This window comes from Mesorhizobium sp. M4B.F.Ca.ET.058.02.1.1, from assembly GCF_003952505.1.
Lineage (GTDB): Bacteria > Pseudomonadota > Alphaproteobacteria > Rhizobiales > Rhizobiaceae > Mesorhizobium.
Window position 1 is genome coordinate 3542873 of the sequence record NZ_CP034450.1, and the last position, 55947, is coordinate 3598819.

General features: G+C 64.2%; 53 protein-coding genes and 5 pseudogenes (2 of these 58 only partly in view). 32 read left to right on the forward strand and 26 right to left on the reverse strand.

Annotated elements, in window-relative coordinates:
- From EJ073_RS17325 to EJ073_RS17390, 14 genes are all read left to right on the forward strand, one after another.
- Nucleotides 1-864, forward strand: the 3' portion of a protein-coding gene (locus EJ073_RS17325; RefSeq protein ID WP_126059255.1) for a sugar ABC transporter permease. 84 nt of this gene lie to the left of the window's left edge; only the last 864 of its 948 coding nucleotides appear in the window; its start codon lies off the left edge, out of view; its stop codon occupies nucleotides 862-864.
- Nucleotides 861-1811, forward strand: coding sequence for a carbohydrate ABC transporter permease (locus EJ073_RS17330; RefSeq protein WP_126056827.1), 951 nt, complete (start codon nucleotides 861-863; stop codon nucleotides 1809-1811). The genes EJ073_RS17325 and EJ073_RS17330 overlap by 4 nt, the downstream gene beginning before the upstream one ends.
- A gap of 190 nt (nucleotides 1812-2001) precedes the next feature.
- On the forward strand, nucleotides 2002-2205 hold the full coding sequence (locus EJ073_RS17335) for a hypothetical protein (RefSeq protein ID WP_126056828.1): 204 nt from the start codon (nucleotides 2002-2004) through the stop codon (nucleotides 2203-2205).
- Nucleotides 2206-2209: 4 nt separating this feature from the next.
- Nucleotides 2210-3316, forward strand: coding sequence for an ABC transporter ATP-binding protein (locus EJ073_RS17340; protein WP_126056829.1), 1107 nt, complete (start codon nucleotides 2210-2212; stop codon nucleotides 3314-3316).
- Nucleotides 3309-4322, forward strand: coding sequence for an ABC transporter ATP-binding protein (locus tag EJ073_RS17345; protein WP_126056830.1), 1014 nt, complete (start codon nucleotides 3309-3311; stop codon nucleotides 4320-4322). Before EJ073_RS17340 ends, EJ073_RS17345 begins: the two co-directional genes overlap by 8 nt.
- A 59-nt stretch (nucleotides 4323-4381) precedes the next feature.
- On the forward strand, nucleotides 4382-6025 hold the full coding sequence (locus EJ073_RS17350) for a dihydroxyacetone kinase subunit DhaK (RefSeq protein WP_126056831.1): 1644 nt from the start codon (nucleotides 4382-4384) through the stop codon (nucleotides 6023-6025).
- Nucleotides 6026-6035: 10 nt separating this feature from the next.
- Complete coding sequence (gene dhaL, locus EJ073_RS17355; RefSeq protein WP_126056832.1) at nucleotides 6036-6635, forward strand: dihydroxyacetone kinase subunit DhaL; 600 nt, start codon at nucleotides 6036-6038, stop codon at nucleotides 6633-6635.
- A complete protein-coding gene (gene dhaM, locus EJ073_RS17360) occupies nucleotides 6635-7024 on the forward strand; it encodes a dihydroxyacetone kinase phosphoryl donor subunit DhaM (protein ID WP_126056833.1) in 390 nt (129 codons plus the stop codon). Before dhaL ends, dhaM begins: the two co-directional genes overlap by 1 nt.
- 20 nt (nucleotides 7025-7044) lie before the next feature.
- Nucleotides 7045-7347: an HPr family phosphocarrier protein gene (locus EJ073_RS17365; RefSeq protein ID WP_126056834.1), complete on the forward strand. Its 303-nt coding sequence runs from the start codon at nucleotides 7045-7047 to the stop codon at nucleotides 7345-7347.
- 41 nt (nucleotides 7348-7388) lie between these two features.
- Nucleotides 7389-8963 (forward strand): phosphoenolpyruvate--protein phosphotransferase, encoded by a 1575-nt coding sequence (gene ptsP / locus EJ073_RS17370; protein WP_126056835.1) that lies wholly within the window; start codon nucleotides 7389-7391, stop codon nucleotides 8961-8963.
- Between the two features lie 14 nt (nucleotides 8964-8977).
- Nucleotides 8978-9400, forward strand: coding sequence for a hypothetical protein (locus EJ073_RS17375; RefSeq protein WP_126056836.1), 423 nt, complete (start codon nucleotides 8978-8980; stop codon nucleotides 9398-9400).
- 82 nt (nucleotides 9401-9482) lie between these two features.
- Nucleotides 9483-10469 (forward strand): dihydroxyacetone kinase subunit DhaK, encoded by a 987-nt coding sequence (gene dhaK / locus EJ073_RS17380; protein ID WP_126056837.1) that lies wholly within the window; start codon nucleotides 9483-9485, stop codon nucleotides 10467-10469.
- Between the two features lie 124 nt (nucleotides 10470-10593).
- A complete protein-coding gene (locus EJ073_RS17385; protein ID WP_126056838.1) occupies nucleotides 10594-11613 on the forward strand; it encodes a nucleotidyltransferase family protein in 1020 nt (339 codons plus the stop codon).
- Nucleotides 11606-12622 (forward strand): formyltransferase family protein, encoded by a 1017-nt coding sequence (locus EJ073_RS17390; RefSeq protein WP_126056839.1) that lies wholly within the window; start codon nucleotides 11606-11608, stop codon nucleotides 12620-12622. The genes EJ073_RS17385 and EJ073_RS17390 overlap by 8 nt, the downstream gene beginning before the upstream one ends.
- Before the next feature lies 1 nt (nucleotide 12623).
- On the opposite strand, the gene EJ073_RS17395 is transcribed toward EJ073_RS17390, so the two are convergent.
- Genes EJ073_RS17395 through EJ073_RS17405 form a run of 3 tightly spaced genes read right to left on the reverse strand, consistent with a single transcriptional unit; the run spans nucleotide 12624 to nucleotide 14319 of the window.
- Entirely contained in the window at nucleotides 12624-13592 is a 969-nt protein-coding gene (locus EJ073_RS17395) for a serine kinase (RefSeq protein ID WP_126056840.1), read from the reverse strand.
- An 8-nt stretch (nucleotides 13593-13600) separates the two neighbouring features.
- The gene (locus EJ073_RS17400) at nucleotides 13601-14035 is read right to left on the reverse strand and encodes a lasso peptide biosynthesis B2 protein (protein ID WP_189347601.1); all 435 of its coding nucleotides are present in this window, start codon (nucleotides 14033-14035) and stop codon (nucleotides 13601-13603) included.
- A complete protein-coding gene (locus tag EJ073_RS17405; RefSeq protein WP_126056841.1) occupies nucleotides 14032-14319 on the reverse strand; it encodes a PqqD family protein in 288 nt (95 codons plus the stop codon). Before EJ073_RS17405 ends, EJ073_RS17400 begins: the two co-directional genes overlap by 4 nt.
- 52 nt (nucleotides 14320-14371) lie before the next feature.
- Between EJ073_RS17405 and EJ073_RS17410 the strand changes: the two genes are divergently transcribed.
- Nucleotides 14372-14620, forward strand: coding sequence for a hypothetical protein (locus EJ073_RS17410; protein WP_126056842.1), 249 nt, complete (start codon nucleotides 14372-14374; stop codon nucleotides 14618-14620).
- Nucleotides 14621-14858: 238 nt separating this feature from the next.
- Here EJ073_RS17410 and EJ073_RS17415 read toward each other — a convergent pair whose 3' ends face one another.
- The gene (locus tag EJ073_RS17415) at nucleotides 14859-15236 is read right to left on the reverse strand and encodes a DUF2259 domain-containing protein (RefSeq protein ID WP_245455269.1); all 378 of its coding nucleotides are present in this window, start codon (nucleotides 15234-15236) and stop codon (nucleotides 14859-14861) included.
- Nucleotides 15237-15317: 81 nt separating this feature from the next.
- Here EJ073_RS17415 and EJ073_RS17420 point away from each other — a divergent pair, with 81 nt between their 5' ends.
- From EJ073_RS17420 to EJ073_RS17425, 3 genes are all read left to right on the forward strand, one after another.
- Complete coding sequence (locus tag EJ073_RS17420; RefSeq protein ID WP_126056843.1) at nucleotides 15318-17225, forward strand: propionyl-CoA synthetase; 1908 nt, start codon at nucleotides 15318-15320, stop codon at nucleotides 17223-17225.
- 46 nt (nucleotides 17226-17271) lie between these two features.
- Nucleotides 17272-17409, forward strand: coding sequence for a hypothetical protein (locus tag EJ073_RS31620; RefSeq protein ID WP_189347572.1), 138 nt, complete (start codon nucleotides 17272-17274; stop codon nucleotides 17407-17409).
- Between the two features lie 147 nt (nucleotides 17410-17556).
- Nucleotides 17557-18264, forward strand: a complete 708-nt coding sequence (locus EJ073_RS17425; protein ID WP_245455270.1) for a metallophosphoesterase family protein — start codon at nucleotides 17557-17559, stop codon at nucleotides 18262-18264.
- A 23-nt stretch (nucleotides 18265-18287) separates the two neighbouring features.
- On the opposite strand, the gene EJ073_RS17430 is transcribed toward EJ073_RS17425, so the two are convergent.
- A complete protein-coding gene (locus EJ073_RS17430) occupies nucleotides 18288-19280 on the reverse strand; it encodes an NmrA/HSCARG family protein (protein WP_126056845.1) in 993 nt (330 codons plus the stop codon).
- On the opposite strand from EJ073_RS17430, the gene EJ073_RS17435 reads away from it, so the two are divergent.
- Nucleotides 19279-20373, forward strand: coding sequence for a LysR family transcriptional regulator (locus EJ073_RS17435; RefSeq protein ID WP_348627210.1), 1095 nt, complete (start codon nucleotides 19279-19281; stop codon nucleotides 20371-20373). The two genes, EJ073_RS17430 and EJ073_RS17435, sit on opposite strands and share 2 nt — an antisense overlap.
- A gap of 91 nt (nucleotides 20374-20464) precedes the next feature.
- Here EJ073_RS17435 and EJ073_RS17440 read toward each other — a convergent pair whose 3' ends face one another.
- The 6 genes from EJ073_RS17440 to EJ073_RS17465 all read right to left on the reverse strand — a co-directional run bounded on the left by EJ073_RS17440 (nucleotide 20465) and on the right by EJ073_RS17465 (nucleotide 28041).
- Nucleotides 20465-22849 (reverse strand): polysaccharide biosynthesis tyrosine autokinase, encoded by a 2385-nt coding sequence (locus tag EJ073_RS17440; RefSeq protein WP_126056846.1) that lies wholly within the window; start codon nucleotides 22847-22849, stop codon nucleotides 20465-20467.
- A gap of 167 nt (nucleotides 22850-23016) precedes the next feature.
- On the reverse strand, nucleotides 23017-23913 hold the full coding sequence (gene galU / locus EJ073_RS17445) for a UTP--glucose-1-phosphate uridylyltransferase GalU (protein WP_126056847.1): 897 nt from the start codon (nucleotides 23911-23913) through the stop codon (nucleotides 23017-23019).
- A gap of 60 nt (nucleotides 23914-23973) precedes the next feature.
- On the reverse strand, nucleotides 23974-24936 hold the full coding sequence (locus EJ073_RS17450; protein WP_126056848.1) for a glycosyltransferase family 2 protein: 963 nt from the start codon (nucleotides 24934-24936) through the stop codon (nucleotides 23974-23976).
- The gene (locus tag EJ073_RS17455) at nucleotides 24926-25870 is read right to left on the reverse strand and encodes a glycosyltransferase family 2 protein (protein ID WP_126056849.1); all 945 of its coding nucleotides are present in this window, start codon (nucleotides 25868-25870) and stop codon (nucleotides 24926-24928) included. Before EJ073_RS17455 ends, EJ073_RS17450 begins: the two co-directional genes overlap by 11 nt.
- Nucleotides 25870-26853: a glycosyltransferase family 2 protein gene (locus EJ073_RS17460; protein WP_126056850.1), complete on the reverse strand. Its 984-nt coding sequence runs from the start codon at nucleotides 26851-26853 to the stop codon at nucleotides 25870-25872. Before EJ073_RS17460 ends, EJ073_RS17455 begins: the two co-directional genes overlap by 1 nt.
- Before the next feature lie 15 nt (nucleotides 26854-26868).
- Entirely contained in the window at nucleotides 26869-28041 is a 1173-nt protein-coding gene (locus EJ073_RS17465) for a glycosyltransferase (RefSeq protein ID WP_126056851.1), read from the reverse strand.
- A gap of 247 nt (nucleotides 28042-28288) precedes the next feature.
- Here EJ073_RS17465 and EJ073_RS17470 point away from each other — a divergent pair.
- Nucleotides 28289-29296, forward strand: a pseudogene (locus tag EJ073_RS17470) (polysaccharide pyruvyl transferase family protein); the annotation flags it as partial.
- 273 nt (nucleotides 29297-29569) lie between these two features.
- Here the strand turns inward: EJ073_RS17470 and EJ073_RS32190 are convergent.
- The 8 genes and pseudogenes from EJ073_RS32190 to EJ073_RS17510 all read right to left on the reverse strand — a co-directional run bounded on the left by EJ073_RS32190 (nucleotide 29570) and on the right by EJ073_RS17510 (nucleotide 38611).
- Nucleotides 29570-30952, reverse strand: coding sequence for a lipopolysaccharide biosynthesis protein (locus EJ073_RS32190; RefSeq protein ID WP_126056852.1), 1383 nt, complete (start codon nucleotides 30950-30952; stop codon nucleotides 29570-29572).
- Between the two features lie 79 nt (nucleotides 30953-31031).
- The gene (locus tag EJ073_RS17480) at nucleotides 31032-32114 is read right to left on the reverse strand and encodes a glycosyltransferase (RefSeq protein WP_245455271.1); all 1083 of its coding nucleotides are present in this window, start codon (nucleotides 32112-32114) and stop codon (nucleotides 31032-31034) included.
- A 139-nt stretch (nucleotides 32115-32253) separates the two neighbouring features.
- A pseudogene (locus EJ073_RS17485) lies at nucleotides 32254-33332 on the reverse strand (glycosyltransferase).
- A 32-nt stretch (nucleotides 33333-33364) separates the two neighbouring features.
- Nucleotides 33365-34696, reverse strand: coding sequence for a UDP-glucose/GDP-mannose dehydrogenase family protein (locus EJ073_RS17490; RefSeq protein WP_126056854.1), 1332 nt, complete (start codon nucleotides 34694-34696; stop codon nucleotides 33365-33367).
- A 148-nt stretch (nucleotides 34697-34844) separates the two neighbouring features.
- Complete coding sequence (locus EJ073_RS17495) at nucleotides 34845-35636, reverse strand: glycoside hydrolase family 16 protein (protein ID WP_245455273.1); 792 nt, start codon at nucleotides 35634-35636, stop codon at nucleotides 34845-34847.
- A 229-nt stretch (nucleotides 35637-35865) separates the two neighbouring features.
- Entirely contained in the window at nucleotides 35866-36258 is a 393-nt protein-coding gene (locus tag EJ073_RS17500) for a hypothetical protein (protein WP_126056856.1), read from the reverse strand.
- 126 nt (nucleotides 36259-36384) lie between these two features.
- Nucleotides 36385-37398, reverse strand: a complete 1014-nt coding sequence (locus EJ073_RS17505) for a glycosyltransferase family 2 protein (protein ID WP_126056857.1) — start codon at nucleotides 37396-37398, stop codon at nucleotides 36385-36387.
- A gap of 79 nt (nucleotides 37399-37477) precedes the next feature.
- A complete protein-coding gene (locus EJ073_RS17510) occupies nucleotides 37478-38611 on the reverse strand; it encodes a nucleotidyltransferase family protein (protein WP_126056858.1) in 1134 nt (377 codons plus the stop codon).
- 502 nt (nucleotides 38612-39113) lie between these two features.
- Here EJ073_RS17510 and EJ073_RS17515 point away from each other — a divergent pair.
- The 7 genes and pseudogenes from EJ073_RS17515 to EJ073_RS17545 all read left to right on the forward strand — a co-directional run bounded on the left by EJ073_RS17515 (nucleotide 39114) and on the right by EJ073_RS17545 (nucleotide 44665).
- Nucleotides 39114-39266, forward strand: coding sequence for a lasso peptide (locus EJ073_RS17515; protein WP_126056859.1), 153 nt, complete (start codon nucleotides 39114-39116; stop codon nucleotides 39264-39266).
- Between the two features lie 214 nt (nucleotides 39267-39480).
- A complete protein-coding gene (locus EJ073_RS17520; protein ID WP_126056860.1) occupies nucleotides 39481-39780 on the forward strand; it encodes a PqqD family protein in 300 nt (99 codons plus the stop codon).
- Nucleotides 39781-39805: 25 nt separating this feature from the next.
- Nucleotides 39806-40180: a lasso peptide biosynthesis B2 protein gene (locus tag EJ073_RS17525; protein WP_245455274.1), complete on the forward strand. Its 375-nt coding sequence runs from the start codon at nucleotides 39806-39808 to the stop codon at nucleotides 40178-40180.
- Between the two features lie 3 nt (nucleotides 40181-40183).
- On the forward strand, nucleotides 40184-40909 hold the full coding sequence (locus EJ073_RS17530) for a hypothetical protein (RefSeq protein WP_126056862.1): 726 nt from the start codon (nucleotides 40184-40186) through the stop codon (nucleotides 40907-40909).
- Between the two features lie 233 nt (nucleotides 40910-41142).
- Nucleotides 41143-41859, forward strand: a pseudogene (locus EJ073_RS17535) (asparagine synthase-related protein); the annotation flags it as partial.
- Between the two features lie 74 nt (nucleotides 41860-41933).
- Nucleotides 41934-42806 (forward strand): serine kinase, encoded by an 873-nt coding sequence (locus EJ073_RS17540; protein ID WP_245455741.1) that lies wholly within the window; start codon nucleotides 41934-41936, stop codon nucleotides 42804-42806.
- 8 nt (nucleotides 42807-42814) lie between these two features.
- Nucleotides 42815-44665 (forward strand): ABC transporter ATP-binding protein, encoded by a 1851-nt coding sequence (locus tag EJ073_RS17545; RefSeq protein ID WP_126056864.1) that lies wholly within the window; start codon nucleotides 42815-42817, stop codon nucleotides 44663-44665.
- Nucleotides 44666-44700: 35 nt separating this feature from the next.
- On the opposite strand, the gene EJ073_RS17550 is transcribed toward EJ073_RS17545, so the two are convergent.
- A complete protein-coding gene (locus EJ073_RS17550) occupies nucleotides 44701-44973 on the reverse strand; it encodes an exopolysaccharide production repressor exox (protein ID WP_126056865.1) in 273 nt (90 codons plus the stop codon).
- 608 nt (nucleotides 44974-45581) lie between these two features.
- Here EJ073_RS17550 and EJ073_RS17555 point away from each other — a divergent pair.
- The 3 genes from EJ073_RS17555 to EJ073_RS17565 all read left to right on the forward strand — a co-directional run bounded on the left by EJ073_RS17555 (nucleotide 45582) and on the right by EJ073_RS17565 (nucleotide 48850).
- Nucleotides 45582-46259 carry a sugar transferase gene (locus EJ073_RS17555; RefSeq protein WP_126056866.1) on the forward strand — a complete coding sequence of 226 codons (678 nt, stop codon included), beginning with the start codon at nucleotides 45582-45584 and terminating at the stop codon, nucleotides 46257-46259.
- Between the two features lie 173 nt (nucleotides 46260-46432).
- Complete coding sequence (locus EJ073_RS17560) at nucleotides 46433-47653, forward strand: polysaccharide biosynthesis/export family protein (protein ID WP_126059259.1); 1221 nt, start codon at nucleotides 46433-46435, stop codon at nucleotides 47651-47653.
- Nucleotides 47654-47767: 114 nt separating this feature from the next.
- Nucleotides 47768-48850 (forward strand): acyltransferase, encoded by a 1083-nt coding sequence (locus tag EJ073_RS17565; protein ID WP_126056867.1) that lies wholly within the window; start codon nucleotides 47768-47770, stop codon nucleotides 48848-48850.
- A gap of 29 nt (nucleotides 48851-48879) precedes the next feature.
- On the opposite strand, the gene EJ073_RS17570 is transcribed toward EJ073_RS17565, so the two are convergent.
- Nucleotides 48880-50148: an O-antigen ligase gene (locus EJ073_RS17570; protein ID WP_126056868.1), complete on the reverse strand. Its 1269-nt coding sequence runs from the start codon at nucleotides 50146-50148 to the stop codon at nucleotides 48880-48882.
- Nucleotides 50149-50615: 467 nt separating this feature from the next.
- On the opposite strand from EJ073_RS17570, the gene EJ073_RS17575 reads away from it, so the two are divergent.
- Nucleotides 50616-51068, forward strand: a complete 453-nt coding sequence (locus EJ073_RS17575; RefSeq protein ID WP_126056869.1) for a TIR domain-containing protein — start codon at nucleotides 50616-50618, stop codon at nucleotides 51066-51068.
- A complete protein-coding gene (locus tag EJ073_RS17580; protein WP_245455275.1) occupies nucleotides 51044-52414 on the forward strand; it encodes a glycosyltransferase family 4 protein in 1371 nt (456 codons plus the stop codon). The genes EJ073_RS17575 and EJ073_RS17580 overlap by 25 nt, the downstream gene beginning before the upstream one ends.
- A gap of 97 nt (nucleotides 52415-52511) precedes the next feature.
- Here EJ073_RS17580 and EJ073_RS32200 read toward each other — a convergent pair whose 3' ends face one another.
- From EJ073_RS32200 to EJ073_RS17600, 5 genes and pseudogenes are all read right to left on the reverse strand, one after another.
- The gene (locus tag EJ073_RS32200; RefSeq protein WP_245455276.1) at nucleotides 52512-53105 is read right to left on the reverse strand and encodes a glycosyltransferase family 10; all 594 of its coding nucleotides are present in this window, start codon (nucleotides 53103-53105) and stop codon (nucleotides 52512-52514) included.
- 115 nt (nucleotides 53106-53220) lie between these two features.
- On the reverse strand, nucleotides 53221-53481 hold the full coding sequence (locus tag EJ073_RS32205) for a hypothetical protein (RefSeq protein ID WP_348627270.1): 261 nt from the start codon (nucleotides 53479-53481) through the stop codon (nucleotides 53221-53223).
- Between the two features lie 104 nt (nucleotides 53482-53585).
- Nucleotides 53586-54157, reverse strand: a pseudogene (locus EJ073_RS17590) (DUF1349 domain-containing protein).
- Nucleotides 54158-54211: 54 nt separating this feature from the next.
- Nucleotides 54212-55638, reverse strand: a pseudogene (locus tag EJ073_RS17595) (aldehyde dehydrogenase family protein); the annotation flags it as partial.
- 173 nt (nucleotides 55639-55811) lie between these two features.
- Nucleotides 55812-55947, reverse strand: partial view of a hypothetical protein gene (locus EJ073_RS17600; protein WP_126056870.1) — the 3' portion only. 350 nt of this gene lie beyond the right edge of the window; 136 of the gene's 486 nt are visible here — the last part of the coding sequence; its start codon lies beyond the right edge, outside the window; its stop codon occupies nucleotides 55812-55814.

Here is a 55947-nt window from a genome sequence, read left to right on the forward strand (position 1 = left end):
CTCGCCTGGCTGTTCATCTCGCCGACGATCCTTTTGCTGCTCGCCATCAACATCTTCCCGCTGTTCTGGGCGATCTATCTGTCCTTCACCAACTACCGCGCCAACCGCCCGAACGAGGTGGTGAAGAACCTGGGGCTTGCCAACTACAAGCGCATCCTGACCGACCAGGACATCTGGATCGCCATGCAGACGACGGCGCATTTTGTCTTCTGGACCATCCTCCTGCAAACGGTGATCGGCTTCACGCTGGCCTGGCTGATCGACCGCAAGTTCCGCGGCCACGCCTTCTGGACGACCATCATCCTGGTGCCGATGATGCTGTCGCCGGCGGTGGTCGGCAATTTCTGGCGCTTCCTCTACGAGCCGCAGATCGGCCTGTTCTCCTATGTCATCTCCTTCGTCACCGGCATTCCGCCGACGAATGTGCAAATGCTGTCGAACGTCGACCTGGCGCCGTGGTCGATCATCATCGTCGACACCTGGATGTGGACGCCTTACGTGATGCTGATCTGCCTCGCCGGCCTGCGCTCGATCCCCGAATACATCTACGAGGCGGCCGAGGTCGACCGCGCCTCCAACTGGCGCCAGTTCTGGTCGATCACGCTGCCGATGGCGCTGCCCTTCATCATGCTGGCGGTGCTGTTCCGTGGCATCGAGAACTTCAAGATGTTCGACATGGTCAATCTCTTGACTGGCGGCGGGCCGGGCTCGACCACCGAGGTCGCGTCGATCACGCTGAAGCGGCAGGCCTTCGAGAGCTGGCGCACCGGCTATTCCTCGGCCTTCGCCATCATCCTGTTCGTCGCCGTGTTTGGCCTGGCCAACATCTACGTCAAGGCGCTCAACAAGGTGAAGCAGAGATGAGCCTGACATCAGCCCATTCCGTCGTCGCGCCCTCGGCGAATTCGAAGCTGGTCGCCGGCACGATCATCGTCGCCTATGCGCTGATCTCGATCGTGCCGCTGCTGTGGATCTTCGCCACCAGCTTCAAGACGCCGCCGGATTCGATCGCCTATCCGCCGAAGATCGTGTTCCAGCCGAGCATCGAGGGGTATTGCAACCTGTTCACGACGCGCACCCGGCAGACGCCGGAATACATCAACTCGCTCGGACCGGCGACCGGCTTCTGCGACGAGACGGTGCGCAAGCGCAACATGGTGATCGCGGGGCCGTCGAACTTCTTGCCGCGCTTCGTCAATTCGCTGATCATCGCCTTCGGCTCGACCTTCTGCGCGGTGTTCCTCGGCACGCTGTCGGCCTACGGCTTCTCGCGCTTCAAGGTGCCGCTCGCCGACGACCTTCTGTTCTTCATCCTGTCGACGCGCTTCATGCCGCCGATCGCGGTCGCCATCCCGATCTACCTGATGTACCGCGAGATCGGCCTCTCCGACACCGCGCTCGGCATGATCCTGCTCTACACCGCGGTCAACGTCTCGCTCGCCGTGTGGCTGCTCAAGGGCTTCATCGACGAGATCCCGCGCGAATACGAGGAAGCGGCGATGATCGACGGCTATACCAGGCTGCAGGCCTTCTGGCGCACGGTGCTGCCGCAGGCGACCACCGGCATTGCCGCGACAGCCATCTTCTGCCTGATCTTCGCCTGGAACGAATATGCGTTTGCCGCGCTCCTGACCTCCGGCACGGCACAGACCGCGCCGCCCTTCATCCCGACCATCATCGGCGAAGGCGGCCAGGACTGGCCGGCGGTAGCGGCGGGCACGACGATCTTCCTGGTGCCGATCCTGGTTTTCACCATCCTGCTCCGCAAGCAGCTCTTGCGCGGCATCACCTTCGGCGCGGTGCGCAAATGATGAACAGTCAGCAAGTGTGGAACCAGCGCTGGGGCAGCGTCCCTTCTCCCCGTTCACGGGGAGAAGATGCTGGCAGGCAGATGAGGGGCAGCGCCGACATATGTCTCAATGAGGGGCGTTTGCGCCGCCCCTCATCCGACCCTTCGGGCCACCTTCTCCCCGTGAACGGGGAGAAGGAAGGCGGTGTCGCATGAGCCGCACTGTTGTCTCCAAGCGCTCCTCATGGCCTCGCTGGGCAAGGCGCGGCCTGCTGGAGAACATCGCCACCGCTATTATCGCCATCGGCTTCCTGATGCTGTTCCAGCCCTTCGCGCTGTCGCTCTACACCTATTCCTTCATCACCATGCTTGCAGGCACCTTGATGTTCATCATCGTCTCGAAATTCCCGGAGTAGGACGATGGCCGAAATCCGCGTCCAACATCTTAGGAAAGCCTTCGGCGATTTCGTCGCCGTGCAGGATTCCAACTTCGTCGTCGAGGACGGCGAGTTCTTCGTCATGCTCGGCCCGTCGGGCTGCGGCAAGACCACTACCTTGCGCATGATCGCCGGGCTTGAGTTGCCGACCGGCGGCAAGATCCTGCTCGGCGGCGAGGACGTCACGATGCGCCGGGCGCGGGAGCGCGACATCGCCTTCGTCTTCCAGCTCTTCGCGCTCTACCCGCACATGAACGTGCGCAAGAACATCGGCTTCCCGCTCTTGGCGCAAGGCATGCCGTCGGCCGAGATCCGCCAGCGGGTGGAGGAGACGGCGAAGCTGCTCCGCATCGATCATTTGCTTAACAAATCGGTCTCCGGCCTTGCCGGCGGCGACCGCCAGCGCGTCGCGCTCGGCCGCGCCATCGTGCGGCGGCCGAAATGCTTCCTGATGGACGAGCCGCTCGGCACCCTCGATACCGAGTTCCGCGATCTGATGGTGCATGAACTGCGCGAGCTGCACAGCCGCATCCACGCCACCACCGTCTACGTCACGCACGACCAGATGGAAGCGATGTCGATGGCCGACAAGATCGCCGTGATGAACCACGGCATCATCGAGCAGTTCGGAACCCCGCGCGAGATCTACGACCGCCCGGCGACGATGTACGTCGCCGAGTTCATCGGCTCGCCGCCGATGAATTTCCTCAAGTTCGGCGGCGGACTGGCCAGGGGCGCGAAGGAGATTCTCGTGCAGGGCGCCAAGGTCGCCGTGCCGGAGGTGCGCGAGGACATCGCACCGGCCGACATGGCGCTGGGCATCCGTCCCGAGCACATCCGCTTCGACGAGGCCTCGAAATTGCGCGGCGCCATCTACGGCACCGAATATCTCGGCACCACGCAAATCGTGGCGGTGGAGACGGCGGACGGCATCATCAAGGCGCGGGTGCCGGCCGAGATCCGGCTCAATCCGGGCGAGCCGGTCGGCTTGTCGCTCAGCAGCGCTCGGCTGTCGCTGTTCGAGAAGGGCACCGGCCGCGCGGTGAAGACCGCCATGTATGACAAGGCAGCGGAGGCGCGCCATGGCTGACGTGCACATCAAGGGCGTGAGCAAGAGTTTTGGCGAGACCGTCGCCGTCGACAATCTCGACCTGCAGATCAAGGACGGCGAGTTCGTCGTGCTGCTCGGCCCGACCGGCGCCGGCAAGACGACGACGCTCAGGCTGATCGCCGGGCTGGAGCGGCCGGATAGCGGCACGATCCACATCGCCGGCCGCGACGCCACGGTGCTGTCGCCGGCCGAGCGCGACACGGCCTTCGTCTTCCAGCAATATTCGCTCTATCCGCACCTCTCAGTCTTCGACAACCTCGCCTTCCCGCTGCGCTCGCCGGCCCGCAAGCTCAGCGAGGACGCGGTGCGACGCCGCGTCGAGGAGGTGGCCAGGCTGGTGCGTATCCACCACAAGCTCGACAACCGCTCGACCAAGCTCTCCGGCGGCGAGATGCAGCGCGTCGCCATCGGCCGGGCGCTGGTGCGCAAGCCGTCCATCTATTTGATGGACGAGCCGCTGTCTTCGCTCGATGCCAAGCTGCGCGCGGATCTCAGGCTCGAGCTGAAGCGCATCCAGTCCGAACTCGGCGCCACCATGCTCTATGTCACGCACGACCAGATCGAGGCAATGACCATGGCCGACCGCATCGGCATCCTGGCCGAAGGCGTGCTGGTGCAGATCGGCACGCCGCGCGCCATCTATTCCGAGCCGGCAAACCTTCATGTCGCGGCCCGCCTGGGGCAGCCGGCGATCAACCTTCTGCCTGCAGGGCTGCTGCCGGATGGCGGCGCGCCAACCGGTACCAGGACGATCGGCGCGCGCACCGAACACCTGTCGATCGAGAAGGCCGCGAACGGCCATGCCGACGGCGTCGTCGACTGGGTCGAGCATCTCGGCGACCAGAACCATCTGCATGTGACGGTGGGGACAAGGAAGCTGGTGACACTGACCGACCCCGACACGGCGCTCGAAAAGGGGGACAGGGTGACGATCCGCTACCGCTCGCCGCTTTATTTCGGCTCGGACGGGCAAAGACTGATGTAGGCGGACCGCGCACCCATCGCACACCGATTGACGACCGCAGATACGGACTGGACGAATCCATGAAGCACTTTTTCAACCGCAAGGACTCGATCGTCACCGAAGCGCTGGACGGCTTTCTTGCGACCGCCGGCTCGGGCACGCTGGCGCGGCTCGACGGCTATCCCGAGATCAAGGTCGTGCTGCGCGCCGACTGGGACAAGACGAAGGTTGCCGTCGTTTCCGGCGGCGGCGCCGGACATGAACCCTCGCACGCCGGCTTCGTCGGCGCCGGCATGCTGACGGCGGCTGTCTCCGGCGAGATCTTCGCCTCGCCCAGCGTCGAGGCAGTGCTGGCGGCGATCCGCGCCACGACCGGGCCGGCCGGGTGCCTGCTGATCGTCAAGAACTATACCGGCGATCGCCTCAATTTCGGCCTCGCCGCCGAGAAGGCGCGCGTCGAAGGCTTTGCGGTCGAGATGGTGATCGTCGGCGACGACATCGCGCTGCCCGACATCGCGCAGCCGCGCGGCGTCGCCGGCACGCTGTTCGTCCACAAGATCGCGGGGCATCTTGCCGAAACCGGCCGTGACCTGGTGTCAGTAGCAGCGGCAGCGCGGGCGGCGGCAAAGGACATTTTTTCGCTCGGCATCTCGCTCTCTTCCTGCTCGATCCCCGGTCAGGCGCATGAGGATCGCTTCGGCGCCGACGATGGCGAGCTCGGGCTCGGCATCCATGGCGAGCCGGGCGTCGAGCGCATCGCGCTGCAGAGCGCCGGCAGGCTGGTCGCCATCATGGCCGAGCGTCTTGCCGCGCGGCTCGATCCTGGCAGCCGCCATGCCCTGCTGATCAACAATCTCGGATCGGTGCCGCCGCTCGAAATGTCGCTGATCGCCAATGCGGTGCTCGCCTCGCCGCTGGCGAAGGCGGTGACGCTGACGGTGGGTCCCGGCCATCTGATGACCGCGCTCAACATGAACGGCTTCTCGCTGTCGCTGATCAGGCTGGATGCCGAACGCGAGGCGGCGCTGCTGGCGCCGGTCGGTCCGCACGCCTGGCTGCCGACGAAGCCGGTTCGCCAGCCGGTCGTCGTGGCGGCGGCCAAGCCGGCGGTTCACGCCACCGCGAAGGCGGCGAGCCGCGACACCGCCGCCGAGCGGTTGATCACCGTCGTTTGCGAGAAGCTGATCTCGCTGGAGGAGCCCTTGAACGGGCTAGACGCCAAGGCCGGCGACGGCGATACCGGGTCGACGGTGGCGACCGGCGCGCGCAGCGTCCTCGAGCGTCTCGACACGCTGCCGCTTGCCGACCGGGCTGCAACGCTGGCGGCAATCGGCGATACGCTGGGGACCGCGATGGGCGGTTCGAGCGGTGTACTTTTGTCGATCTTCTTCACCGCCGCGGCGCAGACTTTGGGTTTTGGCGCGGCTCTGCCCAAGGCGCTGCTCGCCGGCCTCGACCGGATGACCTTCTACGGCGGCGCAAAGGTCGGTGACCGCACCATGGTCGACGCGCTGGAGCCGGCGCTCAAGGCGCTCGATACAGGCGGGCTGGAAGCAGCCGCGACGGCCGCGCGGCATGGAGCGGAGGCCACCGCCGCGATGCAGAAAGCGAAGGCCGGGCGCTCCGCCTATATCGGCCGCCAGCTTGACGGCGTCGCCGATCCAGGCGCATTCGCGGTGGCGGAAGTGTTTGTGGCCGTGGCGGCCATGTTCGCCCCGGCATGAAGGACAGAGAATGGCCGCATCCGATTTCTCCAACTTGATCGTGGCGGCGGCGGACACGATCGCGGCGCATGCCGAGGAACTGACCGGGCTCGACCAGGCGATCGGCGACGGCGACCACGGGCTGAACATGAAGCGCGGCTTCGAGGCGGTGCGGGCCGACGCCGAGGCGATCGCCGCGAAGCCCTTGCCGGACGCTTTGAAGGCGATCGGCACCAAGCTGGTGATGACCGTGGGCGGGGCCTCTGGCCCGTTGTTCGGCACGCTGTTCATGGCGCTCGGCAAGGAACTGCCGGGCACGCCTGACCGCGCCGCGCTGACGGCAGCGCTTGGCAGGGCGATCGAGGCGGTCGCGGCGCGGGGCAAATCGCAACCTGGACAAAAGACCATGCTGGACGTGCTGCAGCCGGTGTATGAGGCGCTGGCGCAAGGCAAGACAGGCACGGAAATCGCCGATGCCGCCGATCACGCGGCTGACGCGACTGTGCCGATGAAGGCCCTGCGCGGGCGCGCCTCCTTCCTGGGCGATCGCTCGATCGGGCATATGGACGCTGGGGCACGCTCGACCGCGCTTCTGGTACGCGCAGTCGCTGAAACCGTCGAGGACCGCTGATGAGCAACGTTGGTATCGTCATCGTCTCGCATTCGCCGCTGGTCGCCGAAGGCACCGCAGACATGGTGCGCCAGATGGTCGGCGACGAAGTGCCGCTTGCATGGTGCGGCGGAAACGGCCATGGCGGGCTCGGCACCAGTGTCGAGGCGATCATGGGCGCCATCGACAAGGCCTGGTCGGAGGCGGGCGTCGCCATCCTCGTCGATCTCGGCGGCGCCGAGACCAACAGCGAGATGGCGGTCGAAATGATCGGCGAACCGCGCTCGCACAGGATTGTTGTGTGCAACGCGCCGATCGTCGAGGGCGCGGTCATGGCGGCGACGGAAGCCTCCGGCGGCGCCTCGCTCAAGGAAGTGGTGGCGACGGCGCATGAACTTTCGCCGTCGTGAATGAACGGGAACCCGACCGCATGTCCGCATCCGCCGAAGCCATGGTCCTGATCACCCACGATGTGGGTCTGCACGCGCGCCCTTCGGTGAAGTTCACCAAGCTCGCCAAGTCGTTCGCGGCCGAGGTGGAAGTGGCCTTGGCCGCCAACGGTCCCTGGTTCGACGCCAAGAGCATCGTCAAGGTCATGGCGGCCAAGGCGCCTAAGGGAACGCTGCTGTACATCCGCGCCAGGGGCGACGGCGCGAGCGAAGCTGTCGAAGCGCTGGTCGATCTCGTGCAGCGTGATTTCGACGAGGAAGCGGACCATGCCCGGTCCGCTTGAGACGGACTCGCATGCGGCCGGAACCGCAAGGAACGCGGGCCATGCGGATTGAGGGTGTTCCAGCCTCCACGGGCTATGCCGAAGGGCCGCTGTTCGATCTCGACCGGCCGCCTGCCGCCTACACAAGCAAGTCGAGCGCGGCGGAGGAGATTGCGGCGCTGGAGACCGCGATCGGCAAGGCGGTAAGCCGGCTCAGCGCAATGATCGAAACCGCCGACGGCGATGCCGCCGGCATCCTGGAATTCCATATCGCCATGCTGCAGGACCATGCGCTGAGCGCGCCGGCCTTCGCCTCGATCGGCTCCGGCCAGGCCGCCGATGTCGCATGGCGGGCGGCGCTCGACGCCGAAATCGCCGGCTACGACGCGTCAGACCAGGACTATTTCCGCGCACGCGCCGCTGATCTGCGCGACATACGCGACCAGGTCCTGCGTGCGCTGAGCGAGGACGGGGAACCCACGGCACCCCTCGGCGCCATCTTCCATGGAGAGGACATCGCGCCGACGCGCTTCCTCGAAATCGACTGGAGCGCCGGTGGCGGCATCGCGCTCAGGGCCGGCAGCACCGCCAGCCATGTCGCCATGCTGGCGCGTGCGCGCGGCGTGCCAATGGTGGTCGGGCTCGGCACCTTCCCGGCCAGCCTCGCAGGCATGGCGTTGCTCGATGCCGAGCACGGCGGGATGGTGCTCTCGCCCTCACCGGCCGAGATCTACGCCTTCCGGCAATCATCGTCCTCCTTCGCCGCGCGCCTGGGCGCGGCGCAGTCTTTCCTGACCCGGCCGGCGGTGACCAAGGCGGGAACCGCCGTGCGCGTGCAGGTCAACATCGCCAACCCTTCCGACGTCGATGGCATCGACATCTCGACCTGCGACGGCGTCGGGCTGATGCGGACGGAGTTCCTGTTCGGCAAGGCGCTGCCGGACGAGGAGACGCAGTATCATGCCTACTGCAAGGTGCTGGAATGGGCAGGCGACAAGCCGGTGACCATCCGCACCGTCGACGCCGGCGGCGACAAGCCGGTTGCCGGCTTCACCGTCGAGGAGACCAACCCCTTTCTCGGCCTGCGCGGCATCCGGCTGTCGCTCAAGCGGCGCGACATTTTCCGGGTGCAGATCAGGGCATTGCTGCGCGCCGCCATCCACGGCAATCTAAAGGTCATGTTTCCGATGATCGCCACGCCCGAGGAATACAGCCAGGCCGCCGCGCTGTTCACGGAGGAGCAGGCGAGCCTTGCCGCGCGCGGCGTCGCGCACACGATGCCGCCGCTCGGCATCATGGTCGAGGTGCCTTCTGTGGCGATTGCGCCGGAAGCTTTCGCAAACGTCGCCTTCTTCTCGATCGGCTCCAACGACCTGACGCAATATGTGATGGCGGCGGCCCGAGACAATGCCGCCGTCACCTACCTCAACTCGGTTCGGCATCCGGCGGTTCTTAGGTTGTTAGAAGCGGTGGTGCGCTTCGGACGGGAGAAGGGGATTCCGGTGAGCCTGTGCGGCGATGCGGGCGGCGATCCGGCCGCCATTCCGGCACTGATCGAGGCAGGCCTGCGCGACCTTTCGGTCGCCCCAGCACAACTCGCCATGGCCAAGGCGGCCATCGCTGAAGTCCCGGTCTAGGCGGCGTGGCGAAGATGGAGAAGCTACCCGAAGCGAACTCCGAAGAGGCGATCCGCGCCTACAAGACGATCCTGTCGCTGGTTATCGACCAGCGGCCGTCCGGTATGCGACAGCGGCTCGCCGATGCGCTCGGCAAGCATCGCAGCTTCGTCACACAGATCTCCAGCCCGGCCTATTCGATCCCGATCCCCTCAAAACATTTGCCGGCTATCTTTTCCGTGTGTCATTTCAGCCCGGCCGAGCGCGACCAGTTCCTCGCCGCCTATCATCAGGCGCATCCCGGCAAGATGTCGGCGGCTTCCGGGCCGCGCAAGACACGCCATGTCTCGCTCATCGTGCCGGATTTCGGCGACGACAAGCAGAATGCGGCACTCGACCGGGCGATCAACGAATTCATCCAGAAGATCACCAGCATCGCCGGCAAGGGCAGCGGCTAAACTGAGCAATTCCAGGAAAAGTGTGCCGCGGTTTTCCGTTCGGAATTGCGTACAAATTCGAGACTGTTCCGGGAGGACAGCCATGAAGAAATTCATCAACGCAGTAGACACGGTGCTGACCGAGAGCCTTGACGGCTTCGTCGCCGCCCATTCGGATATCCTTATGCTGGGCGATGACCACAAATTCGTCCGCCGCAAGGTGCTGAAGCCCGGCAAGGTGGCGCTGATCTCGGGCGGCGGCTCCGGCCACGAGCCGCTGCATGGCGGGCTGGTCGGTCACGGCATGCTGGACGCCGCCTGCCCCGGCCAGGTGTTCACCTCGCCGACACCCGACCAGATGATTGCCGCCGTGCAGGCCGTCGACACCGGCGCCGGCTGCCTGTTCATCGTCAAGAACTACGAAGGCGACGTGATGAATTTCGACATGGCTGCAGAAATGTCGGAGGGCGTCATGCAGGTGGTGACCAATGACGACGTCGCGGTCGAGAACTCGTCCTACACCACCGGCCGGCGCGGCGTCGCCGGCACGCTGGTGGTGGAGAAGATGGTCGGCGCGGCGGCCGAGCAAGGCATGGCGCTGAACGAGCTCAAGGCGCTCGGCGAACGCGTCAACGGCGCGACGCGCTCGATGGGCGTGGCGCTGACCAGTTGCACGGTGCCGGCGGCGGGCAGGCCCACCTTCGAAATGGGTGACGGCGAGATGGAGTTCGGTGTCGGCATCCATGGCGAGCCCGGAAGGCGGCGCGACGCGCTGAAGAGCGCCGATGCCATCGCCGAGGAGGTTTGCACAGCCATCGCCGGCGACCTCGGCGAGCGGGCAAAAGGGCCGGCGCTGCTCTTCGTCAACGGCTTCGGCGGCACGCCGTCGATGGAGCTCTATCTGATGTACAACAGCGCCCGCAAAATCTTCGGGAAGAGCGGCGTGACGGTGACCCGCTCGCTGGTCGGCTCCTACGTGACATCGCTCGACATGGCCGGCTGCTCGATCACGCTGACCCTGCTCGACGACGAGATGACGGCATTGTGGGACGCGCCGGTGCACACGGCGGCGCTACGCTGGGGACTTTAACGCTGGGTTTCTGCCCTCGCCAGATCAAATCCCAGTCGAAGCTGTTGCTGCGCTGGCTTCCCAGGCGCTTTTCTGCAACCTTGTCGCAACATTGTTTTCCAATGCGCAAACACCGACCGGGTTGATGCTGCCACCACTTGCGCCCGCCGACGAGAAACTGCTGCTCACCTATGCTGACCCCGAGGCAGAGCTGGCCGTAGCTTCCACGGCAAGAAGCCTGTTGGCGCTGCTCGACAATGCCGAGTTCCACGGCGTGCTGCCGATCATGCTGCGCAAACTGCGGGAAACAGGCGATGCGCATCTGCCCCAGGATGCTGACCTGCAAGCGAGATTGGCCGAACTGCGCGAGGCATCGACGCTGGTCACCGGCCAGTCCATGCTGCTGCAATATCATGGCGAGCGCATCATGAAGGCGCTTGCGGCGAAGGCCATTCCGGCTCGGATCGTCAAGGGGCCGGTGTTCGCGCGCAAGCTCTACAAACATGTCTCGGACCGGCCCTTCACCGACATCGACATCCTGGTCGAGCCAGCCAGCATCAACGAGGCCAACCGGGTGATCGCCGCCTCCGGCTTCGAGCTCTGCAGCGGCGAAGCCCATTCGCACGACCTGCAGGAGTTCAAATGGCTGGAGAAGGAGAATTCCAGCCTGCTGATCGAGCTGCACGGCAATCTGGTTCATGATTCCGGCATGCGGCGGCGGCTGTCGCTGGGTTTTCGCGACTTGCAGGCCATCGACGGCGACGGAACCGACACGCCGGCGGCGCTGCTGACCATCGCCATCGTGCATGCGGCCGGTGGACACAAGTTCCACCGGCTGCAGCTCTGTGTCGACGTGCTGCAAGGCGTGCGGGCGTTGCAGTCGGCGGCGGCCGAAGCGCGGCTGCTGGATGCCGCGCGCATGACCGGCATCGAGCTCGAACTGGCGACTGTGCTCGACGTGACCGGCAGGCTTTTCGACGAGGCGCGCGCCCTCGACCTTGCCAACCGGGTCAAGCCCGACCTCGGCATCCGGCTCGCCAGGCGACTGATTACCCGCGAGACGCTGCTCGGCGTCAATTCAAGGGACAAGATGCGCTCGCGGCTGCGCCGCGACGCGTTCCGCTGGATCCAGCGGCTAGCGAGGCCGAGGCCGTATCGTGGCTGATCACACAGCAGCCCCGGACAGACCCATCTCGGCCGTCTTCATCATCGAAATAACGCCGATCACGGCCCCGATGCTCGCCGGCTGGCTGGAGAAAGGCCATCACATCGCCGCGCTTGTCGTGCCTGGTCCGCGGCCCGGCAAACAGTCGAGCTTCAGCACCTGGCGGCGGCGGCGCAAACGCAAGCTCGTGCTGAAGCGGCATCTTATCCCCACCGAGGTGCCGCTGATCGAATTCAGCCGCCCGTACGACTGGGCCGCGCTTGGCCAGCGCCTTGCCGGCTTCCACGCCGATGTCCTCATCACGTTCGGGTTTCTCACGCTTATTCCCGAGACCTTGCTGAAGCTGTTCGCGAAAGGCGGACTGAACCTGCATCCGGCGCTGCTGCCCAACTACAAGGGCCCGCATCCGATCGCGCGGCTCGTCGTCGACGAGCAGTATGAGGCGCATGGCGGGGTGAGCCTGCACAAGATGACGTCGGGCTTCGACGAGGGCGACATCCTGGCGCAGATCGCATTCTCTCCTGGCGATTGGCACTCGACGGCGACGCTGTCGCGGGCACTGGCCAGCGGGATGAAATTGCTGGTGGCGGAGGCCGCGCCCGATCACTGCGCCGGCAGGCTCGAAGGCGTGCGGCAGCCGGAAGGGAACTTCACCTGGGCGCAACTCGGCCGCAAGCCGGTGGTGGTCGGCAGTCAATGGTCGAGCGCCCATATTGCCAGGATCTGGCGCGTGGTCGGGCGTGGCGTTGCGCTCCATGTGCCGATAAACGGGAAGCTGGCCCGGCTGGCGTACCCCATCCGCAGGCTCGGCCCGGCGACTGGCGAACCGCCGGCAAGGCGGTGGGGGATGATCGAATTCGATTGTGCCGACGGCCGCATCGCGCATCTTGCCTATAATGGTTTCGCGCGTCAGCTGACGCGCTGGCAGCGCGCGTTCGGCCGACTGCGGCTCGGGCAGAAGTCCTTCGAAATGCGCCGCTTTGGCGAGCGCGCCGAAGGCCCGCGGTGAATCAGGCGAGCGCCAGCGCGGACCGGATCAACCGCGCCGCATCGGCAGGTCGCGCGCCGACCTCCAGGGTAAAGGTCGGCACCGTCGTGACCAGTTTGGCGATCGTCGCCAGTCGGTGTTTTTGCAGTGGCAGCAGGCCGGTCATGCCGGTCCTGACGTTGTCGGCGGCCAGCGCGACCATGGCGTCGGTCCTGGCCATGGGATTGAGCCTGCTCTCGCCGTCGGCCGAGCGGGCAAGGTGAAGCAGCGCCGAGACCGGCCTGGCGACCACGCTTTCGACGCGCAGGATCTGGCCGAGGCGCTCGAGCGACACGGCCTGTTCGCCATTGCGGTCCCACGACGGGCCGAGGCAGGGCGAGACGAGAGGGACAAGTTCGGCTGTCTTGCGGTGGATCTTCACATGGCGAGGCAAGCCCCAGGCCGCGGCTTTGTCCGGCGCCACATCGAGGATCATGGAATCGTCCGCGCAGAGGCCGAAGCCTTGCGAAGCCAGCGCCAGCGAGGTCGTGGTCTTGCCGGTGCCGCTCGGGGCGTGGATAAGGACCACGGCGTCGCTCCCCGGCAGCGTCAGGCCGGCGGTGTGCAGCATATACTGCCCACCCGCGTCGAGCGCGGCATCAAGCACCAGCATCCACGCCGTCCAGGTGATCCTGACACCGGGGCGCGTGCGGATTTCGGCCCGGCGCTCGCCGGCACGGATGGAAAGCGTCTGGCGGCCGGGAAACACCAGGTGAAGGACGTCGCCGCCATCGATCATCCGGCAATGGCCGTCCTCGGGCACCTCGCCGTCGAAGGCGAGCGTCCCCTCGGGCGTCTCGGAAAGCGATTGCGTCTCGATGATGTCGATGCGAAAGCCGGCTTCGACGGGTTCGGCGGCGCTCAGGCCCGCGAGCATCCTATCGAGATCGCGCCAGAGCTCGGCGCGTTCGGCCGAAATGGCGACGATCTGGCCGTTAAGGGCGTAGCTCATGGACGCGGTCAAGCGGCACGCGCCTTTCCAGATTCGGCATGATGGCGATAGATCTCCACCATGCCGGGGAGGCTATCGCTTACCACCGGCCGGCCATCGAGACAGACCCAGCAATGCGCCGACAGGCGCGGCGCGTGCATCGACTGCGGATCGACACCAAAGCGCAGGTCCGGGTCGAAGCCAGCGAGACGCAGGAAGCGATGGGCGAGCAGGCCCTCCCTCAGGCATCTTCGATCACGCATCAGCCAGGGATGCCTGACCGCACGGTTGACGCTGGCGACGATGTAGGAGGACGGCAGGCCGCGATAGGGTGTCGGCGATGTCAGCGGCGCCCATTTCAACATCGCTTCGAAATCGCGCTTGCCGACGAGGGCCGGCATCAGCCGCGCGCTGATCCACAGATGGGCGCGAAACAACACCCGCAGCAGCCCGTAAGCCATCATGCACCCGGGTCGGCTAGGATACCTTCCGCCACCAGCTCAGCGGCAAGCGCCGCCATGTCCTGGTCGAGCATGGCCTTGTCGACCTCGAACTCGTCGGACAGCAGATCGACAATCTGGTCGAGGCTGCGGGCGCCGTCGACCTTATCGAGAAAGGCTTCAGTAGTGCCGTTGCAAGTATAGAGCTGGCCGCTGCGCGCCAGAAGCACGACCGCACCATCACCGACATGCTGCACCGATGCATCGTCGGCCAGCCGCAGAACCATTCCAGATGCGATTTCAGCCATGGGGCCTCCAGTCCATGCAAGAATGCTGGAGAGCCATTAGCGCGGCAGGACGATGCTGTCCATCGTCCTGACCGCCCAGGCGACGACGGGCTTCGGCCCGACTGGTGCGGGAAATCACCCGCGTGAAGTCTGCGTCGCGGCGGTCACGGCGGATAGTTTCTCGCGCTTGCTCGATACCGGCTTTTCGCAGGCCTTCTTCACGGCAATCTCCCGGAACCATCGATGGCCGCAGATGACAGTTGACGCCATTGCCCGGCAAGCTGACGAAAACGGGGGGTGTTGCCTTCTTTCCCTTAAGTAAGCTATGGAATCGCCGGCGTCTGGGGAGAGGGTGACGAGTATGCGTTACAATTGGGATCGCGCGCCGACGGCATTCGAACGCCACCGGAAGGCTCTTGCGGCTGCGATATTGATCGCCGGCGGGGTCGGGTTGATGCTCGCGGCCTTGCCGCTTTAAGCCGGCAAACAGTGCGGACAGGCAGGAACGGTGCCGTGGCACCGCCGGCAGGGTTTGCATGCCCCGGCCGGGCCGGCGTTGTTCAGCGCGCCCGGCCTGTCACCGCGATGAAGCGGCGGTCGCGGCCTTCGAAGCCCTGGCTGAAGCGCTGGACCAGCACGGCAATCACCGCCGGCTTGCCCTCGGGCGCAAATTCGTAGGCCTCCGACAGGGAGTAGGAGATCGGGCAGTTCCTCGAGCCCGGCACCGCCTTGTCCTCATGCAATATCTTCAACGGCTTGCCGTCCTGGCCCTGCAACGTCAGCCGGAAGCCGAGCGCCTTGCCCGATATGTCGCCATTTTGCTGCGTCTCGAAGCTCGCCGAGCAGTCCGCCGTGCTCGCGGCCTGGCCCAACGCATGGCGGGCAGCTATCAGCATGCCATGGTGCCGGATATTTGCGGCCGAGACGAGATCGGCCATCGACGAATTTCGGGGAAGACATGGCCGGCAGGAAGAGCATAGGCTATTCGAGGACGGCAAATTTCCTGGGGAGGAAGCTGGATGGCGTCACGCTACCACGAGGTCTATGAGGGCTGGAAACGCGATCCGGAGCAATTCTGGGCGGACGCGGCGAAAGCCATCGACTGGTTCTCCCCCTATGGGCGCGTCTTCGATGCCGAGGCCGGCGTCTATGGCCGCTGGTTCACCGGCGCCTCCTGCAACACCTGCTTCAACGCCATCGACCGCCATGTCGCCAGCGGCCGCGCCGAGCAGGTGGCGCTGATCCACGACAGCGCGATCACCGGCACGATCAGGAAATTCACCTATGTCGAGCTGAAGCGCGAAGTGATCGCACTCGCCTCGGTGCTGAAGAACCGCGGCATCGGCAAGGGCGACCGCGTCATCATCTACATGCCGATGGTGGCGGAAGCGGCCTTCGCCATGCTCGCCTGCTCGCGCATCGGCGCCGTGCATTCGGTGGTCTTCGGCGGCTTCGCCTCGCATGAACTCGCCACCCGCATCGACGACGCCAAGCCGAAGCTGATCATCTCGGCATCCTGCGGCCTGGAGCCCGGACGCACCGTCGCCTACAAGCCGCTCCTCGATACAGCAATCGAGCTCTCCAGGCACAAGCCTGACGCTTGCCTGATCCTGCAGCGCGAGCAGTTGCGCTGCGAGCTGAAGGACCATTACGACATCGATTATGCCGACGCGGTTGGGCGCGAGCGGGCCGCCGGGGCCAATGTCGACTGCGTTCCGGTGCTGGCCACGGACCCGCTCTATATCATCTATACGTCGGGCACGACCGGCCAGCCGAAGGGCATCGTGCGCGACAATGGCGGCCACATGGTCGCCTTGAAATGGACGATGGAGAACGAGTTCGGCGTCAAGCCGGGCGAAGTGTTCTGGGCGGCTTCCGACGTCGGCTGGGTGGTCGGCCATTCCTACATCGTCTACGGCCCGCTGCTGCATGGCGCAACCAGCGTGCTGTTTGAGGGCAAGCCGGTCGGCACGCCGGACGCCGGCACCTACTGGCGGGTGATCTCGCAGCATGGCGTGGTGGCGCTGTTTACCGCGCCGACCGCCTTCCGCGCCATCAAGGGACAGGACCCGCGCGGCGAATTCGTGCCGAGTTACGATCTGTCGAAATTCCGCACGTTGTTTCTCGCCGGCGAGCGCGCCGACCCGGAAACCATCAAATGGGCCGAGCAGAAGCTCGCCGTGCCGGTGATCGACCACTGGTGGCAGACCGAGACCGGCTCGCCGATGACCATCAACCCGGCCGGCCTTGGGCTCTTGCCGGTGAAATACGGATCGCCCGGCGTGCCGATGCCGGGCTACGATATTCGCGTGCTCGACGATGCCGGCCATGAAGTGGCCCGCGGCACGCTCGGCAATGTCGTGGTCAAGCTGCCCTTGCCGGCCGGCTGCCTGCCAACGCTGTGGAACGCCGACGCCCGCTTCCGCCAGGCCTATCTCGAGGAGTTCCCAGGCTTCTACAAGACGGCCGACGCCGGCATGATCGACGAGGATGGCTATCTCTATGTCATGGCCCGCACCGACGACATCATCAATGTCGCCGGCCATCGGCTATCGACTGGAGCGATGGAGGAAGTGCTTGCCGCGCATCCCGACGTCGCCGAATGCGCCGTCATCGGCATCGCCGACGCGATGAAAGGCCAGGTGCCACTTGGCTTCGTCGTACTCAACGCCGGCGTTTCGCGCGACATCGGCCTCATCGAAAGCGAGGTGGTAGGACTTGTGCGCGAGCGCATCGGCCCGGTCGCCGCCTTCAGGACGGTGGTGACGATCAAGCGCCTGCCCAAGACGCGCTCTGGCAAGATCCTGCGCGGCACCATGCAGAAGATCGCCGACAAGGAAGAATGGACCATGCCGGCGACCATCGACGATCCGGCCATCCTCGACGAGATCACCGCGGCGCTCAAGGGACGCGGCATCGGGGTGTAGCCGGGCATGCATGGTCGCTCGCGCGCGCCCGACCTTTTGCTGCGCAATGCAGAAAACCACCTTTGGCGGCGTCGATATCCTGCGGTTCCTGGCCGCCGCGCTGGTGATGTTCTGTCACTACCGCTACCGGCTCAAGCGGCTTAACTTCAGGTTTCCCGCGCCTGAAGTCACGAGCCCGTGGTAATTCCGGCCAAGCATGATATCGAGGCTTCATGCGTGCCGTGTGACATGCTCCCGAAACCCCCATGCGAGCATCGAGCCTCATTCCGTGAGCCTGTTCCAGCGATCGAGACGACCCCGGACCGCGCCGCGCGATCGTCTGGAATTGGAAATGCAGGACACGGTCGTCTATGCGATCGGCGATGTGCACGGCTGCTACAAGGAGCTGCGGTCGCTGGAACAAAAGATCCTGCTCGACGCGTTGCCCTTTCGCGGGCGCAAGATCATCATCATGCTTGGCGACTATGTCGACCGCGGCCCGAACTCGAGACGCGTCCTCGATCATCTCATCGCGCCGGCGCCGCAAGGCTTCCTGCGCGTCTGCCTGGCGGGAAACCACGAGGTCGCCATGCTCGGCTATCTCGACGGGCATCTGTCGCGGGAACTTTGGCTGGCGATCGGCGGACTCGAGACGCTCTATTCCTATGGCGTCGACCCGGCACGCCTTGGCGACCTTTACGGCTCAAGCGAGGAGGTCGACCGGCGCATCCGCGCCGCCATTCCCGCCGGCCATGTCAGCTTCTTGCGCACGCTGCCGGTCATGGTCTGCTCGCGCAAGTTCGTCTTCGTCCACGCCGGCATCCGGCCGGGCATCGACCTCGTCGAGCAGGACGAGGACGACCTGCTCAACATCCGCTCGGAATTCTTCGAGAAGGCCCATATCCTCGACCGCTGGGTGGTGCATGGACACACGATCGTGGATGTGCCGAAGTTCGAAGGGCACCGGCTCGGCATCGATACCGGCGCCTTCCGGAGCGGGCGGCTGACCGCGGTCAGGATCGTCGGCAAGCACGGCAAGCTGCTGTCTTCGGCGGGTTAAAGAAGAGCACAGCGTCGCCGCTCTCAGATCGGCGCAAGCTCGGCCTCGGCGGCGGCGCCATAGGACAGCAAGTCGCCCTGCCATTTGCTGCGCTTGAGGAACTGTTCCCAGGTCAGCGCATTCGGATCGATCTTCCGACTCCAGGTCAGATCGCGCCCGGGAGCGTAGTAGCCATATTCGACGGCATATTCGACCATGCCCACCAATTCGCGCACGAGATGCTCGTTGCCGGCGAAACCCGGAAAATGGCGCAATAAGTCTTCGCGCGAGTATGCAGAGGCGTAGCGCGCGCGCTTGCCGGTGACGCGCACAAACGTGTCCACCATTTGCTGCGCCGAGATAAACTCGCCGATCACGGGCAGCGCCTCCCCGGTGTATCGCGCGGGGTGATCGAAGATCTCGCGCACCGCTGGACCGGCCGCAGTGAGCGGGTCGCAGAACGGCACGGGGATGTCCGGAGGCAAGTATATGGCGAAATCTATGCCGTCCTCCACACCTTGCGGCACGTAGTATTCCAGGAAGTTGGTGTAATAAAACGCCAAGTATACAAACGAGCTGCGAATGGGTAAGCTGCGGATGTAATCCTCTACCTTCGCCTTGTCCGTGAAATGCGGTGCCCACTTGGTGCCGCCGGTGATCGCTTCGACATTTTCGAGCCCGCTGAAAACCACGTGTTCGACACCAGCGGCCACTGCCGCGTCGGCCAACTCCTTTCCGAGGTTGAGTTCGGGTTCCGCCGGCGGCACCTTGACGATCGGCGGCGTCATCAAGAACGCCCCGGCCGAACCTTTCAGTGCTTCGGTCAGTTCGGCCTGCCGGCCGAGTTCCAGGGGCGCCACCACGACCTCGGCCCCTTTCTTCGCCAAGGCTTGCGCTGGTTGGCTGTCGAGACGGCGAGTCAGCGCGCGCACGCGGTAGCGTCCACTGTCGAGCAGGGACTTGGCGACGCTGCGACCCTGCTTGCTCGAGGCCCCGACAACGGTGATCAGGGGTTTGGAGGTATCGATCTGGCTCATGCTGATTATATCCCGGCTTGAGGGCGAAATCGCTTCGGCCCCGGACAGACGACCACGCCTGGCCGCCGAAAAGCGTGCCGCGACGTTTGGCTTCAGCAAGAGTCTCGGACGCTTCGACGTATTTTTGAAATCGCATAAGTTATCGGCTACTATCCATTCCATGGATACCAAACGCCTTGATCTCAATCTGTTGGTTACGCTGGAGACGCTGCTGATCGAGCGCAACGTCACGAAGGCGGCTGCCCGACTGCATCTAAGCCAGCCAGCGGTAAGCGCCCAGTTGAACCGCCTCAGACAAGAGTTCGACGACCAACTGCTGATTCCCGCCCAGCGAGGGATGACGCCGACGGCCAAAGCAATGGAACTGCTCGACCCGTTGCGCCAAACCCTTGATCAAGTTCGCGCCACGCTCAGCTCGCATCGGAACTTCAATCCGGCGAAGGCCAGGCTGATCTTCGCGATTGCCTGTACGGACTATCTGCAAGCCGCGATAGTCAAGCCGCTTGTCGTGGAGCTCAGGACGCTAGCACCGGGCGTTCGCGTTGCGATACGCAATCTGGACCTGCCGCAACTGGAAGCGCAGATGGCGCGCGGTGATGTGGATTTGGCACTGATGACGCCGCAGGAGGCCCCGCAAGGTCTTCGCGCTCGACATCTATTCGATGAGCGCTACGTGCTTATCGGCCGCAAGAAGCATCCGCGGCTGCGGGAAGGAATCACGGTCGCTGAATTTGCCGAGTTGGAGCAAGTGGTCGTGTCCCTGGAAGGCGGCGGCTTCGCGACACCGGTAGACAGTGCTTTGGCCGCTCTCGGACATAAGCGTAATGTCGTGCTCTCCGCGGCTTCGTTCCTGTTCGTCCCCGAGATCGTGTCTCGCTCGGACTTCGTCGCGCTGGTCCCGGAACGGCTGGTGCGTGATTGCGCGGACAAGCTTGACGTGATGGACTGTCCGTTTCCCGTTGAAGGCTTCGCGGTGGGAATGGTGTGGCATGAGCGCAGCCACGGACACAGCGGCCAGCGCTGGATCCGTGAGACCGTAGTCTCGCTTGTCGCGCATGAATCCTCGTCTCGGGCGCGCCATGGTTACGGCTAGACCGGTTCGGCGTTCATGGAAACGCCGAACCGCTCTGTCTCTTTGGCGCGATTTCGGACGGAAAACCGTCCACGCTTTTTCAGGAATTGCGTCACGCAGCCTGTTTGGTGCGCGCCTCCGACTTCTCCAGATAATAGGTCGAATAGCGGTCGAAGAATTTCTCGGAGCCACCGAGCGATCCGTATTTCGCGAGCCGCTTCAAATCAACCTTGTTGAGCACGGCGCCAATGATCTTGTTGGCGACGTAGGGCTCCGATTCCAGCATCGAGCGCACCATCGCGCGCGGCGTGCGGCCCCATTCGGTGACCAGCACGAATCCGTCGACGAGCGGCGCGAAGGCCTTGGCGTCAACCACCGGACCCAGCGGCGGCAGGTCAACGACGATGTATTCGAACGTCTCCTTGGCATTGTCGATGAAGCGGCGCATGCCGGCCGAGGAGAGCAGCTCGCTGGTGTGCGAGAACTGGCCGCGCAGCACGGCCGGGATGATCGCGAGCTTCGTCTGCCGATCGACCTTGCCGACCGACTGCCAGGTCTGGCCGCTGACCACCGCTTCCATCAGCCCTTGCTCGGTTTCCATGCCAAGGCTGCGGCTGAGCCCGGGATTGCGCAGATCGCCATCGATCAGCAGCGTCCTGGCGCCGTTGGCGGCCAGCAGCCCCGCCAGGTTCGCCGCCACCGTCGACTTGCCCTCGCCGGGCAGAAGCGAGATCACGCCGATGACGCGGCTGCCCTGGCCTTCCATGACCACGTCGAAGGCGATCTTAGCGTTGCGGAGCGTTTCGGCGAACATCGATGCCGGCGCGTCGATGCTGACCCGCATTCGCGCCCGCTTTTCCGCCGCCGAGAGGCTGGCGACCTTGGGATCGGCTTCGGCGTCGTCGGGCTTGTTGTCCTTGCCGGATCTGCCGCCGCCGATCGTCGGTAGGTAGCCGAGGAATTTGAGGCCAACGCGGTCGCGGATGTCGTCGCCGGTCCGGAAGAAGCGCTCGTTGAATTCATTCAAGCCGCCAAATCCGGCGCCGAGCAACACGCCAAGCACGAGGAAGAGCGCCAGCACCTTGGATGTGCGCGGGCCTGCCGCGGAGAGCGGCATTGTCGCATCAGAAATGATGCGCACCTTGCCGACCGGGAAGGACTGCTGCTGCGAGGCTTCCTCATAGCGGCTCAAGAACGTCTGATAGAGCGTGGTGAGCGCCGTCGCTTGCTGGTTCAGATCGCGCAGTTTGACCTGTGACTGGTTGTCGATGGAGCTCTTGCCTGCCGCGTCGGCGATCTTCTGCCTGAGCGCCGTCTCACGTGTCTGAGCCACTTCATACTCGTTGCGGTAATTTTCGGTAAGCTGCTTCAGCTCGCCAAAAATCTGCGCCGACACGTCGGCCTTCTCCTTGGCAAGCGCGACCGCTTGGGGATGGTCCGCACCGTAATTGGCCGAAACATCCTGCAGCCGCTTGGCGATGGTGAGATAGCGGGTCTTGAGCGTCGTGATGACCGAGCTGGCCGGCTGATCGCTCGCGATGGCCGAGTCGTTGAAGGCGTTGTCGGAGCCGCTGTCGACGATCGCCTTGTATTGCTGATAGCGGGCGCTGGCGCGAGCCGTATCGGCCTGCGCGACGATGAGCTGGGCATTCAGGTCGGCGAGCTGCTTGTCGCTCATCAGCTGCCCGTCGCTGTTGGCGGACAGCCCGTGCTCGGCCCGGAACGTCTCAACCGCCATCGACGCCTTCTGCGAGCTTTCGCGAAGCTCCGCCAAGCGGCCCTGCAGCCAGACGGCCGCGCGTTCGGTGGCGTCGAAGCTGGCGTTGAGCTGGTCGGCGAGATAGGCATCGGAATAGGCCTTGGTGATCGCCGTCGCCAGCGCCGGGTTCGGCGACTGATAGCCGATGGCAATCACATAGCTGCGGCCGTTGCGCTGCGCCTGCACCTCGTTCTGCAGCTTCAGCACGGCATAGTCGTGGCTCGCTTCCTTTTTCATGGCCTCGCGCGTCGCGGCGTCGACATTCTCCATGCCGGGAATTTCGTCGGCGGAGCTGCTGCGGAAATAGCCGATCACGCCGCGCAGGAAACCGATGCCCTTCGCCAGAGCCGATTGCGGCGGATTCATGAAGTCCTGGTTCTGGTCGAGTTTCAGCTTATCGACCACCACCGATGCCAGGCGGGCCGAGTTGATGATTTCGATCTGGCTGAGCAGGGCGGCATCCGTCTGCATGGTGACGGACGCGGCGGAGATGTCGTCGACGACCTTGTTCAGGCCCTCGTCGATCAGCACGCTGGCGACCGACATGTATTGTTTGGGCGTGGTCTGCAGATAGATTACGCCGAGGAACAGGCCTATGACGGCGCACACCGCCACCACCTTGACCTGCCGCGCGGCCATGCCGAGCAGACGTTCGATGTCGATGAAGTCCTCACCTTTTTCCGCGTCCGCGCTAGGCAATGGAATCCTCTTGTCGAGGGGAAAATTGGCATAGTTCATCGTCGGTCCAATTCCAGGTTGCAGGCGCTATTGGCCTTCGAAGATTGGCGTCGTCACCAGAAAAGACCACGCAACATTCATGCCAGAAAGCGCTTGGCCGGGTCGGCCAAGCGCGGCGGCGTTTGTCGCGCCATCATCGATACGCATATGCACCCAAAAGATGGGCATTATGCGGCTTCTTCCCGGCGCTCGTGCGTCCGGACGAATTGCTGCAGCATCTCGAAGACCGGTCCTTTCATGTCGTCGCGGGCCAGGGCAAAGGCGATGGTGGCCTCGATGAAGCCTTCCTTGGAGCCGCAGTCGAACATGCGGCCATTGAAGGGCTGGGCATAGAAGGACTGGCTTTGCGCCAGGCGGACCATGGCGTCGGTGAGCTGGATCTCGTTGCCGGCGCCGCGCTGCTGGTTGCCGAGCAGGGCGAAAATCTCCGGCTGCAGAACGTAGCGGCCGTTGATGTAGAAGTTCGACGGCGCATTGGCCGGCGCCGGCTTCTCGACCATGGCCGTCACCTCGAAACCGGTGCCGATCTCGGCGCCGCGGCCGACGATGCCGTATTTGCTGGTCTCGCTCGGCTCGCAACGCTCGACGGCGATGACGTTGCCGCCGGTGCGCTGATAGAGGTCGACGGTCTCGGCAAGACAACCGCGCCCGCCGAACGATACCATGTCGGGCAGGAGCAGGGCGAAGGGCTCGTCACCGATCACCTCGCGCGCGCACCATACGGCGTGGCCGAGGCCCTGCGGCGACTGCTGACGGATGAAGGAAGTGGCGCCGGCGACGGGGAGCAGGCTTTCGAGCGACTGCAACTGCGCCTTCTTGCCGGTCTGCTCCAGGGTCCCGATCAATTCAGGATGCAGGTCGAAATAGTCCTCGATGACCGCCTTGTTGCGGCCGGTCACGAAGACGATGTGCTCGATGCCTGCCTCGAAGGCTTCGTCCACCGCATATTGGACGACCGGCTTGTCGACCACGGGAAGCATTTCCTTCGGCATCGACTTGGTGGCCGGCAGGAACCGCGTTCCAAGCCCCGCCACCGGTATGACTGCCTTCCTGACTTTCTTCATCGCATAGTCCTTTTGAGAAGATCGATTTCAATATGCCGCAGGCTCCGAACCCACTCTCCGTCAGCCCGCACTCTCACCTCCCCGTCCCACGGCAAACTGTGCCGCAACCCTTCGCAACCGGACGGCGATCGGCATGCTCATATGCCTCACCGCCGCCGGATCACTGAGCGCCGTCCACATCGCCCTGAGCGGCGAGCGCGCCTTGATGTGCTGGACCAGCGACAGGAACGAAGCCGCCCGGCGCAGGCTACGGCTGCGCCTGGCAAAGGCAGCCGCGGCGGCCGCGTCCATGAGATGCGTCTCGGCGAAGGCGGCGTCGGCCGCACGCATCGCCTCGACATGATGCAATTCCAGCACCCGCGAGATGGAGCCGGTGCGGATGTGATAGACATAGCCGGTCGTCGGCTCGACGACACATCTGCCGCCCTTGGCGAGCGCGCTGGCCAGCAGGATGTAATCCTCGCCGATGATCAGCTTCTCGTCATAGCGAAGGCGTTTTTCGTCGAGGAAGCCACGCTGGAATATCGGCTTGAGATAGCCAAGATTGAAGCGCGACTCGAAGACGATGTTGCCGGCGATGTAGTCGGCGAGCGAAATCTCGCCCATGCCCTCGAGATAGTCGGCCGGGAACATCGTGTCCTCGGGCACGCCGTCCTCGCGCACGACCTGGAGATTGTCGACCGCGATCACCGCGCCGGCCTTCTCCGCCCGCGCGATCATGGCGCGGATCCGGCCGGGATAGACGGCATCGTCGGAATCAAGGACCGCCACCCACCGGCCCCGCGCGGCCTCGAGGCCGGCGTTCCTGGCACCGCCGGGACCGCGATTTTGCTCAAGCGCGACGACCCGCACGATTTCCTCTGGATAGGCGCGCGCCACGTCGAGCGTCCGGTCGCGCGAACAGTCGTCGACGACGATGACCTCGACGGAAACGTCATGCTGGGCAAGGGCACTGGCGATCGCCCGGTCGAGGGTCGCCTCGGAATTGTAGGCGGCGATGACGAAGCTGACGTCAGGCTGCATGCTTGCCTCCTTCCTGCGCGGAGGTGAGGCCGTACTGGCGGATCTCGCGAACGCCGACGAGGCCGCTGACGACGCCGACATGCATGATGCCGCGCAGCACGCTGCGGTTCCTGCGCACCGGGCTGATCGCGGTCAGCGCCGCCATGCCGAAACAGTAGGCCGCCTTGGCCGAGGCGAGGCCCACTTGCGCGACGCGCCTGAAGCCGCTCGCGCCGTGCCCGATCAGATGACCGTGCGTCTGCCCGAAACGGAAGCGGCGGCGGCGCAGCCAGTCGAACGCCGCCCTGGCGCGCGGCACCACCTCCTCGACCAGCGCATCCGGTGAAAACGCGATGCTGCCGCCGTCCCTGACCATGCTGTCGAAGAACTCGGTGTCCTCGCCGCCGGTCTGGCCGCGCGCCAGGCTGAAGCGGCGGCCGCGCAGGCTCGCTTCGCCGGTTCTCAGGAGTACATTGCAGGTGTAGCCGGTACGGATCTCGCCGCGCACCCAGACCGGCAAGGTCGAATGAAAATCGCCTTTGCGCATCCAGGCCGGCGCATCCTGTCCGTAATGCGCCCGCACCGGCCCCAGCACGGCGGTGGCGCCGCTCGCCTCGGCCGTGGCGACAAGTTCGGCCAGCCAGCGGACCGATGCGGTCTCGTCATCGTCGATGAAGGCGACAAGATCCGACACGCTGGCATCGAGGCAGGCATTGCGCGCGATCGAGATGTTGCGCGCCGGCGCGTGGCGGTAGCGGATCGGCAGCTTCAACTCCTGCGCCAGCGCCTTGACCAGCGCCTGGGCGCTTGGCTGATCGTCATTGTCGGCGACAACCACGCCGATCTCGAAGCCGGCGGGCCTGTCCATGGCGGCGATGGAGCGCAGCGTGTCGGCAAGCTCGGGCCGCCTGAACGTGCAGACGCAGATGTCGATGGAGCGGGTCTTGGCGGCCATCACGCCACCCCGCGCTGCGATCGGCGACCGAGGAGCTGCAGCCAGAATCCGACGGACCAGCCGAAATGCATGACCATTGCCGACACGCCCACAAGCGTAAGGCCAGCATTACGCTGACCGATGGCGGCTGCGATACCATAACCGAGGCAGACCGCCGCCCACACCAGGAACGGCACCGCCGCCAGCCAGTGGACGAAGGAGAAGGCGGCAAGCAGGACGACCGGGAAGACCAGCAACGGGATCACCTGCCGGACTTTGGGCACCATGCGGTGCTTGAGCACGTTCCTGGCGCGGCCGCGGCCATAGCCGAGATACTGGAAATAGAGGCTCTTCAGGGAGGAGCGCGGATAGTAGACCATCTGCGTCCTGCCGCTCATCCAGATGCGGTAGCCGGCCTGGCGCAGCCGGTAGTCGAGCTCGGCATCCTCATTGTGGCTGAACGTCTCGTCATAGCCGCCCACCGCCTTGAAGGCCGAGATGCGCATCAACGCGTGGTGGCCATGGTCGACCCATTCGCCCGCCGAAAGGTGCCGGTGCTTGGAGCCACCGGTACCGAGCTTGGAATTCTGCGCTGCCGCCACCGCCTGCTGCACCGCGCCGGTGCCGCTGGTCAGCATGGAGACGACGACCGAATCGGCCCCGGTGGCCAACGCCTCCTCGACCAGCCGGTCGCAATAGTCGTCTGGATAGCCGCCATGGGCGTCGATGCGGATGAGATAATCGGCACTGTCGCCGAACCCGGCGACCGCAAGGTTGAGCGCGGCGCTCTGGATGCGCTTGGGGTTGTGCAGCAGGACGACGCGGGGATCCTTCGCGGCGATGGCCTCGACAATTGCCGGCGTGCCGTCGGCACTGCCGCCGTCGGCGACGATGATGCGGGCGCCGAGCCTCTGCGCGGCGGGCCGCAGCTGTTCGAGCAGCGCGCCGATATGCGCGGCCTCGTTCAGGCACGGAATCACGATCAGGCTTGCGGTTGGCGTCATCCGGTTCCGTCCATACTATGCCAGCGCTTCGGCCACGAAGGACTCCGGCGCCGCCACAAGGCCACGCAGCTTGTCGACCAAGGCCCGGCAGTCGTTGCGGTCGTAGCTCCAGGTCCGCGGGTTGCGGGCCAGCACGCGCGCCTTGAGCTTGCCGAAGCGCTCCTGCTCCATCCGCCCGAGCTCGGTTTCGAGCGTTTCGGGCGTCGCCTCGGAGAGGACGACGCCTATGTCCTGCTGGTTGAGGAAGCGGCCGGTTTCGGTGTTGCCCATCGAGATCGGCACCGCGCCGAAGCGGCAGCCCTCATAGAGGCGGTTGGGCAGCAGCCATTCGGAGTTCTGCCCTGCCTCGAAGAAATCGATCGCCCAGGAAAAATGCACATCGCCGTAGATCGCAGCCATGTCCTCCGGGTTGCGATAGGGTCCGCGAAAGGACAGCCAGGGCTCGGCCTCGACAAAAGCGTGGAAATCGGGAAATTCTGAGAGGGCCGGACGACCGCGCAGGACGACTTCGAAACGCCCGTTGAGGCGGCGGGTGAACTCGGCCAGCATCTCCAGCGAGCGGCGGCAGCGGAGTGCGCCGAACCAGCCGATACGCCAAGGGGGCGCTGCGGGATTCTCGGTCTTCAATCGCTCATCCGACGTCACTGTCGTGGTGTCGAAATACTTGTTCTCGACCAGTTCGACAGGTGCCGCGACCTGCCCAAACGGCTTGAAGTAATTGGCGATGAAGGCCGGCGACGAGGTCACGAGGAGCTTAACGTCGCGGGCGAGATAACGTTCCGCACCACGCAGCGCCCTGCCGACCAGATCGTCGCGCAGCACCAGGCGGTGGATGTCGAGACATTCATAGACAACCGGGACCCCGGCCCCGAGCGCGGCCTTGGCGCGGCGGGCAAGCGCCAGCATTTCGAGGTTGCGCGCGATGATGAGGTCGGGCCTCGGCATCGCCGCTAGCTTGGGGCCGATCCCGAACGCCGCTTTGGCGACCGCCGCCAGGCGCTGGCCGAATCGGCCGTCGCGCGTCGCGCCGAGATCGATCGGGCGCAATCCTTCGATGTCGGCAACCGGGCTGGTGGTGCGGCGGAAACCCGCCAGCGTCACCTTGGCCCCGCCTGCCCTGAGCATTGTGATCCGCCGGCGAACCGCCGGGTCGGATATGTCATGCACAAGGTACAAGACATGCAGCATGAAACTTGACCGCTGTTGGCCCACCCACGGCGAAGTTAGTACAGCTCTTGCTGCATCGCAACATTTTTGGTGCAGCGTAGCAAGGAAAGCGAGCATTTTTGTTGCGCTGCAAAAAACATGCGTTAATCTTGGCCTTGCTCGAGCGCCAGCCAACCGTTGGCCCTATGCCGCGCTTGGACGGCTAGCGCGGATGCCGACCAGATCCCGCTGCCTGACCGTAGAACCAACTCACGAATGGGGTGATACGATGAATATCGTCGTTGAGAACACAGTCTGCCTGAATACCGGGGATGCAGCAATTCTGCTGGCGATCCGCCATATCCTCAAGGCAGTTGTCGGCGACGAACCGCGGTTCTTCGTCTTCGACAGCCAGCCCGAAGTCGCCGCAAAACTCTACCCGAAGAAGGATTACCCGGATCTCGAATTTCACAAGCTGCTGTCGGAAACCATGTTCCGCTACAGCTACGGCAACGGGGTGAAACACCGGCTAAAACCGCTTTATAACCGGCTCGTCCTTCAGGTTTTGCAGCGTTTCGGCTCCGAAGGCTTCATTAGCCGCATCTTGTTCGGCGAAAGGGCCCGCCGCAGCCTCGATATCTATCGGAGCGCCGATCTCGTGGTCACGACAGGCGGCACCTATCTGGTCGAGAACTACAATCTCGAAAGGCGACTGAACCAATTCCGCGTCGATGCGATCCTCGGCAAGGATCCCGTGTTCTTCACGCAATCCCTCGGTCCGTTCAACAAAAGTTACAATCGGCAGGAACTGACCCCGATCCTCGACCGGAGCCCGCTCATCCTGCTTCGCGACGAGCGCTCCAGAAACCACATACTGGATATGGTGAAGGAGCCCGGCAAGTGCCACGTCGTGGCCGATGCCGTCTTTGCGCTCGCCGATACAGACAGGATCGGGAAACGGCTGGCTTCCGCCCAACCGCCGGTGGAAACGGGCCGCGTCGCCATCTCCGTCCGCCACTGGAACTATGTCAATGACGGTGAAGACGGCATGCGCCGCTATCTCGATTCGGTGCGCGAAATCGCAACCATCCTCGTCAGGGATCACGCCAAGGAAGTGACCTTCGTCTCCACCTGCCAGGGCGTGCCGGAATACGCGCATGACGATTCCAAGACGGCGCGCGCAATCGTAGCCGAGCTTGATCCGGAGATCGCCAAGTATGTCAGCGTGGACGCTTCGTTCCACACTCCGGACCAGTTGATGGCGCTGGTGAAAGGCTTCGACTTCGTCGTCGCGACGCGTATGCACATGATGATCATGTCGCTTTGCGTCGGCACGCCGGTGCTGCCGATCGCCTATGAATTCAAGACCAAGGAAGTCGCCAAGCGCGTCGGTGTCGCCGATCTGTTGCTCGACATCGACACAGTGACGCCGCAGGAGGCAGCCGAAAAGCTCGGCAGGTTTGCCGGCAACCTCGACCAGTATCGCCGCACCAGCCTGCAGGCCGTGCTTGAAGAGCATGCTTCGGCAATGTCGGCCACAGACTTGCTGAAGCCACTTGTTCCGGGCGCTTCAGCGGATGTTGCGCGCGATGTTGGGAAGGGTGGCGGAAAGCATGCCGCGCGATTGGGGAAAGATCAGCATCAGGATGAGGGCAAGCCCGTAGTTGAGGCAAAGCGCCAGGGCCACGGCGAGAAGGTCTGATTGACCAGTGAGCGACGCCGGCAGCTCCAGATAGGCCAGCCAGGCAAGCAGGGACGAGACAATGAAGAGCCCCTGCATGATCAGGAAATCGCCGGCAGTTACCGGGCCGACACGGTGGACCAGCACGGCAAGCACCGGAACGCGCAGCACGTAGCCGCTGATCGCGTAGGCGGCCGCGACGCCGACAGCGCCCCAATGCAGGCCGACGATGAAGGAGGCGACCGTCGTCAGCGACGAGTAGATGCCCCAATGAAACATGGTCTTGGTTTTGCCCTGGCAGATGAATATCCACCCCGTGGTGCTTGAGACGGACTGCATCAGGCTGGCGATGCCGAGCCAAGCAAAAATAGGCGCCACGGCGGTCCAGCGCGGCCCGAAAAGGAGCGCAACCACCTGTTCCGAGGTCAGCGTCAGCGCCGCGATACCAGGCATGGTTACGGCCGCCAGCATCCAGTTGGTTCGCACGTAAAGGTCGCGAAACCGCGCCTTGTCCTCGTGAATTCGGCTGAGCAGAGGCACCATCACGCGCGTCAGCGGCTGGGTGATGTTCTGCAATGGAAACAGCAGCAGCTTGTAAGCGCGGTCGTAATAGCCGAGCTCGATTGCACCGGAGTATTTTCCGATGAGGATGTTGTCGAGATTGCGTGAGAAAAAGTTGACGAGGTTGAAGCCGGTCAGATTGGCGCCGAACGACAATATGTCGCCGTCGACTTTCAGGTCCGGCCGCGACGGCGTCCAACGCACCACCAGCCATGCTGCCGCGAGCGCAACGACTGCCGCGACTGCCGGCCCCAACACCAGCGACCAGTAGCCCATTCCCGCCCAGGCCGCGATCGCGGCGGCGAGAAGTCCGGCAGCGGCGGTTGCGACATCGTTGATCGCCAGCTGGCCGAACTGCAGATGGCGGTTCATCAGCGCCAGCGGCACCGCGGCAATGCTGCCAAGCAGCAGCGGCAGAGCAGAGGCCATGGTGATCCCGAACATGCGCTGATCGCCGTAGAACGCGGCAATGGCCGGCGCGAGAGCCGCAACGACGACGGAACTGCCCAGTCCGACGAGGGCGCTGACCCAGAAAACCTGATTGAGCTGCCTGTCACTGATGTCCCTGCGCTGCACCAGCGCCTGCTGCAGGCCAAGGTTTTGCAACAATCCGACAAAGGCAACGATCGGTCCGACGGACGCTACCAGGCCGAAATCCTCGGGCACAAGAAGGCGGGCGAGGATGACGACCGAAATGAACTGTATCGCCATCTTGAAGCCTTGCGCGCCGGCCGTGACCAGCCCGCCGCGCAGGGCGACGCGGCCAAATTGAGGAGGAGGCGGGGGGCATTCATATGGGCGATCTCATTTCACCAAGCTGCGATGCAATCTGCGCGAACCGCTCGTTAAGCACCTCCGCGTTGAAATCTGCCTCGATCTTCTTTCGCGCTGCGAGCGCGATCGGCTCACACAGCTTCGGGTTCTCGGCGATCCAGGTGAGTTTGCCGGCTAGCGCCGCGACGTCCCGCTCGGGCGCGAGGAACCCTGTCTTCTGGTCCTCGATCAGTTCAGGAATCCCCGAATGATAGGTGCTGACCACGGTCAGCCCAGCGGCCATGGCCTCCATCAAGGCAACCGGAATGCCTTCGACATCGCCATCGCGGGCTCCGACGCTGGGCAGCACGAACACATGGGCATCGCGCAGGCGCTGCTTGACCTCAGCATGCGGGCGCGGGCCGAGAAAAGTCACCCTGTCGGCAATGCCGAGATCGGCGGCAAGCCGCTTCAGCTCTTCCAGGAGTTCGCCGCCGCCGATCACCGAATAGGTCCAGTCACGGCGCGGCAGGGCTGCAAGTGCGCGAAGCGCGTATTCGATGCCTTTCTTCTCGGTCAGGCGGCAGACAGAGATGAATGACAGTGCGTCCTGCTCCCAGGACCGCCACCGATACTCGATCTCACCAGGCCGCACGCCCATATGGTGCACCACGACCTTCGCTGGCGATGCGCCGACATCGATCAGGGCGTCGCGGAAAAAGGCATTCACCGGCAGTTGGAGAACGCCTTTTTCGAAGACCGTCCTGTAGCGCGCAAGCGTCTTGTCATGCATCGGCCCGCCGACATCGTTGCCATGGAATATCGTCACCAGGGGTGCGGAAATCCTGCCACGCTTGATGACGCGGGCGACCCGCAGGCCATTGGTTCCGAAATGCGCAACGATGACGTCGGCCTTCTGCAACTTGTGCGCGTGAAAGAGATCGATTGCGGTCGAGAGTTTGTCCCACAGCCTCCCGGACCATTTCCTGAGCAGCGGTCGATAACGGCCGAGGCTGCCCCACCAGCACACGACCTTTCCGGGCAGCGCCTGCCAGCGCTGATCGTCGATGTTGCGATCCTTGCCGAAGGTCGTCTCGTTGCAGACGACACCGACTTCCATGCCGTGCTCAAGGCATCCGGCTATCTGGTCGAGGACAAAGGTTTCGGATAACGAGGGGAACTTATCAACTACGAAGCAAATCTTCATCGATCAGATGATCTTTCGAGGTCGGCCAGCGATTCGCTTGCGCGGAAAACGACTAGGCGGCACGCTCCAGGCCGCTTCGCCTGGCGTTGTTGAGAACATCCAGAAATGTCGCGAACTGTTTATCGGGGTTCATCTGCGGCCGCTCTGAAAACAGCTGCGCCGCCGCCGAAAGCCTGTCGTACTCGGCCTTGTCGCTCCACAATCGCCTGACCGTCGCGACCCAGTCGGCGAGCGGAGCGTCGTAGTCAAGCACCACGCCGCCGGCGCCGATCGCTTCCGGCAGGCCGCCGCGCCGGGACCCGACGACAGGAATGCCGCTGCAATGGGCCTCGGATGCTACCCTGCCCCACGCCTCTTCCCATTTGCTGGGCGCAAGCAGAATCTTCGTCCGGCCGTAGACCGTCTTCATATCGCTGGTGCGGCTCTCCAACGTGGCGTTGCCCAGCGGGGCGATGGTCCTTTCGATCTCGGCCCGGTGGTTGTCGTCAAGCATCCAGCTCTCGACGAACAGGAACGGAATTTCAGGGCATTCGCCGGCAATGCGGACCGCCAATTCGAATCCCTTTTCGTTGTAAGGGTTGATCATCGTCACGAACTCGCGGGTCGTCGGCGTGCTGTAAGATCCGGGATTGATGGTGGGCGGAATCACCGTCGAATCGATGCCGAATTTTTCCTTGTAGGTGCGGGCGGTGAACTCCGAATTGGCGATGTAGAGCGCCGAGCGCAGTTCGCGCAGGTCGCCCGCCAGTTCATGGAATTCGACATTCCTCAGATAGACGACCAGCGGCACGCCCAGCGCCTGCAGCTCCCTGCCGATCGGCACCGACTTGTGGCACTGCACGACCGCGACATCGGGCTTCAGCCTATCGACCGCGAAGCCCGCCGCCTCCCAGGGGAACCACGCCCGCACCACCGGGTAACCGGGAAACGTGTCGATGACGGCGCGCTGGCGGAGCAGTTTCATCTTGGCGCGCGCCTTGAAGCCGAACATGCCGTCACCGAACAGCGCCGCCAGGACCGAGGCCTCATGACCGTTTTCGCGCAACTGCTCGACCAGATGGTGCGTGCTCGACTGAACACCACCGCTGAATTGTGGCGTGTAGCCGTTGCCCCTGCAAACAAAACTTTCATGGACCCTGGCTCCTTGTTGTGCCGCTCTGCCCTCACGCCGCCAGCCTACCGATGCTAAAATATTCAATGCCGTAGCGGGCGATGACCTTGGGGTCGTAGAGATTGCGGCCGTCGAAGATCACCGGCGTGGTCAGCGCATCCTTGAGTGCGTCGAAGGAGGGCGCGCGGAAGCTCTTCCATTCGGTGCAGATCAGGAGCGCGTCGGCGCCGCGCAACGCGGCCTCCTTCGTGCCGCAGAGCAAAAGATCGTCGCGCAGACCGTAGATGGCCTGGCACTCCTGCATCGCCTCGGGATCGAAGGCCTGCACGTTGGCGCCGGCCTGCCACAGCGCCTCCATCAGCGTGCGCGACGGCGCCTCGCGCATGTCGTCGGTGTTGGGCTTGAAGGCCAGGCCCCAGAGCGCGAAGGTCTTGCCCTTGAGGTTGCCCTTGAAATAGCGGTGCACCTTGTCGAACAGGACCGACTTCTGCTCGTTGTTGCGTTCCTCCACCGCGCGCAGCAGCTTGGCGTCGAACTTGACGCCTTCGGCGGTCTTGATCAGGGCGCGCACGTCCTTGGGAAAGCACGAGCCGCCATAGCCGAGGCCGGGATAGATGAAGTGGTAGCCGATGCGGGGATCGGAGCCGATGCCCTTGCGTACCTCCTCGATGTCGGCGCCCAGCTGCTCGGCCAGATTGGCCATTTCGTTCATGAAGCTGATCTTGGTAGCCAGCATGCAATTGGCGGCGTATTTGGTGAACTCGGCGCTGCGCACGTCCATCACGATCATCTTCTCGTGGTTGCGGTTGAACGGCGCGTAGAGTTCGCGCATCACTGCCTCGGTGTCCTCGCTCGAGGTGCCGACGATGATGCGATCCGGCTTCATGCAGTCGGCGACGGCCGAGCCTTCCTTGAGGAATTCCGGGTTGGAAGCGACGTCGAAAGCCAGATCCTCGCGACCCCTGGCTTTCAGCGTCTCGGCGATCTTGGCCTTGATCTTCTCGCAGGTGCCGACCGGCACGGTCGACTTGCCGACGACGATCTTGGGCGCCTCCATTTCGCGGCCGATGGCCTCGGCGACGGCGAGCACGTATTTGAGATCGGCCGACCCGTCCTCGCCGGGCGGCGTGCCGACCGCGATCATCTGGATCTGGCCGTGCTTGACGGCGGCGGCCGCGTCCGTGGTGAAACGGATGCGGCCTGCCGCGTGATTCTCCTTGACGAGGGTTTCCAGCCCGGGCTCGAAGATCGGGATCAGGCCCTGGTTGAGCCGCTCGACCTTTTTCTCGTCGATGTCGACGCACACCACTTGGTGCCCGACTTCCGCGAGCACCGCGGCCTGCACGAGGCCGACATAGCCAATTCCAAAGACGGTCAGATTCATTCGTTCTTGTTCCTGTTCAAGGCCGTCTTCGGTCCGGCCGGTTCAGATGTTGCCTGGCCGTGATCCCCACGGCTGTTTCCTGTTTAAGCATGATTCCGAAAGCGGTCCCCGCTTCTGTCACGCTTGGCTTTCGGTTCGGAACCATACGCTAGTTGCTGTTGGCACCGCTGCTTATGCTGCACGCCAGCGACTCCTTGAACTGGCATGGTTCGCCCAGCGCCGTGAACGCGACACGCTCCACCTGCATGGTGACCTTGCGGCCAGGGTCCGAAAAGGGCCCCATCCAGTTGGTCAGCTTATCGCTGCCCCAGAGGCTGAAGAATATCTTCTGCGAATGGGTCGGCAATTCCTCCGGATTTGTCACTTCATGGACCAGCTTGCCGTTGACGTAGAAGCGCAGGCGGTCCTTTTCCCAGACGAAGCCGTAGTCGTTGAAGCCCTTGTCGGTGCCACCCTCGACATCGGCAAGCTTTTCGTTCTTCGGCTTGCCGGAAATGTAGGTGTTGACCTGGACCTTCGAGGTGTCCTTGGTCAGGACCTCGAAGTCGATCTCGTCCCAGGGTTGCTTGTCGGCAGGGCCGATGTAGGAAAAGAAGGCGGCATTAAGCCCGGACCCGGTATCGGTCTTCATGCGCGCTTCATAGGTGCCGTAGCCATAGCGCTTCTTGGTCTGGATCTCGCCGCAGGCGAATTCGCGGTCTTTCGTCTGGCGCTTCTCGAAGCCGAGTGTCAGCACGCCGTCGGAAAGCCCGACCAGGCTCTTCGACCAGGTGCAGTTCTGGTGGGGGCCGTTCGACCAGCCGTCGGAAACATACCAGCGCGACCGGTCGAGACTCTTGAAATCATCGACGAATGAAGGCGCGCTCTGCACCTCCTGCGCATGGGATGGTTGCGGGGCTGCAACCAGGCTTGCGGCCACTACAAGGAACGCGCCAGCCATGGATAGCCGCCGCAGGCCCACACTCGGCTCTGGCCGCATGACATCGACCGCGGCGATGGGGATAGTCTTCGGATCTGCGTTCATACCAACTCACCTTTGTGCTGTCCGCCCCAACCCAAAAGTCATCAAATGGCCCGCCTCCGCGAGCCGCTTGCGATCCTCCGCCCTAGAACTGCCTACCTGTGCCTCGTACCAAAAAGTTGTGCCCTTCAAACTTCATTTCGTGCCGTCAGCGTCCGCCTGCCGACTTGACGAAACCGGTCCGCGAATCGGAACCCTGCTCACTTTCGTCGACAATCGCGTCGAGCGAATGACGCAGTTCCTTCATCAAGCCGTTCTGGCGAGCAAGCTCGGCAATGCGCCGCTCGCAGTTCAGGATCGACTTCGTCAGCTCGCTTACTTCCGACGACTTGCCTGTCGACGCCGATCCGTTCTCCATCGCCTCGACCAGGAAAGCGGCGTTCGCCGCTTTCGACCGGTAGCGATTCTCAAGGCCGGCCTTCTCCGCCTCGATCTCGCCGGCGATCTGATCGAGCAGCCTTGCGAGACGATCGTAGCGCTGGAGATCGGTCTGCCGGTCCCGGGCCGGAGCCCTGGATCTGAAGCCGAATATCGAAGCCATCCGGTTGGCCTTCCAAAATTGCTGCACCGCAACATACACTGCCATTCCGGGGCCGCATAGGCAACCTCGGAGTTTGGGAAAGGCGATTTTTTCCGATCCGCGATCGCTGCAGCGCCGCGGTCCGGGTTACTTTTCAACAGCCTGAGCGGCCATCAGGAAGCGCAGCGGCGGCACCGGCCGCTTGGGGGCAAGGCCGGTCTGGCGAAACAGCGCCTCAAGCTTGTCAGCGGCAACGCCGCGGACGATCGGGATCAGGTTCGACTGGCTGGCCAGCGCATAGGCGGCGGCCGATGCCAGGCCGCGCTCGGCCTTCACGTCGAGGAAATTGCGCAGCCGGTATTTGTCGCGCACATGGCGCTCATGTTTCCTGAGCGCCGCCTTGGATGTCTCCGGCAGCGTATCAATGGCAAGCAACGCCAGGTCCGCGTCGGCAAGGCGCTTCAAATCCTGCGTCTTGTGGCGACCGCTCAGCGAATCGGCACGCACGATGGCGCCATAGCCACAGGACCTGATGACCTTGAAACGGGCGCCGCAGGCGACGGCGCGGGCATAGAGCTCATAGTCCTCGCCGAGGCGCAGGTTCTCGTCGTAACGCAGACCGTGGCGTTCGAGGAAGGCCCGGCTGATGACCGGCTTCAAGAAGCCCAGTTCGCCGCGCTGCACGCGGCGCCTGGAGATGTTGCCTTCGACGAAACGCTCGAAGTCGAGGAATTCCGGATCGGCCGAAAAGGACGGGGCGACGACCTTTGAGACATCGGTCGCCGTGTCGTCCCGGATCAGCATGATGTTGTCGGCGGCGAAATCCCAGTCGGTGCTGGCGAACAGCCTGCGAAAGCGGCCCTCGAGGAAGAAATCGTCGGCGTCGAGGACGCTGATGAAGGGTGAGCTCGAGCCGGCAATCGCGGCATTGCGGGCAAAGGACGGCCCCCGGTTCACATCGAGGCGCATGACTTTGAGCCTGCCGCTGCCGTCATCGGCGGCGCGCGCCACCTCGGCGGTGTCGTCGGTGGAGGCGTCGTCAACGACGACGACTTCAGCCGCTTCCGGCTCACGCAGCGCCGACGCTATGGCGGCCGGGATCGTTCGGGCGGCGTTACGGGCGGCGATGATCACGCAGACCCGGGAAGCTGTGCTGGACATCAATTGACCTCTCGATCGAACGAGTCTGTTTCGAATTTCCTGCCCCTGTGCCCCAAAACGATCGTCACCGGCTGCCTGCTTAGCCGACTGCCGGCCGTTCGAAAATGCGTCGGCTGAGATCGGCCGAAGCCGCCCAGCCGGCCTCGGCCAGATAGCGGACCGGCGCGCGGCCGCATAGTTCCCAAAGCACCGTCCTGCGCAGGGGCCAGCGCAGAGAGGACAGCCAGGGCGCAATCACCATGTGGAGGAGGTCGGCGTCGTCGATGCGCGACAGTATCCGCGTGGCGCGCTCCGACAGCAGCGTACCCGCGCCGCCAAACAGCACGTCGGCCGCCCTGAGGCCCAGCAGCAGCGTATCCTCCAGCCCCTGCCCGGCCGCGTAGTCGAGCAGGTCCCGCTGTTCGGCTTCGCCGAGGCGGCCGGCACTGGCCCTGACATCGCAGACATAGCCGGCGCAGGGCTCACGGTTGAAGAAGGCCTTGGCGACGCTGATGCAGGACAAGAGCAGCGTATCGGAAGCCGAAATGAAAGGCACATGATTGCCGGCGATCCCGACCTCGCGCCTGCGCCGCAGGAAGCCGTCGGTGTCACGCGGGCTCGGCGAGCCGGGCTGCTGCAGCCGGTAGTGGAGGTCGACGGTGGACGGCCTGGCGTCATCGCCACGGATCATGTGTTGCTCGCCGAGGAAACGCAGCCACCACAGCGAACGCGACTTGCCGGCGACCTCGTAGCCCATCGCGCGCAGCGCCTCGCGCGCCTTTGCAAAGCCGGCCTGCGAGACGAGGATGTCGACATCGCCCGACGGCTTCATGAAGTGATCGCCATAGAGCAACTGCTGCTGGAACGGCCCTTTCAGGAAAACGAAATCGATATGCCTTTCGCGCAGCGCCTGATGAATGGCCAAGGAATCCATGATGCCGGACGAATTCATCGAGACCGTGCGGCGACGGTAAGTGTCGAGCCAGCCGAGCAGTTCGGACGGCGCTTCGCCGGCTTTGGTATAGGACAAGGCCTTGAGCACGAAGATCGCAACCTTGTTCAGCCTGGCGATGTCGGCAACCACGGCGGTGGAGATGGACGGCGCCTGCACGCCGACTGCCACCGCACCCGGGCCGGGCGCGAAAAACAGCCTCAGGCACACCTGAACGTAGTCGACTTCGTCGGCGCAGTCGGCGGCGCGTAGCCTCTGGTAAGCACTTTCCTGCACGGCCATTCCCGACAAGGTCCTCGCAAAAAATCCGCCCAGCGTGTTATATTGCAACTGCGAAGAAAAGCATCGCCAAAATCGCCGCAGCCGTCCAGCATTGCTTTGTCGCGGCGGAGTCCTGCAACCACAGCGTTTACATGGGCGGCACTTGGGCAACTCGACAGGCGACCCAGTTCGAGCCTGCGATTCGACACGAATTCGGGCGCATCCGGCACAAATTCTTCATTCCTATAATGCGAGCATTTTGAGTCAAGAAGGACTTATAATAATTAAATCAAATGCTTAAATTGGCGCCGCCGACTCGGCGTTGAACTCCCTTTGCAGGGCATGGCAAGGATATGCCTGCAAAAGGCTTGATCACCAACCAAGGCAGGCGCAACCAAGAATTGATTAATGGTTGGTAAATCATGCTTGACTCATTTAGGGTGCCATGCAGCTATTGCGTTGCAGCATAGCAATGTGCTGCCGGCACTCGACAGGCCGTTTCCAGTCCTTACCGGAGAGTAAAATGGAACAGAATGTTGAAAAGCAAGAGTACGAGACGCCGAGCCTGACGGTTCACGGTTCGATCGAAACGATCACGCAGGGCGGCTCGGGCACGACGGCGCTCGACGCAGCATTCCCTGCGCATACGCCTTTCGACCAGCTTACGTTCTCTTGAGCTTGATTGTGTTCCGGGGCGCAAAGTTGGGGCTCCGAATACGTCTTCTCGGGAAGCCGGGGGCCCAATCCCCCGGCTTCCTGCCTGAGGCCGCGACCGGACCGGCACAAGGCCCTGGGCATCTCAACGATGACCTCTCGGGGCGACTCGGCTGATGCCGATCGATCCCTTCCTGGAACTGACGAAGCGTAGCGTTTTGTAGCGAGGTTTTAGGATGACGTGGGATCCGGCGGATCGAGACCGCGTAACAGCCACCAGCGACGCCGTGGCTTGCGAATTCGGCAACGGACTGGCGCTGCTCAATCTGCAAACCAACATCTATTACAGCCTGAACAGTGTCGGCGCCTATATCTGGGAACTGATCCAGGAGCCGCGCCCGGTTGCCGACATCCGCGCCGCGGTGCTCACGCGCTACGACGTCGATCCAGCGCGCTGCAAGGCCGACGTCGATGGACTGTTGAAAGGCCTGGCCGCGGCAGGGCTTGCGAGGCTCCACCATGAGGAACTTATCTAGGCTCCTCTCGCTCAGCGGTGCGGAGATGCTCTTCCTGGCGCGCTGCATTGTGGTGGTCGCCGCCGTGCGGCTGGGGCTGACGTTGTTTTCCTTCAACCGCGTTCGCCGCCTGGTGACCCGGCTTGACGCGCGCGAGGCGGCCAGCGTCGCCGATCTGAGACGCGTCGCCTGGGGCGTCGCGGCCGCGGCCCGCCTTGTTCCCCATGCGAGCTGCCTGACCCAGGCATTGTCGGGCCAGTACCTCCTCGCCCGCCAAGGCAACACCTCGAGAATACGCATCGGCATCGCGCAGGACACCGGAGCCGAACTGAAAGCGCATGCCTGGCTGATGAGCGGCAATCAGATCGTGCTTGGCGGCTCCCTTGCCGGGTTTGCCCATCTCGTCGACCACGGTCAGTGAACGATGAGCGGCGTCGCCGGAATCCTGTCCAGACGGGCTGGCAAACCCGCCACCGCCGCCGACATCCAGCAAATGCTGGCGCGCATGCGGCATCGCGCCCGTGACGGCGCCTCGTGGTGGTCGGACACGGCGATAGCCCTCGGCCATGCCTGGCTGAACACGACCGACGAAGCCGGGCCGGGTCCGCTGACGATGGCCGGCGGCAGGCTGGCGATCACCGCCGACTGCCGGCTGGACAATCGCGACGAATTGCTGGCGCGGCTCGGCATCCGGGACAAGTCGGTCGCCGACGCCATGCTTGTGATGCGCGCCTATCTCACCTGGGGGGATGCCAGCCCCACCCATCTGCAAGGCGACTTTGCCTTCGCCATCTGGGACAGCGAACGCCGGGCGCGCTGTTTTGCGCCCGCGACCATTTCGGCGTCAAACCCTTCTATTATCACGCGAGCGACCGGCGTTTTCGCCTTCGCCTCGGAGATCGGACCGATCCTTGGCCTCGACGACACCAGCGCGCGCATCAGCGAGCACCAGATTTCCGGCTTCCTGGCCGGGCTGACGGATGATCCGCAATCCACCGCCTACACCGACATCTTCCGCTTGCCGGCCCGCCACAGCCTGACGGTGACGGACAGCCAGGTGGTGCTGCGCCGCTACTGGCAGATCCAACCCTCGGGACGGCCGCTCCGGTCGGATGCCGCCCATCATGCGCGTGGCTCCCGCCGATTTTGACCTGGCGCAGCCAGAGCGACAGCGAGGTCGAGCCGGCCGCACGAGGCGGAGCCGCTGGACGTGCAATATGTCTGGCGCGCCGCAGGATGCGGGCATAGGCGGCGGTCACCTCCGGCAGGTTGACATAGGGCTCAATCAGGCCGGCGTCCGACCCCAGCACCCTGTCCAGCAGGTCGCGGTGGTTGCCGACCATGCCCTTGACTAGGTTGGCCGTGAAATCGATCTTGTCGCGGGTCGGCGCGATGCTGAGCGGCGGCCTCGATTCCTCCTCAATCGCCTGCGTGGCCGGGCTTGCGAGAGCCGCGACGCGCAAGCCCGGACTGCCGACCTTCTCGCTGATCTTCGAGAAAGGCTCCTCGATGGACGAGAAGCCTTTCATCGACGCGCAAGGCCACGGCCATCTGCACGAGCTGGCCGATGCCGGCAGGTGGATGGAGCTGTGGCGGGAATTGCGCGGCGCCTCGAATACCTATGGCGACGGCATGCTCGGCATGTACTTCAAATTCCTGACCGTCTACGGGCCGGCCTGGCGGATCGCGAAACTGAGGGGGATGGCCAATCGCGTCCTCGGCAGGCTGCGGCGCGGGCCGGCGCCTGCGCCGCGTGGCTGGGGCGGCTTGGTCAACCCGGCGCTTGCCCGGCGAACCGAGCTCGCCGAACGGTTCCACAGGGCCGGCTACATGCCGTCCAGCGTCAGCGCCAGCGAGGCGCTGACGCATCGCTGGATCCTGTCGACGGGGCTGGTGCCGCACGCCTTCGAGGTGCTCGACAAGGCCGCCGCCAATTTCGGCGTCGAGCCGCGCTATCCGTTCTGGGACAAGCCGCTGGTCGAGTTCTGCCTGGCGCTGCCGGGCGAGGAGAAGCTGAACCGGGGCTTTGGCCGCTACGTGCTGCGCCGCGCCATGGACGGCATCCTGCCGCCCGCTGTGCAGTGGCGACGCGTCAGAATTCGGCTGAGCCGGTCGAAAAGAGCGGCCGGGAACGCCGCTTCTACCGGGCCTATGGGCTGACGATTAGGTCGGAGGTGGCCTTGCCCGAACTGGAAGCCACGGCGCCGGCCGAGCCAGACATTGTGATCACGGTGGGCCCGATCGACCATCCAGGACCCCAGCTCGTGGCCGGAACCGCCTTTCGCTTCGAGCCGGCGCGGCAGTATCTCGCCTGGGAGGCGGTCGGCGCTTTCCTGATCAGCGATGCCCGCCGCATCGACATCGAGCCCGTGCCCGGCATCGACGACCAGCTGATCGCCTTCCCGCTGCTGGGGCCGGTCATGGCGCTGCTTCTGCACCAGCGCGGCCTGCTCGTGCTGCATGCCAGTGCGATCGCCGTCGGCGGCAGGAGCGCGATCTTCATGGGCGACAAGGGCGCCGGCAAGTCGACTACGGCCGGCGCGATGATCAGCGCCGGGCACCGGTTGCTGACCGACGATGTCGTGGCGGTGGATATGTCGAGGCCGGACGGACCGGTGATCATTCCCGCCTTTCCGCAGCTGAAGCTCGCCGCCGATGCCGCCGCCGCCATCCCGATCCGGCAAGCGGAAATCCGCCCGCAGGCGCATCCGGCCATCGACAAGGCGCAGCACCGCCTGCATGGCGGATTTGCCCGCGGCGCGGTTGCGGCAACGCGGATCTACATTCTCCAGCGCCGCGACAGCGCGGCGATCTCGCCCCATGCGGGGCCTGGCGCCTTGTCGGCACTCATCAAATTCTCCTACGTGACGCGCTTCGGCCGCGCCGCGCTGGTCGGCGATTTCGCCGCCATGCATCTTCGCCAATGCGCGGGGCTGGCCAACCGGATCGGCGTGCATCGCCTCGAAGTGCCGGCCGGGCTGAACCGGATCGGCGAGGCTGTCGCGCTGATCGAACGGGACCTGGCGTCCGGCAACAGGCCGGAGTGAGACGAGCCATGGCCAAAATCCTTCGCCTGTCGCTGGTTCGGGATATTGCCGGCTTCGGCGCCGTTATGGCCCGGATCGGCGGGCGGCGGACATGGATCGCGCTCGTCTTCCTCATCCTGGGCAGCCTGACCGAAGGCATCTCGATCCTGCTGCTCGTCCCGCTGCTGCATCTTATCGGCAGATCCGACCAGGATTTCGCGATCAGGCTGCCTGACAACCCTGTCCTGTCCTGGCTGGTGCCTGGCGGGACGCTTGGGCTGGCGACGGTGCTTTGCCTGCTCGTCGGCCTCGTCGCGCTGCAGGCAGGCTTCAACCGCTTCAAGTCCGTCTATATGGCGCGGCTGCTCTATGACTTCGTCAACCGCCTGCGCATGGATCTGTTCGAGGCCATCGGCAGAGCGCGCTGGGGCATTTTCGCGCGCACACGCAGTTCTGATCTCGATCATGCGTTGACCGGCGACATCGATCGCATACAGGCCGCCGCCTTCTCGCTGCTGATGCTGGTGCAAACCGCCGTGCTACTGGCCGGTTATCTCGCGGTGTCGCTGTTCATCTCGCCGGTGATGACCTCGTTCGCCATCGTCATCGGCGTGCTGATGTTCGTGGCGCTGCGGCCGTTCCGCTCGCGCGCGACGACCTATGGCCGGGTGCTCACCGCCAATCGCCAGGACCAGTACCGCACCGTCTCGGAATTCCTCGGCGGCATCAAGGTGGCCAAGAGCCTGAATGTCGAGGCGAGCTATTTCGCGCAGCTGCAGGCGACACTGGAGAAGATGAAGGCCGACAACATCAGCTATGTGCGCAACAGCACGATCGGCACGGCCTTTTTCCAGGTGGCGAGCGTCATCGGCCTCAGCCTGTTCATCTACATTGCGCTTACCCGGTTCCATCTCGCGCTGGCCGAAATCGTCGTGCTGCTTCTGGCCTTCATGCGGATCGCGCCGCGCTTCATGGACATGCAGACGCAGGCACAGCAATTGCTGATCAACGTGCCCGCTTACGCCTCGATGCAGGACCTGCAGACGCGCTTCGACGCCGAGCGCGAGACGGCGGCCAGCCAGGCCGCGCAGGGCGTGAGGTTGACCCTCGATGTCGGGCTCGACATACGCGATGTCTCGCTTGCCTATGCCGGCCTTGCCGATGCCGCGGAGGGCAAGCCTGTGGTCAGCGGCATCACCTTCGGCCTTCCCGCCGGCAAGGTCACCGCCCTTATCGGCCCTTCAGGATCGGGCAAGAGCACGATCGCCGACATGCTGCTCGGCCTGCTCGAACCGACACAAGGCAAGATCCTCGCCGACGGTGTCGAGATCGGGCCGGACAACCGCAGGCTTTGGCGCGACCAGGTGGCCTATGTGCCGCAGGACGTGTTCCTGCTGCACGACACGATCGCGGCGAACCTCAGGCTTGCCGCGCCGCAAGCCAGCGACGCGGAGCTGTGGGCGGCGTTGCGCGCGGCGCATGCGGCCGATTTCGTCAAGGGGCTGGAGCAGCGGCTGGACACGGTGGTCGGCGACCGCGGCATCCGGCTCTCGGGTGGCGAACGCCAGAGGATCGCGCTGGCGCGGGCGCTGTTGCGCAAGCCATCGCTGCTCATCCTCGACGAGGCGACCAGCGCCCTCGACTGGCAGAATCAGTCGCTGATCGCCAAATCGATCGACGGGCTGCGCGGCACAATGACAATCCTGACCATTGCACACCGGCCTTCGATGATCGCCTTCGCCGATTGGGTAGTGGCCATCGAGAACGGCCGCATCGTCGAGGTCGGGCAGTATCAGCGCCTGAAGGCGAAATCCGGCAGCCGGCTGTCCAGGATGCTGTCGGGCGAGCAGGCGGAACCAGAGGTTGCCGACGCCGGCTGAGCGCGCCCGCCTCGCGGTTTCAGCAGGACGCCGCGCTAACGGATGCTGCGCCTGGCGCTGAACTTCTCGCCTTTGGCAGCCTTTGGAGCGCCAAGGCCTCTTTCGGCCTCGCGCATCCTGTCGGCCACGGTCGGCGCGCTCCTGGCAACCATGAGAAAGACCAGCAGAAAATAGCCGGCCTGACTAATGGCGACGCAGATCACGGCGCGCAGCATGATCGTGCCTAGCGAGGCGCCATCGAAATAGGACCACGAGATCACGATCGCGAGGGCGAACAGCATCCCGACAATGAACTTTGGAAGTGACATGTCCGTCGATCCATCAACCGACACGAGCATGCAAAAGTGACGACTTACCCACCCGAGTATCTCCCCATGCGCCACGCGAGCTTATCCTGCTGCTCGCTTTTCGGCCGGTTGCTTCCGGCCTTCCCAACCTATCCAAACTCTAACATGAACAGTTTGCGACTCTATTAAGGCGGGATACCTCGGGCAAGGCCAAGCACAAATAATTTTGAATGGGTTTTCGGGTTCGACTCTGGCATGCTGCGTCGCACACGCCGGCTCCACAGCCGATTGCGGAAAGCAGATTTTGCTGCAGTAGAATCCGCAATATTAATTAGTATTTAACTCGAATAACTTGGCCAAGTGAGTGATTCGGGGGTGAGTTATGGCAATCCCCTCTGCGACAAAGAACGATTCGCCCAAAATCGGCCTCAAAAAGGCACTACATTTCCTTACGTTGCTCATAGTTTGTCACAAACACGCCATAAAGGTGAATTTATGGGCAGGGTACGTTTATTATTTAGTCAATTCATGACGTGACTATTTCATCGTGATGGGAAATTGTGTGTTGCGCTGCAGCATTTTTTTGATATCGTGCCGTAAACCATTCGTTCAACGTATGGAGTTGCGGCATGAGGGATATTGCCAAGTCGGCCGATGCGGGTTTTTCGCACGCCGGCATTGATTTTCCGCCACCGATCGGCGGGCTTCTTAAGCGTGGTTTCGATATCGTCGGTTCGCTGGCTGGCCTGGTGCTGCTCAGCCCGCTGTTCTTGATGGTCGCGCTGCTCGTCAAGTTGTCGGACGGCGGGAGCATCTTCTATGGCCACAAGCGCATCGGCCGCGGCGGCCGGATTTTCCCGTGCCTCAAGTTCCGCACCATGGTGCAAGACGGCGAGCGGGTTCTGGCCGCACATCTTGCCGCCAATCCGGAAGCCAATGCCGAGTGGATCGCGACGCGCAAGCTGAAGAACGACCCGCGCGTCACGCGCGTCGGCCAGGTGCTGCGAAAACTCAGCCTCGACGAACTGCCCCAGATCATCAACATCCTGCAGGGCGACATGAGCCTGGTCGGGCCGCGCCCCGTCGTGCGCGACGAGCTGGAAATTTATGGCAGCGCCGCGGTCTACTATTTGAAGTCACGTCCGGGTCTTACCGGGCTGTGGCAGGTCAGCGGCCGCAACGACGTGTCCTATGACAGCCGCGTCGCCTTCGATCGTCATTATGTCGAGAACTGGTCGCTGTTCGAGGACATTCGCATCATCTTCAAGACAGTGCCTGCAGTATGGATGTCGCGCGGCAGCTACTGAGCCGCAAGGCCGGGCTCCGCAAGGAGCACGGCAGCCTTCGATTGGGACGCCGTCTCGCATCGGATCGGGCGTCCGGCAGCAAGCTCATCGGGCGATGGGGCAAGCGGATCGGAAACGTTCAGTTGAAAACAGACATATTCGGACTCCTTCGCGACAGCCGTCTGTCGCGCCCCATGATGCCGGCGCGGCTTGCTGTCGCCGGCCTTGCGCTTTTGCTGGCTGTCCCTGCCATGGCCGGCGACTATCAGCTTGGGCCGCAGGACAAGCTCAACATCCGAATCGCCGAATGGCAGACGGTCGAGGGCACGTTCCGCGACTGGTCGGCCATCAATGGCGAGTATTCGGTCGGCCCGGCCGGGACCCTGTCGGTTCCGTTCGCGGGAGAATTGCCCGCCGCCGGCAAGACCACCGCCGAGATCGCCGCGGCGATCAGCGAGACGCTGCAGCGTAAGCTGGCGCTTTCGGACAGGCCGGAAGCTTCGGTGGAAATGGTGCAGTTCCGGCCATTTTACATTTCCGGCGAGGTGCAGAGTCCCGGGCAATTTCCCTATGTGCCGGAACTGACCGTGCTGAAGGCGATCAGCGTCGCAGGCGGCATCCGCCGCAACGCGGAGAATGGCCCGCAGCAGGATCGCGACCTGATCACCGCCAAAGGCAACTACGACATCTACGACGACCAGCGGCTTCGCCTCGTCGTCAGGCGCGCCCGCATCGACGCCGAGCTCGCCGACAAGACGACATTCGAGGCGCCGAAGGAAGTCGCCGACGATCCGAAGGTGGCGACGATCGTCGCCGACGAGATGGCTGTGCTGACGTCCGATCAGAAGAAGCTCAAGTTGAAGCTGCAGGCGCTGGACGACCTGAAGAACCTTCTGCAGAACGAGATCGAGTCGCTGCAGAAGAAGATCGTCAACCAGCAGCGCCAGGTGGACCTCGCCAAGGAACAGCTCGACAGCGTCGGAGCGCTGGCGCAGAAGGGCCTCGTCGTGCAGACGCGGGTGCTGAATTCGGAACAGACGATCGCCGACCTGCAGGGGCAGATCCTGGACTACGAGACGGCGATCCTTACCGCCAAACAGTCGATCAGCAAGGCGACGCAGGACGCTACCGACGCCGAAAACACGCTGAGATCGAGCCTCGCCTCCGACCGCCAGCAAGTCGAAACCGACCTGAAAGAAGCAGAACTCAGGGTGGGCATGCAAAAGGGCCTGATGACCGTGGCCTCGGACCCCGCCACGCAGGCAGCCATGACCAACAGCGATCAACCCGCCCTGCTTTACGCGCTGGTTCGGGTGGTCAACGGCAAGACGACCGAGGTCGCGGCGACCGAGGATACGCCGGTGCAGCCTGGGGACGTGATCAAAGTGAAGCTGGCGCCGATGGCCAGCCAGTAGGCGATCGGCATGTATGGCGCGGGCGGACGCCGGCAAGAATTGAGAAGGCAGCCCCGCGGGGCGCAGGAGAGCCGCTGCAGAAGTCGCGCAGCGATCCGCTGATGAAGGCCACGAATGCAGCCGGCAACCCGTCACATCTACCTCAATCTCGACGCGTTGCGCGGCGTGGCGGCGATCAGCGTCATGCTCTACCACTTCTCGCCGTTCATCGCTGACGGCAAGGTGCTGCCGTCGAGCTATCTGGCTGTCGACCTGTTCTTCCTGCTCAGCGGTTTCGTCATCGCGCACGCCTATGACCGCAAGATCGAGAGCGGGATGGGGTTCGGCACCTTCCGGCTGATACGGCTCTATCCGCTCTATCTGGCCGGCACGCTGCTCGGCGCCTTCTACCTGCTGATCAAGAACAGGCTAATGCCCGGCGAATACATGCCGTTGTCCGATGTCGCCCTGATGCTGACGACGGGCATGCTTTTCATCCCGCTGGTTGGCGACGCCTACCACACGATCTTCCCGCTCAACCCCGCATCCTGGTCGCTGTTCTTTGAATTGCTGGTGAACATCGCCTATGTGCTGCTGTTCCTCGTCCTGTCGAAGCGGGTGCTCTTGGGCCTGATCACCGGCAGCCTTGCCTTGCTTGTTCTTGCCGCGGTGCTCTCCGGCACGCTCGATTTCGGCATGACCGGGGCGACCATCGCCAGCGGCCTGCCGCGCGTTACCTTCTCGTTCTTTCTCGGCGTGTTGCTCTGCCGATCCATGGCGCACTATCAGGGGAGCCTCGGCTTCCTGCAGCGCGGCTACTGGGTCGAGATCGCGCTCGCGCTGACGCTGGTGATCTTCGCCATCGCGCCGGCAGGCGGCAGCGCACGCGCCGCCTATGATCTGATCTGCGTGGTGCTTTTGTTTCCGGTCATGGTGACGGTCGGGGCGGTGGCGGCCACCTCACCGCGCCTGTCGAAGCTCTACAGCTGGCTCGGGCGGATCTCCTACCCGATCTACATCATTCACACGCCGATGCTGATGATCATCGCTGGAGCGGGCAAGGCCGTCTCGATCGATCCGTTCGCTAATCATCCCTGGTTCGGCATCGCCATGGCGATCGTGGTGATCGTCATCTCCGACATTGCGACGCGCATCTATGATGAGCCGGTGCGGCGCTTCCTGCAGCGGCAGATGCAGCGCTCGCGCGCCATCGCCTGAACCGCCCTTCTCTCGCCGCCGAACCGGCGTCAGCCGCTTGCGGGCTTCGCTTCGTGGATCGCGACGCACGCGCGCTGCGGGCGAACCGCCGAGGGCGCCGGGCGCAGCTTGAACAGGCCGTAATAGACGATGAAGGAGGCGGTGAAATACGGGCCGAGAATCTCGACCTCGAAAAAGGAGCGGAGCAGCATGAGACCCACCGCGCCCGCCAGCACGACCGAATCGGCGCGCCAGTCGCGGAAGACCACCGACGAGACATGTCCCCAGAACGACCGCAGGATGACCATCGCGATCAGCGTCACACCGACAAAGCCGAGTTCGACCAGGGTCTCGATATAGGTGTTGTGGAAGTGGAAGCCGGTGCGGGTGGTGATGTAGAACTCGGCCCATAGCCGCTCGGCCTCGGCGAAGCCCTGCACCCAGTAGGCGGCGTAGCCATAGCCGAGGATCGGGAACTGCTGCGCGGCCTCCCATCCCTGCTCCCACAGATAGGTGCGTCCGGTGAGCGTCGAGTCCTTGCCGAAGATGCCGAGCACGAAATCGAGCAGGCCAAGATTGAGCGCGGCCATGACCGCGCCGACCAGCGCGCAGGCGCCGACCGTGAACAGCACCCGCCGATAGCGGCGCGACAGCACCTTGCTCACGGCGAGCAGAAGGACGACGCCGACGGCCGCCGGCAGCGACGCCACCGAGGTGGCGGAATGGGCGATCGCCAGCATATACAGCGACAGCAGGCCGATCGGCGCCGTCCAGACCAGGCTTTGCCAGCCGCGCCGGTAGAAGATGGCAAAGACAAAGCAGAAATAGAGGCCGAGCGAGGCGAAGAAGCCGACCTGGTTCTTGGAGCCGAAGGCACCGACGAAATTGGTGGTCCCGTCAATCGTGTCGAGCGCGTAGCCGCCGACACGCAGCGAATAGAGCAGCACGACGAAGATGCCGATCAGCGAGCCGACGACCAGCGTGCGGACACTGACCGTGCGCGCGGCGACATAGGCGCACAATATGTGCGAGAAATACTGCAGTGCCGCGCGCGCCGTTGTGCCGGGCGCATGCGACCAGAACACCGAGAAGCAGATGTAGGCGGCGAACAGCAGCGGCAGCCAGGCATCGGAGAGATGCCGCAGGAACCGCCGGTAGTCGACCAGGATCAGCGGCAGCCAGACTGCATAATAGGCGAGGATGAGCACCTTGCCGAAATTGGTGGAATAGGCAAAGGCGAAGACCGAGATGGCAACGGCGAAGGTGCCATAGACGGCATTCCTTTCCGGATCGATCAACAAGGACTTTGGAATCTTCATATCCCTACCGGATATCTCTTTCGCTGAGCCCTCGGGAGCGGGCTGTCAAAGGCCGGTGCGAAGCCCCGGGCATTCCCCGATCCGGGCTTCCATTGTGCAGTGCAATATAACTTACCGTCCTATCGCGCGGCACTCAACGACAAATGTTGTCGCGGGCAAACAAGTGCCCGAAAGCCATATTGCACAGACGCATGGCGCGAATGCGGCGACGGCGCGTGGTTGAGCCCTGGCCGGCGAACCCTGCGCGATGCCTGTTCCTACCACAGGGCGTCGCCGGTGATCTGGATGTTTTCCATGGTGATGCCCTGGCGGCGTCCGAGCACAGGAACACCGCGGGAACTGTTCCTGCAGTTCTTCCAACATCGGACGGAGCCATAACAGCCGGCATGTCATCGACGCCAGCTGCCGTTGCAATGGGGAAGGCCGTCCGCATACGCTAAGGTGAGTCGCTTTGCTGGAGGAAATGGATGGCCAAACCGCGAATCTTCCTGGGGTCCTCCGGAAAGCAGAAGAAGCTGTTGCAGGCGCTGACGCGCGGCCTCGAGGAGATTGCCCATGTCGAGCCCTGGACAACTGTTTTCAATCCCGGGACGACCACGCTGGGGCGCCTGCTCGAGCTTGCGCGCGAGGTCGACTTCGCCGCTTTCGTGTTCGCCCAGGACGAATGGACGAGCGCGAGCCAGCCGGAATCGGCCCCTACCGTTCCCGCCCAGGCTTCGCCGCGCGACAATGTGTTCGAGGCCGGCGGATACTTCACGACACGATCGGATACGAACTCGGAAGTAAATGCACGCACGTCCGGCGTCTATCTGCGCGCCGATCCGGAGGACGTGACCATCCTGGACGGGAACGACAATCAGCGTCGCATGGCGTTGATCGCGGAGCGGCTAAGCCATTGGACGTCGATCAAGAACCTCTAAAGCCAGGGCGCAGTGGTCTTCCCCCGACTGCCTTGCAGCGTCTCCGGCTGCTGATGCGCGCCGTTCGCCCCCACCAGGTTCTGGGCCGAGCCTGGAAGGCATGGCTGTACCGCGTCCGCATCGGGCAGCTGGTTCCGCCCAGGGCTCCGGCCACGCCGCTGCCGGCGCTTGGGAAGCACCGGACCTTGATCGTCTGCCACGACCCGGCCTTTCCACCGACATCGGGCGCCGATCTGCGGAATTTCGGCAATGCCACGGCGGCAGCTGAACTCGGGCGGGTCCGCCTCGTCTCGATCTGTCCGCGGACCGACGAAGCGCAGCCGCTCGACAGCAATATTGGTGTGGTTGCCCTGACCAAAGCGGGCGAAATGCGCGGCCCGTGGCTGGGCTGGCGGCGAGCCAAGGGCGAGAGCCGGATTCCACGCCGGGCGCTCGCCCGCCTCAAGGCGCTTGCCCGCGAGTTCCGCCCGGACACGATCGTCGTCGAGGGCATTGCGCTGTTCAGGTTGCTTCGGCCTTTGCGGCCGCTGACCGAGCAACTCGTCCTCGACATGCACAATGTCGAATCGAATCTCGCCGGACAGCTGGAACGGGCCCACGGCACCCTGGTCACCGCGCCTGATCTCAAACGCCTCGAACGAGAGGCCGCGAGGATCGTCGACAGGATCTGGGTCTGCTCGCGCCTTGACCGCGACAGACTCGAGCCATCGTCTTCCGGCACGGTGCCGATCGACATCGTCGCCAACGGCATTCCACGGGCCGAGGCCATTGCGAGGGTATTGCCGGCGCAGCCCGCATTTTCAGACGGCTTTCCAGTCATCCTGTTCGTCGGCCATCTCGGATACCAGCCTAACATCGAGGCCGCCGAACGGCTGGTCCGCAACATCCTGCCGCTCATCCGGCAGGCGCTGCCGCAGGCGAATGTTGTCCTTGCAGGACGCTCGCCTATGCCGGCCGTGCGGGCGCTGGCCGGTCTGGAAGGCGTTTCGCTCATCGAGGATCCGGATGACACAAGGCCGTTATTGGCCAAGGCTCACCTTTGCCTCGTTCCGCTTTCATCCGGCGGCGGCACGCGCATCAAGATCCTCGAGGCGATGGCCTTCGGCGTTCCCGTGCTGGCGACGCGGCTGGCGGCCGAGGGCCTGGACCTGGCCGAGGATGAAGAGGTGTTGCTGTCCGACGAGGACGAAAGGCTGGCAGAGAAGGCCATCGCGCTGTGCATGGACCCGCCCCGCATGGCCAGGCAGCGGACCCAAGCTCATGCAGCTGTGTGGTCACGGTTCGGGCCGCAAGCCATCGGCGATGCGGTTCGCCACGGGCTTCGGCTCGACGACGAGCACAAATGACGGCTGCCCCTACCTTTTGTCGACGATGACCGTGCCGGCAGACCTTGCGAAGTTCAAGGCCCTCCACGGGCCATGTGAACAGCCGGGCCCTGCGGCGTCAACGAGACTTCCGCCAGCGGCGCAGCTTGGTGCGCAGGAAGGAGACGCCGCCGAACGGCAGCGACGGCCAGCCCGGCGACAGGCCCTGCCCTTGCTGCATGCGCTGATGGACGAGCTCGGCCAGCCGGCATTTCGCCGGCGTTTCCAGGAGAGGCAGGCGGCTGGCGATCGACTCCGGCAGCGGTTGCGAGCGCCAGGCGAAATAGGCCTCATAGGCGCTGGGCGTCTCCAGCAGATGGCGGAGATAGGCGGCAAGCTCGGCCGGCGTGCCGAACGCCGTCGCGTCGATGTAGGAATTGGCAGGGACGAACTCGCCGACGTTGGGGGCGCCGAGATAGACCGGCACGCTGCCTGCACAGAGCGGATCGAAGATCTTCTCGGTGACGTAGTCGGGCGCGATCGAATTCTCCAGCGCCAGGCAGAAGTGATATCGCGCTATGGTCTCGATCTTGGTCTGCGATCCGAGATCGGGGCCTTCGATCTGTCGCGTGGGACGATAGCGGCCATAAGAATCGACGCCGATATGCCCGGCAAGCTCGGCTGCGAACGCCCCACGGCCGCTGAGATCGATGCTCGCGGACTGGAAACGCACCACCGGAGCGCTCTCGGTCTTGGAGGGTATCGCGCTGTTGCGTATCGCCTCCCACCAGCTCGCGTTCTGAGATTCTGGAGATAGGGTGTCCAGATGTCCGATCCGGACTCGTGCGTCATCGTGAGATCGAAATGCCGCATAAAGCCGGGAGCGGCGGCGCGCGGATAGTTCTGCGGTTCTCCATCGACCACGCGACCCATGTCTGGCCGGGATATTTGCGGGCGTCGCCGATCTCGCGGTAATCCGGAAGATGGAACACCACCGCCGCGGCTTCGGCAAGGCGGCGGCGGTCATTGGTCCATTCGACGGGCACCGCGCAAGCGGGGATGGCCGCTATGTCGACCGGCTTGCCGAAGAAGGTCGTGTAGAAGAGGATGAGCGGATGGCCTACGGCATAGGACTTCGGCGCGTGGAATTCTTCATATACCTGCGGCCGAGCTGGAAGAACGTCTTACGCCGCGGCGGGCGGCTCGAAGCGTCTCAGTCGTGCAGTTCCTGGGATCGGCGGACGATCCGAGAAGCTGACCTCGAAGCCTTCGCGCTGCGGCGAGCAGCACATCATGCCGACATCGACCGACTTCGACGGCGGGAAATAGGCGAGCCGCACTGGCTTCCAGTGGCCGTCGGCGGCGTCCAGATACTGGACGCGGATGGTCTCGGCGTGGCGGGTCAGGCGGATTCTGACGCCGTTGGGATCGGCAGCGATGCCGACCAGCGACCAGTGCATCGTTGGTGACGACGACGGAAAAATAGGCGAGGCCGTCGGTGTACTCGATACCGGCCTTGATCCAGTGCGTTTCGCTCAGTCGCACCATCAGGCCGGCCTGGTCGTAGAGCACCCGATAGTCGCCCTTGACCGTGACCTCGGCGCTGAAATCGCCGGCGACCGGCCGATGGAGGAAATGGCCGTTGTCGCGCCGGAAGCCATAGAAGGTCTCGCGCCAGAAGTCGGTCTCCTTGCCGGTGCGCACCTGCACGGTGCTACCGGCAAAGGAATGATGCGGCGGCGGGTTGAGCCAAGTCAGGTCCGCATTCCAGTCTACCGTCGACATGCTCGCCTGCCTGGTTCGCGCTCGCGCCGTCGCCGTTTTAGTTAGCCGGCGGAATGTATAGGCCGTCTTCACCGTGGTGTAGAACTCCATGGCGTAGCGGCCCTGCTCGCGCGGTCCGTAGCTCGAGCCCTTGCGGCCGCCGAACGGCACATGGAAGTCGACGCCGGCGGTCGGCAGGTTGACCATGACCATGCCGGCTTCAGAATTGCGCTTGAAATGCGTCGCGTGCTTCAGGCTGGTGGTGCAGATTCCGGAGGTCAGGCCGAACGGCGTGTCGTTGGCGACAGCGAGGGCCTCGTCATAATCCTTGACCCGGATGACGTTGGCGACCGGGCCGAAGATCTCCTCCCGCGAGATGCGCATGGCATTGCTGGCGCCGACAAACAGCGCCGGCTGAAGGTAGAAGCCCGGCGTCTCGCGACCCAGCCGCTCGCCGCCGAAGGCAAGCTCGCGCCTTCCTGGCGGCCGATGGCGATGTAGTCCTCGTCCTGCTTCAACTGTGTGGCGTCGACGACCGGACCGATCTGGGTCTTGGCGTCGAGCGCATCGCCGACGACGAGCTTCTCCATGCGCTCCTTCAGCGCCTCGACGAAGCGGTCATGGATGCCATCGGTCACCACCAGGCGCGAGGACGCCGTGCAGCGCTGGCCGGTGGAGAAATAGGCGCCGTTGAGGGCGCAATCGACGGCGACCGCCAGATCGGCGTCATCGAGCACGACGAGCGGGTTCTTGCCGCCCATTTCGAGCTGGAACTTGCGCATGTGCTCGACGCTGGCGGCGGCGACGCGTTTTCCCGTGCCGACCGAGCCGGTGAAGGAGATGGCGTTGACGTCCGGGCTGTCGAGCATGGCCTGGCCGACCACCGAGCCTTTGCCCATGACCAGGTTGAGCACGCCCTTGGGCAGGCCGGCGCGGTGCAGGATGTCGACGATGGTCCAGGCGCTCTCCGGCACCAGCTCGGCCGGCTTGAAGACGATGGTGTTGCCGTGGGCCAGCGCAGGCGCGATCTTCCAGGCCGGGATGGCGATCGGGAAATTCCACGGCGTGATGATGCCGACCACGCCGACGCCTTCGCGGGTCATCTCGACGCCGACGCCGGGCCGCACGCTCGGCACCAACTCGCCCGACAGGCGCAGCGTCTCGCCTGCGAAGAAGTCGAAAAGCTGGGCGGCCCGGATCGTCTCGCCAATGCCTTCGGCGAGCGTCTTGCCTTCCTCGCGCGCCAGGCTGCGGCCGATCTCGTCCTTGCGGGCCATGATCTCATCGGACGTCTTCTTCAGCACCGCGTGGCGGGCGAGCGGCGCCGAGCGCGACCAGGCCGGAAAGGCCGCCTTGGCGGCGGCGATGGCCTGACGCGCCTCGCCTGCGCCGGCGGAGGCATATTCACCGACGACATCACCGGTGTTGGAGGGGTTGATGTTGCGGGAGCCGGCCTCGCCCACCCATTCGCCATCGATGAGGTTCTTACGAAACAGGGTCATGGTCTTTCCTTGTGAAGCTTTGCTGGCGGCCTTGTCCGCCGCGGTCATCTCTCAGTCAAGCCATTTATCAGACAAATGATGACAGCGAGAAGGCGGTCATGGACCGGAATAGCCGATGGCGCGGGCCGATGAAAGCCCGCGCCTGTCGCCTTGCCGAAACGGGATATGGGTGGTCAGGCCTGGAAGGTCCAGAACAGGCAGGCCAGCGTCGCCGCGGCAAAGACGACGAAGAACAGGCTTCTCAACAGGATATTGCGGCGCAGCTCGTTCATGGCGAAATGGGCCGCGACGATGGCGGCGACGAACAGG

Coding starts and splice junctions, on each gene's coding strand:
- EJ073_RS17330 (WP_126056827.1), top strand. CDS start 861: ATGAGCCTGACATCAGCCCATTCCGTCGTCGCGCCCTCGGCGAATTCG.
- EJ073_RS17335 (WP_126056828.1), top strand. CDS start 2,002: ATGAGCCGCACTGTTGTCTCCAAGCGCTCCTCATGGCCTCGCTGGGCA.
- EJ073_RS17340 (WP_126056829.1), top strand. CDS start 2,210: ATGGCCGAAATCCGCGTCCAACATCTTAGGAAAGCCTTCGGCGATTTC.
- EJ073_RS17345 (WP_126056830.1), top strand. CDS start 3,309: ATGGCTGACGTGCACATCAAGGGCGTGAGCAAGAGTTTTGGCGAGACC.
- EJ073_RS17350 (WP_126056831.1), top strand. CDS start 4,382: ATGAAGCACTTTTTCAACCGCAAGGACTCGATCGTCACCGAAGCGCTG.
- dhaL (WP_126056832.1), top strand. CDS start 6,036: ATGGCCGCATCCGATTTCTCCAACTTGATCGTGGCGGCGGCGGACACG.
- dhaM (WP_126056833.1), top strand. CDS start 6,635: ATGAGCAACGTTGGTATCGTCATCGTCTCGCATTCGCCGCTGGTCGCC.
- EJ073_RS17365 (WP_126056834.1), top strand. CDS start 7,045: ATGTCCGCATCCGCCGAAGCCATGGTCCTGATCACCCACGATGTGGGT.
- ptsP (WP_126056835.1), top strand. CDS start 7,389: ATGCGGATTGAGGGTGTTCCAGCCTCCACGGGCTATGCCGAAGGGCCG.
- EJ073_RS17375 (WP_126056836.1), top strand. CDS start 8,978: ATGGAGAAGCTACCCGAAGCGAACTCCGAAGAGGCGATCCGCGCCTAC.
- dhaK (WP_126056837.1), top strand. CDS start 9,483: ATGAAGAAATTCATCAACGCAGTAGACACGGTGCTGACCGAGAGCCTT.
- EJ073_RS17385 (WP_126056838.1), top strand. CDS start 10,594: ATGCTGCCACCACTTGCGCCCGCCGACGAGAAACTGCTGCTCACCTAT.
- EJ073_RS17395 (WP_126056840.1), bottom strand. CDS start 13,592: ATGAGCTACGCCCTTAACGGCCAGATCGTCGCCATTTCGGCCGAACGC.
- EJ073_RS17400 (WP_189347601.1), bottom strand. CDS start 14,035: ATGATGGCTTACGGGCTGCTGCGGGTGTTGTTTCGCGCCCATCTGTGG.
- EJ073_RS17405 (WP_126056841.1), bottom strand. CDS start 14,319: ATGGCTGAAATCGCATCTGGAATGGTTCTGCGGCTGGCCGACGATGCA.
- EJ073_RS17410 (WP_126056842.1), top strand. CDS start 14,372: ATGCTGTCCATCGTCCTGACCGCCCAGGCGACGACGGGCTTCGGCCCG.
- EJ073_RS17415 (WP_245455269.1), bottom strand. CDS start 15,236: ATGGCCGATCTCGTCTCGGCCGCAAATATCCGGCACCATGGCATGCTG.
- EJ073_RS17420 (WP_126056843.1), top strand. CDS start 15,318: ATGGCGTCACGCTACCACGAGGTCTATGAGGGCTGGAAACGCGATCCG.
- EJ073_RS31620 (WP_189347572.1), top strand. CDS start 17,272: ATGCAGAAAACCACCTTTGGCGGCGTCGATATCCTGCGGTTCCTGGCC.
- EJ073_RS17425 (WP_245455270.1), top strand. CDS start 17,557: ATGCAGGACACGGTCGTCTATGCGATCGGCGATGTGCACGGCTGCTAC.
- EJ073_RS17435 (WP_348627210.1), top strand. CDS start 19,279: ATGCTGATTATATCCCGGCTTGAGGGCGAAATCGCTTCGGCCCCGGAC.
- EJ073_RS17430 (WP_126056845.1), bottom strand. CDS start 19,280: ATGAGCCAGATCGATACCTCCAAACCCCTGATCACCGTTGTCGGGGCC.
- EJ073_RS17440 (WP_126056846.1), bottom strand. CDS start 22,849: ATGAACTATGCCAATTTTCCCCTCGACAAGAGGATTCCATTGCCTAGC.
- galU (WP_126056847.1), bottom strand. CDS start 23,913: ATGAAGAAAGTCAGGAAGGCAGTCATACCGGTGGCGGGGCTTGGAACG.
- EJ073_RS17450 (WP_126056848.1), bottom strand. CDS start 24,936: ATGCAGCCTGACGTCAGCTTCGTCATCGCCGCCTACAATTCCGAGGCG.
- EJ073_RS17455 (WP_126056849.1), bottom strand. CDS start 25,870: ATGGCCGCCAAGACCCGCTCCATCGACATCTGCGTCTGCACGTTCAGG.
- EJ073_RS17460 (WP_126056850.1), bottom strand. CDS start 26,853: ATGACGCCAACCGCAAGCCTGATCGTGATTCCGTGCCTGAACGAGGCC.
- EJ073_RS17465 (WP_126056851.1), bottom strand. CDS start 28,041: ATGCTGCATGTCTTGTACCTTGTGCATGACATATCCGACCCGGCGGTT.
- EJ073_RS32190 (WP_126056852.1), bottom strand. CDS start 30,952: ATGGCGATACAGTTCATTTCGGTCGTCATCCTCGCCCGCCTTCTTGTG.
- EJ073_RS17480 (WP_245455271.1), bottom strand. CDS start 32,114: ATGGAAGTCGGTGTCGTCTGCAACGAGACGACCTTCGGCAAGGATCGC.
- EJ073_RS17490 (WP_126056854.1), bottom strand. CDS start 34,696: ATGAATCTGACCGTCTTTGGAATTGGCTATGTCGGCCTCGTGCAGGCC.
- EJ073_RS17495 (WP_245455273.1), bottom strand. CDS start 35,636: ATGGCTGGCGCGTTCCTTGTAGTGGCCGCAAGCCTGGTTGCAGCCCCG.
- EJ073_RS17500 (WP_126056856.1), bottom strand. CDS start 36,258: ATGGCTTCGATATTCGGCTTCAGATCCAGGGCTCCGGCCCGGGACCGG.
- EJ073_RS17505 (WP_126056857.1), bottom strand. CDS start 37,398: ATGTCCAGCACAGCTTCCCGGGTCTGCGTGATCATCGCCGCCCGTAAC.
- EJ073_RS17510 (WP_126056858.1), bottom strand. CDS start 38,611: ATGGCCGTGCAGGAAAGTGCTTACCAGAGGCTACGCGCCGCCGACTGC.
- EJ073_RS17515 (WP_126056859.1), top strand. CDS start 39,114: ATGGAACAGAATGTTGAAAAGCAAGAGTACGAGACGCCGAGCCTGACG.
- EJ073_RS17520 (WP_126056860.1), top strand. CDS start 39,481: ATGACGTGGGATCCGGCGGATCGAGACCGCGTAACAGCCACCAGCGAC.
- EJ073_RS17525 (WP_245455274.1), top strand. CDS start 39,806: ATGCTCTTCCTGGCGCGCTGCATTGTGGTGGTCGCCGCCGTGCGGCTG.
- EJ073_RS17530 (WP_126056862.1), top strand. CDS start 40,184: ATGAGCGGCGTCGCCGGAATCCTGTCCAGACGGGCTGGCAAACCCGCC.
- EJ073_RS17545 (WP_126056864.1), top strand. CDS start 42,815: ATGGCCAAAATCCTTCGCCTGTCGCTGGTTCGGGATATTGCCGGCTTC.
- EJ073_RS17550 (WP_126056865.1), bottom strand. CDS start 44,973: ATGTCACTTCCAAAGTTCATTGTCGGGATGCTGTTCGCCCTCGCGATC.
- EJ073_RS17555 (WP_126056866.1), top strand. CDS start 45,582: ATGAGGGATATTGCCAAGTCGGCCGATGCGGGTTTTTCGCACGCCGGC.
- EJ073_RS17560 (WP_126059259.1), top strand. CDS start 46,433: ATGATGCCGGCGCGGCTTGCTGTCGCCGGCCTTGCGCTTTTGCTGGCT.
- EJ073_RS17565 (WP_126056867.1), top strand. CDS start 47,768: ATGCAGCCGGCAACCCGTCACATCTACCTCAATCTCGACGCGTTGCGC.
- EJ073_RS17570 (WP_126056868.1), bottom strand. CDS start 50,148: ATGAAGATTCCAAAGTCCTTGTTGATCGATCCGGAAAGGAATGCCGTC.
- EJ073_RS17575 (WP_126056869.1), top strand. CDS start 50,616: ATGGCCAAACCGCGAATCTTCCTGGGGTCCTCCGGAAAGCAGAAGAAG.